Here is a 56,855-nt window from a genome sequence, read left to right as displayed (position 1 = left end):
CGGACCCGGTGATCCGCGAGCGGATGCGGGACACGACCGTGGACCTCCCGGACGAGCCGACGCCCGAACAGGTGGACGCGTGGGTGGAGTTGGCCGAACTCCTTCAGGACCCGCGGTTCCGGGCGCAGATGCGCCAGGCCGCCGAGTTCAACGCCGCCGACCGCGGACACGAGAGCCCCGACGGGGCGTCCCTGTGGTTCGCCCGGCGACTGGTGCAGCTGGGAGCCGAGGCGCGGGCGCGGGACGTCGACCCCGGGTCCCCGGAGGCCGGGCGGGTGCTGCGGGACCTGCTGGGGAACGCCGACCTGGCGGACGTCCTCGCACGTCTGCGGTCCACCACCGACGACAAGGTGGCCCGCTACCGGGAGTTGCTGGGGATCGTGAACGGTCACGGGGCGACGGCGGCGCACCGGGAGGAGTTCGCCTGGGTGGTCGCCGCGCTGGAGGCTCGCGCGGGAAGTTAGTCTGACCTCGATCAACGAGACAGCAAGGTACGAGTTAAGGGGCGGATCGGTGGCGGACATCGAAGAAGCACGCAAGCATTTCCAGCGGATCGACACTGACGGTGACGGCTTCATCACCGCCGCCGAGTTCAAGACCGCCCTCGCCCAGCAGGGCGACTGGAACGTCACCGAGTCGGTCGCCGAGGTGATCATCAAGTCCCGCGACCTCGACGGGGACAAGGTGCTCTCGTTCGACGAGTTCTGGGCCTACCTGAGCAAGTGACGACGTGAACGAGGAGGGGGGCGCCTGCGGGTGCCCCCCTTTCTCGTGCCCTGTTTCCTCCCTCCTGCGTTCCCCCTGCGTTCCTCCCCTCCGTGTTCCTGCTCCCGCCCCCTCCCGGATCACCCGTTCGCCTTGAGAGGGCGGCGGAATAGCGGGTGGTCACCGTAGGTTGATGTGAGGCAGAAGCATGCATGTGCATCGATCGCATCGACCTTGGAAGGGTCTGTCATGAAGATCGGCATCATCGGCGCGGGCAACATCGGCGGCAACCTCACCCGACGCCTCACCGCCCTCGGCCACGAGGTCTCCGTCGCCAACTCCCGTGGCCCGCAGACCCTCACCGAGCTGGCCGAGGAGACGGGCGCGACCCCCGTGCCGGTCGAGGAGGCCGCCCGGGGCGCTGACGTCGTCGTCATCACGATCCCCCTGAAGGCGGTGCCGAACCTGCCCTCCGGCCTCTTCGACGAGGCGGCGGACGGATTCGCCGTCATCGACACCGGCAACTACTACCCCCAGCAGCGTGACGGCAGGATCGCGGCGATCGAGGACGACGGCCTCACCGAGAGCCGCTGGACGGCACAGCAGCTGGGCCACCCCGTCATCAAGGCCTTCAACGGCACCTACGCCCAGGACATCCTGGACCGCCCCCGCCCGGCCGGTGACCCCGACCGCGTCGCGCTTCCCGTCGCCGGCGACGACGAACCGGCCAAGCGCAAGGTACGGGCCCTCATCGACGACCTGGGCTTCGACACCGTGGACGCCGGTGGCCTCGACGACTCCTGGCGCCAGCAGCCCGACACCCCGGTGTACGGACTGCGGGCCGGTGTGGAGGGCGTCGAGAAGGCACTGGCGGAGGCCGGCCGGGAGCGTACGCCGGGGTTCCGCGGCTAGGGCGCGGCCACGTCAGGTCAGGTCACACGATCTTGAGGGGCCGGTGCGGCCCGTCCGGCAACACGACCCTCACCGGGTCCCCGGGCCGTACCGGACCTCCGCTGAGCACCACGCTCATGATCCCGGACCTGAAGCGCACCTTCCCGTCGGCATCCCGCCCGACGACCTGCTTCATCAGCCCCTTCTGGAAGGTGTCGATCTGCGCACACGGATTCCGCAGCCCGGTCACCGCTACGACGGCCTCGTCGCCGAGGTGCAACAGCGTCCCCTCCGGCAGTCCCAGCAGATCGATCCCCCGGGTCGTGACGTTCTCCCCGAGCTCCCCGGCCGCCACCTCGAACCCGGCCTCCCGCACCTCCGCGAACAACTCCTCGTGTATGAGGTGCACTTGGCGGAGATTCGGCTGCGAGGGGTCCTTCTCCATCCGGAAGCGATGCTTCACCGTCGCCCCGGAGTGCACGTCGCCCTCCACCCCGAGGCCGGCGAGCAGCGTGATGCTCGGCCGGTTCGGCTTGGTGAAGGAGTACGTGCTGTTGCTGCTGACCGCGCTGACTGATCCGGATCCACTCATGCCGTCGAGGGTACGGAGGAGGGGTGTGGTTACGGGTGGGGGAGCCAGGTGAGTTTCAGGGGGTAGCGGGTGGCGAGGTCTTCGTAGCGGGTGCGGATTTCGTCCGCGGAGAGCTGCATGGAAGTGCAGGCCTCGCTCACGTCGTCCTCGCTGATGGGGTGGGCGGGGTCGATAGCGGGAGCAGCGTCATCGAGGTCCCGGGTGAGAAGTCTTTGTGCGGTGGGGTCCTTCTCCAGGGTGGCCAGGGACCATAGGGCTTCCCGTCTCGTGTGCTCGGACTTGGCCCTCATCGCTCGCGTGACGGCACGTTGGGCTTTGGGGTCGCCCAGCGTCGCCAGCACGGCAACCGTGAGCGACGGCAGCTCAAGGGGGCGCTCCTGCCGCAACTTGAGCAGTGGTTTGATCGCTCTCACGTCACCGAGGCGGCCCAGAGTGCGCATGATGGCGTCACGTGTCTCGCCGTCCGTGATGCCGGACAGTGCCTCGGCGAGCGGCTCCGCTGTCCCGGGGCGCTCCATGCGCGTCAACAGGACCGCCGCTGTGCGACGGACGTCCTCGTCGTCATGTCGGAGGACGGCGATGAGCGGGGCTGTCTGGTCGGGGAATAGTTTCGTGTACTCGTTCGCGATCAGATCGCGGCTTCTCCGGTCGGTGCCGATGAACCGCTCGGCCGCCTTGGCGGACAGGCCGGGATGACGTGAGGCGGTGGGTTCGTCGAGGGTCCACAGGAGAAATCCGACGGCCTCCGCCGGTACGTCCTCGGTCTGAATGACGTGCGCGATTCTGTCGAGCTGACGTTTCGTGGGCTTCCATATTCTCTTGTGGTCAGCCGACGGCGCTGCGGCCTTGGCCAGCCAGGAGAGAGCCCAGGCTGCTGCGATGGCCTCGTGCGACCCGTGCGAGAGCATGGACATGAGGCGCGGTACAAGCCTGGGCGCCATCGCGATGTTGCTCATGAAGGAGGCCTGCATCACGGCGAGGGCCGCCTCGACCCGCTTCTCGGTCTGCTGGTCGACAAGCTGAGCGGTCTGATCGCGTGTCCAGGCCGCGAGTTGGACCGGTTCACCGGGCGCGGTGTTGCCCAGCGCGGTGGCCGCGGTGCCGGTGATCCTCCAGAATTCGTGGGGCTTCTCCAGCCAAGTGGTGACGATGCGACTGCTGAAGACAGGACCCCACAGGGAGCTCGCGGTTTCGAATGAGGCAGAGTCCGCGACGGTGTGCATACGGCCACCGCCATCACTGTCCCCGAGTTCGTCGATGAACCGGTCGATGATGCTCATCGCCACGTCCTCACTGACGTTGGGCTCGTCCGAGAGGCAGGAGAACGCGAGTACCGCCCTTGGCCGACCCGTTGTCCCGGTTTCCTCACCCTCCGCGGGGAAGGCGATGGCCCGCAGGACACTGTCCACATCGTCGTCGTTGCACGACATGACGCACAGCCTGATTGCCTCCCGCCAGGCCTCCGACACAGCCAGCTCGGTCGTCCCTGCCAACCCGGTGGCGGGAGAGGTCCTGGCAGGGAGAGGCGCGACCCGTTCCGCCAGTGACGTCCCTTTCTCCCGCCCCGGGAACCGGCCGGTGACGAGAGCGAGTCCGGCCAGGTACTCCTGGAACGTCAGATGCCGGAACTCATAGACCGGTACGAGCCCACCATCGTGGGGGACATTGCCGGACTCCACGACGATCCCGGTCCTGCGCTCCAGCAGGCGAAGAAACTCCAGCGGCGTGTGCTGTCGTGCCGCCCGAACGGTGGGGAACTCCTCCCGCATCCGCTCCAACGTGTCGAGAACCTCGTCCTCCCGCATCTGCTGGATCCCGGCATCGCACATCGAGTAGGCCAGATACTGGAGTTGGGGAAGCGCCTCGTACCGGTCGATCCGTTCGTTCGCGGTGCTGCGCCAGCTCAGGAGGACGTCGACGGCCTCGCGGTAGAGGTCCGCCCGATGGCTCGGCAGCTTTCCGACCTTCTTCTTGACCAGGGCCATGGTCGTCAGCAGCATCGGGTTCCCGGTGAGGTGCTCGATGCGGTCGGTGCTGTGGATGTCGCTGATCAGCAGCTGCGCGGCCGTCTCCTGACGGAGCAGGGGTTCGCTCACCGCGCACCAGCGCCGCGCGAAGTCGTCCTTGTCCTCCGGGGTGAGATCGAGCACCGTGGCGTGTTCGAAACCCCGGGTGATGCGCAGGCCCATCTCCCGGTAGCCGACGATCCTGGACGTGACGATGATCGAGGACTCGGGGTACGCGACGTGGATCTGCTCGATCTGGCGGCAGAAGCGGGCGCGGAGCGCCGGGTCGGAGATCTCGTCCAGACCGTCGATCAGCAGCAGGACACGACCCTCCCGCAACGCGTCGAGCAGTGCGGAGGTGAGGCTCTCGGCCTCCCGGTCGGAGAACTGCGGGTAGTCGTGCAGATGGCGTCGGATGATGGCTTCGAGCGACCCCGGACCCCGCCCCTCGTCGATCTCCCGGCAACGAATGAGCAGGGGGAGCCAGTCCGCTTCGGGCAGGGTCTCGATGTCCGGCAGCTTCTTCCAGTCGGGATCCGACTTGAGGCGCAGGAGGTAGGCCGTCGCGATCCAGCGCAGCAGCGTGCTCTTGCCGGCACCGGGATCCCCGAGGACCACGAGGCGCTTCGATTCCCTGAGCCGCTCGCCCACGGAGAAGCGTGCGGCGGAGTCGGGAACGGGAGCCGCGAAACCACGGTCCCCGCGACGGACCTCCATGTCCTGGAGTTTCTTGTCGAGATCGTTCGACTCGGCTTCCGGGGGGATCTCCACCGACACCCGCAGCGAGACGTACAGACTGCGCAGCAGGAGGTCCTTGGTGGCGAGTTCGCGGTCCTCGTTGGGGAGGTAGGCCAGGTCGACGATGTCGCAGGTCTTGAGGGCGACCTCCCGGTACCGGCGTTCCAGATCGCTCTGTCCTCGACGACTTGGCGTCTCACTGGCGGGAAAGTACTCCGACAGGGCGTCGACGAGTTCCGAGACGGCCTTCTTCGGGTCCTGCCAGTACCGTGCGACCTTTCCGTCGAGCGGCAGCATGTCCAGGTACGCGTTCTGCTCCATCTGCAACGCGAAGATCCTGATGCCGGAATGGCCTCGTGCCGCGTTCACGAGCCGGTACGCCCAGCCGGTGCCCAGAGCCTTGATCGTCCCGCAGACTACGACCGGACTTCCCTGGGCGATCGCCTGTGAGGCCTTCTCGCCCAGCGACTCGCCGATGAGGAGCGTGCCGTAGTGCACGACCTCGTATCCGGCACGCCTCAGGGGCTCGGCGATGTCCTCGGCGAGCCCCTCCTCGCCTTCGGCGTGCGCGATCAGGACCTGCACCATGTACGGCTCCCCCCGATGAGCTTTCCCCCGATGAGTGGTCACCGATGTGCGGTTCGCGGTGAACGCTCCCGCCCCGGTCAGCGAATCGCCCTGAGCAACTGGCCGACTCCCAGATCCCAGTCCGCCGCCAGGTCGGCGTACTTGATGTCGGCCAGAATCGCGGGGGCGGACCCGCCGAAGGCGACCGGCAGAACGCGGACCGCCTGGCCTTCGAGCTGGCGATGAAGGGCCGACATCCACTCGCGGGTGGTCCAGGCGCTCATCACGCCGTGCTGCGAATAGCACAGGACGAGGTAGGAGGCGCCTTCCAGTCCTTCGTTGATCCGCTCCACGACGGAGTCGCCCAACTGGACGTGCCACTCGTCGAACCACACCGTGTGTCCGGCGGAGGTGATGTCCCGGGCGAGCCGATCGGCGGCGGCCGTGTCGCTCTTGCGGTGACTGATGAAGACGTTCGCCATGTTCGGTCCCGTGCAGGTCGGTTGCTCCATGCTACCCACAGACCGCCTGCTCGGTGGGGTGGAGAGCAGTCAACTGCCCTGCCTCTCAGGCATGTTCACTCGCGTTCAGGCACCCCGGGCCCACTCCCGCAGCGCCGCCCTGCTGGCGAAGTCCGCCACGTTCCGGTCCAGCGGATCGTCGGTGTACTGGTGGAACCGCCACTTCGCCTTGATGCGGGGCTTGCCGGCCGTGACGTAGTCGGCGATCCAGAGACCGTCGCCCGCGTACGAGGTGGTGTCGACGTTCAGCCAGTAGTTCCTGTTCGCGTACAGGACGACCCTGTTGTTCGGCCGCAGTGCCTTCACCTTGCGGATGAAGCTGTCCTTCTCGGCGTTGCTCGCGTGCGTGCCGTCGCCGGTCGTCTCCCAGTCGACGGCGAGGATGTCGCCCGCTTTCTCCGGTGCCTTGCTGACGAAGTACTCCGCCTGGGCGGTGAGGTTGCCCGGCCAGAGGAAGTGGTAGAAGCCGACGACGAGGCCGGCGTCGCGGGCCCGCTTCGTCTGGCCGGCGAGTTTCGAGTTGACGTACGAACGGCCCTCCGTCGCCTTGATGAAGACGAAGGAGAGACCCTCCGTGGTGTAGGAGGAGGACTGGTAGGCGCTCACATCTATACCGCGCAGCATGGGGGCTCCCTGAAGTTGCCTGTGGGGGGCAGGAATCGGGTGTCGACTGCTGTTCCACCATGGCACGGGGGTTACGCCCGTGACGGGGAAACGTGGACCTCGGCCGGTCACCGGGCCCGGATGACCGGACCCCGGTGCCGGAGATCGCGTCGATATCATTGTGGGAACGGAGAGTTGGGGGATCCCAGGGTGGAACTGTTGACGGGCATGGTGCTCTCGGCCATCGGTACGGTCGCTTCCGGTGCCCTCTCCGGAGCGGGTGGCGAGATGGGCCGGCGGACCTCGGAAAGGCTCTCCGGGCTGCTCAGCAGAGGCCGTGCGGGGGAGCCGGATGCCGGGGCCGGAGCGGGCGGTTCGAGCCTGCTCACGCTGCCCGTCACCGCGGCCGAGCAGACGGCTGCCGCGTCGAGACTGGTGGAAGTCGCCCGTACCTCACCGGAGTTCGCGCGGGAGCTGACCGAGTGGGTCCGTGAGGCCTCGTGGCTGGCGCCGCGCGCCGTGCCCGCCGTGACGGAGGGCGACTCCAGGCCGCGGATGCTGCCGCCGACGACGGCGGTGTTCACCGACCGCGCGGACGTGCGCGCGGGGATCACGGCCTTGCTGGACGCGGAGGACCGTACGCCGGGCGCGCCGACGATCGTCGCTCTCACCGGGCCGGGTGGCATCGGCAAGACCGCCGCCGCTGTCCAGTGCGCGTTCGAACTGGGGGAGCGGTTCCCTGACGGCGTCCTGTTCGCGGATCTGAACGGAGCGTCGGCCGGTACGGCGCTCTCCTCCTCCGACGTGCTCGCCCGGTTCCTGGAACGGCTCGGGGTGCCACCGGGCATGGTGCCGGGCGACGAAGCACGCCAGCGGGATCTGTACCTGGACTGCACAGCCGACCGGCGCATGATCGTCGTCCTGGACAACGCCCATGACGACGCCCAGGTCGTTCCGTTGCTCCCGGCCTCGCCGAAGTGCCTTGTCCTGGTGACGAGTCGGCATCGGCCGGGGCGCCTGGTCGCCGGGCACGGTGCCCGGCCGTTCCCCCTCGGGCCGCTGTCGACCGAGGACTCCGTCAGTCTGATCAGACGGGTCGTCGGAGGGGACCGCCCGCCGGCGTCGGACGCGGTCGTCCGGGCCGTCGTGGAGGGCACCGGTGGGATTCCCCTCGCGGTGTGCACCACGGGTGCTGGACTGGCCGTCCGGGAACACCTGACCTGGGAGCGCGTCGCGCGCGAGTTGTCCGACCGGATCCACGGCCACCAGGAAGGCACCGCCATGCGAGACGGAGGCCCCGACGCCTCGGCGACCGCAGCCGATCCCGTCCGGCTCGCCCAGGACGTCTCCTACGCCGAACTGACGCCCGCCTGCGCCGCGTTCTACCGTGCGACGGCGGTGTGGGCCTGGCCGACGCTGACCGTCAGGTGCGCCGCGGCCGCCGCCGGCGTCAGCGAGGAGGAGGCCCGTGCGCTTCTTGAACAGCTCGCCCGCGTCCACCTGTTGGAGGAGGTCGGGGAGGAGCGCTACCGCTTCCACGACCTGACCCGGGCGCACGCCCGCGACCTCGCGGTCGCCGAGGACGGCCACGGCCGCATGGCCGCCGCGGTCCGCCGGGTGGCGGTCGCACAGCTGCGGTTCGCGGCGGGGGCGGACTTCCGGGTCATGCCGCTGCGCTGGCGGCTCGGCCCCGCCTACCAGGGACTCGCCGTCCCGGAGGACCGTGACCCGGCGGACGGCAAACGCGCCCTGGAGGAACTCCGGACCGAGCGGGAGAACCTCGCGGCCGTCGTCCGGGCCGCCGCGCACCACGGCTTCGACGACCTCGTCTGGCAGTTGTGCGAGGCGCTGTGGGGTCTGCATCTGCTGCTCGGCTTCCACACCCAGTGGATCGACACCCATCTGCTCGGTGTCGAGGCCGCCCGGCGCGGCGCGGCCGAGTTCGGCGACCCGCGTGCCGTGGGCCGCATGTGCGTGCAACTCGCCTTCGGCCACATGGGACTCGGCCAGGCGGGCGAAGCCGAGAGCGCCCTAGACCAGGCCAGGGACGCGGACCGGGCGTGCGGCCATCACCGCGGGGAGGCGACCGCGAGCGAGGCCCGAGGGCTGCTCCACCTCAGGAAATGGGAGTTCGAGGCGGCGCAGCGGTGCTTCGAGGAGGCGCGGGAGATCCTCGGCCGGATCGGCCCGGGCGAGGACGGCGAGAAGGATCTGCCGCGTGCCACCGCCCTGTTGGAGCACCACATCGCCCGCGCCCGGACCGGGCAGCGGCACTTCACCGCCGCCGTCCCCCGGCTCAACGACGCCCTCGCCCGGTTCCGCGAGCTGCCGGGCGGCGACCCCTACAACGCGGGCCGTGTCTATATGAGCCTCGCCGACGCCCACTTGGGCGCGGGCGACCCGGAACTCGCCCGCGTGTGCCTGGACGCGGCCGTCGAGACCATGGTCGAGGCGGGCGCGGGGCTGCAACTCGCCGACGCCCTCGTGGCGAGGGCGGAGTGCCATCGCGGCTCCGGCCGCCCGGCGGAGGAGGCGGAGGACCTGCGCGCCGCCGCCGCGTGCTTCGAGAGGAACCGCGACCGGGCCGGCCTCGAACGGGTGCGGGCACGCCTGGCCGAGACGGAGGCCTGAGGGGGCCCGCTCAGGGCGAGTACGGCTCGACGGCCACGCGGTGCACCGCCGCACCGGTGCGTACGGTGATCTCGGGGCCGGCCGACGCCACAGGCCTGCCGCTCGCCGTCCAGGCGTAGAGCGCGGAGGCGTAGACGGCGGGATCACACAGGTCGGGCCGGCCGTCGACGTCCGTGGCCGCGGACAGCCGTACGAGATCCCCCTCGCGGGTGCGCACGACACAGCGGTCCGGTCCGTCGACGTAGGCGACCAGCCCGCAGTACGGGTAGCGGTCCAGCGTCTCCGATGTCCAGGCGGCCGGCGGGCCCAGCCGCGGGTCGTCCCCGGCCGCATGCCGTACGACGATGTCGGCGACGCGCAGCCGACCGGTCTCCCGGGTCTCCTCGTCGACCACCGTGTGGGCGGTGTCCACCGGGCCCGCCCCCGGGTCCTGCGACGGGTCCGGCTCGTCACCGACGACGGCGTACCGGACGAGGCCGACCTCCGGCGGATCCGTACCGATCTGCCGGGCGAGGACCCGGATCGGGGCGGTGACACGGGCGGGGAGATACGGCGGCAGCGGCAACGGGTCGAGCAGCGCCGGGTGTTGCCCGGGCTCGGGGATGCCCATGAGGTCGTAGAAGAGGCGGCGCAGGAGGATCGCCGACTCGCCCGGTGACGAACTGGTCTGTTCCGTCAGCTCCTTGTAGCGGCCGGGATCGTGCGAGGCGATCACCTGGTCGATCTGGGCGCGCAGGCTGCCGCGGCGCCGCAGACGAGGGGCTCTGCGGCCGAAGGCGGCCACCGGGGAGAGCGGGTCGAGGTCTTCCTCGGGGAACGCTCCGAGCAGGACGGGGACGCCGGTGGCCGACGCGTAGTAGCTGACGCTCGAATGGTCTCCGAGGACGCAGTCGGCGGCTATCAGGGCCTGCCTCCAGCCGTCCAGCGGATCGATCGCCTCAAGGCCGGCCCGCCGCGCGTTGTCCAGCCACGCACGGACCTGCCCGGGACCGTGTCCGTACCAGATGTTCGGATGCAGGACGGCGGTCGTCCGGTACTCGTCGGCCGGCAGCTCCGCCGCCAGCCGTGACAGCAGCCAGGGCAGCAGATCGTCGGTGCCGGGCCCGCCGGTACCTGTCTCCTCGCCGCCGCCGAAGAGTGAACGCGGCGCCCAGGTCGAACTGACGACGATCAGCCGCTGGTCGGGCCCCACGCCCAACGCGCGGCGGAAACGGTCGCGTTGGGGGAGCGCGTCGAGGAGGCGGTCGTAGCAGGGGTCTCCCGCGAGTACCGCGGTGGGCGCCGCCTCGGGGCAGGCCGAGCGGAGTCTCGCGAGTTGTTCGGGGTGCGACAGGACCATGGCGGTGGCGATGGGGCGCCCGTCCTCCAGCACCCAGTCCCGCGAAAGGCCGAAGACCGGATGTCCGGTGTCCGGTGTCCGGTGTCCGGTGTCCGGTGTAGCCAGCCTCTTATTGTACCCAACCCCGTGGGACAACACGGCCAACTTGCCTTGTACCGAACCGAGTTCACCGCCGTAGCTCGCCGCCACCACCAGGTCGAACGTCGTGTCCCTGGCCTGTTCCCAGGGGAGGACCGGCAGCCCCGCCCGCTCCAACAGCCCGGGCACCCCGGCCAGGAACGGGGACGACCCCGTGCAGGTCGCGAACAACTGCACCCGGACATCGCTGTGGAACAGCGGGAGCACGTCCAACAGGCGGGTCGCGGACGTCACGTTGTGCACGACGAGCAGGACGCGACGACAACCCACGCGGGTGACCCAGCGCTCCGCGTCCTCGCCCACCGGTACCCGCAACCGTGCTGCCCCACCCGTCACGGCCGGCTTGCTCCCCTGACTCGACTGACCCGAACGGCTCCTCAGCACTCGATGATATTGACCGCCAGCCCGCCCCGGGCCGTCTCCTTGTACTTCACGGACATGTCGGCCCCCGTCTCCTTCATCGTCTTGATGACCTTGTCGAGGGACACCTTGTGCGAACCGTCGCCGCGCATCGCCATCTTCGCCGCCGTGACCGCCTTCACCGCGGCCATGCCGTTGCGCTCGATGCACGGGATCTGGACCAGGCCGCCGACCGGGTCGCAGGTGAGGCCGAGGTTGTGTTCCATACCGATCTCGGCGGCGTTCTCGACCTGTTCGGGGCTACCGCCCAGGACCTCGGCGAGCGCTCCCGCCGCCATGGAGCAGGCGGAGCCGACCTCGCCCTGGCAGCCGACCTCGGCGCCGGAGATGGAGGCGTTCTCCTTGAAGAGCATGCCGATCGCGCCGGCGGCCAGCAGGAAGCGGACCACCCCGTCCTCCTTCTCCCCTTCGGAGGCGCCCCCCGCCCCGAAGTTGACGTAGTAGTGCAGGACCGCCGGGATGATGCCCGCGGCACCGTTGGTCGGCGCGGTCACCACCCGGCCGCCCGCCGCGTTCTCCTCGTTCACCGCCATCGCGTAGAGCGTGCTCCACTCCATGGCGTGCGCCAACGGATCGCCCTCCGCGCGGAGTTGGCGGGCCGTCATGGCCGCTCGGCGGCGGACCTTCAGCCCGCCCGGCAGGATGCCCTCGCGGGACATGCCGCGCGACACACACGCCTGCATCACCCGCCAGATCTCCAGCAGCCCGGTCCGGATCTCCTCCTCGGTCCGCCAGGCACGCTCGTTCTCCAGCATCAGCGAGGAGATGGACAGGCCCGTCTCCCGGGCCAGGCGCAGCAGCTCGTCGCCCGTGCGGAAGGGGTACTTGAGGACCGTGTCGTCGAGCTTGATGCGGTCCGCGCCCACCGCGTCGTCGTCGACGACGAACCCGCCGCCCACCGAGTAGTACGTCTTCGTGAGGAGTTCCGCCCCCGAGGCGTCGTACGCCCACAGGGTCATGCCGTTCGCGTGGTACGGCAGGGTCTTGCGGCGGTGGAGGACGAGGTCGTCGTCGAAGGCGAACGGGATCTCGTGCTCGCCCAGCAGCCGGATCCTGCCCGCCTCCCTGATCTCCTCCACCCGCCCATCGGCCTGCTCCACGTCCACCGTTCGTGGCGAGTCGCCCTCCAGGCCGAGCAGGACCGCCTTGGGCGTGCCGTGGCCGTGGCCGGTCGCGCCGAGGGAGCCGTACAGCTCGGTGCGCACCGAGGCGGTCGCCTCCAGCAGGCCCTCGTTGCGCAGCCGGCGGGCGAACATGCGGGCCGCGCGCATCGGGCCGACCGTGTGGGAGCTGGACGGGCCGATGCCGATCGAGAACAGGTCGAAGACCGAGATGGCCACGGGGACTCCTCAGAACGGGGTGGTGCAGGGGGTTTCCCGTGGGGTGCCCCGCTCACCTTCGAGTGTGCGGGACACCCCACGAAAAGGAACTACTTGTTGAGACCGGGGTACAGCGGGTGCTTGTCGGCGAGGGCCTTCACCCGGGCGGCCAGCGCCGCCGCGTCGTAGGACGCCTTGAGGGTCTCGGCGATGACGTCCGCGACCTCGGCGAAGTCCTCGGCGGTGAAGCCGCGGGTGGCCAGGGCCGGCGTACCGATACGGAGACCGGACGTCACCATCGGCGGGCGCGGGTCGTTCGGGACGGCGTTGCGGTTGACCGTGATGCCGACCTCGTGGAGACGGTCCTCGGCCTGCCGGCCGTCCAGCTCGGACTCGCGCAGGTCGACCAGGAGCAGGTGCACGTCGGTGCCGCCGGACAGGACGTTCACACCGGCCTCCCGGGCGTCGGCGGCCGTGAGCCGCTCGGCGAGGATCCGGGCGCCCTCGACGGTCCGCCGCTGGCGCTCCTTGAAGTCCTCCGAGGCGGCGACCTTGAAGGAGACCGCCTTCGCCGCGATCACGTGCTCCAGGGGACCGCCCTGGAAGCCCGGGAAGACGGAGGAGTTCAGCTTCTTGGCGAAGGCCTGCTTGGCGAGGATGATCCCGCCGCGCGGGCCGCCCAGCGTCTTGTGGGTGGTGGAGGTGACGACGTCCGCGTACGGGACCGGGTTCGGGTGCAGGCCCGCCGCGACCAGCCCCGCGAAGTGCGCCATGTCGACCCAGAGGTACGCCTCGACCTCGTCGGCGATCCGGCGGAACTCGGCGAAGTCCAGGTGGCGGGGGTACGCCGACCAGCCCGCGATGATCACCTTCGGGCGGTGTTCCTTGGCGAGCCGCTCCAGCTCGGCCATGTCGACGAGACCGGCCTCGTCCACGTGGTAGGCGACCACGTCGAACTGCTTGCCGGAGAAGTTCAGCCGCATCCCGTGGGTCAGGTGACCGCCGTGGGCGAGGTCCAGGCCGAGGATGGTGTCGCCGGGCTGGGCCAGCGCGAACAGCGCGGCCTGGTTGGCGGAGGCGCCCGAGTGGGGCTGCACGTTGGCGTACTCGGCGCCGAACAGCTCCTTGACCCGGTCGATCGCGATCTGCTCGGTGACGTCGACGTGCTCGCAGCCGCCGTAGTAGCGGCGGCCCGGGTAGCCCTCGGCGTACTTGTTGGTGAGGACCGAGCCCTGCGCCTCCATCACCGCGAGGGGCGCGAAGTTCTCCGAGGCGATCATTTCGAGGGTGGACTGCTGGCGCAGCAGCTCGGCGTCGACCGCGGCGGCGACCTCCGGGTCGAGCTCGTGCAGGGGCGTGTTCAGAACGGACATCAGGTGTACGACTCCTCAGCCGGCGGAAAAGGCGGTGTACTCGTCGGCGGAGAGCAGGTCGGCCGGCTCCTCCGCGATGCGTACCTTGAACAGCCAGCCGCCCTCGAACGGGGCGGAGTTCACCAAGGACGGGTCGTTGACGACGTCCTCGTTGACCTCGGTGACCTCGCCGGCCACGGGGGAGTACAGGTCGCTCACCGACTTGGTCGACTCCAGTTCGCCGCAGGTCTCGCCCGCGGCCACCGTGTCACCGACCTCCGGGAGCTGGACGAACACGACATCGCCGAGCGCGTTGGCCGCGTGCTCCGTGATGCCGACCGTCGAGACGCCGTCCTCGGCGCCCGACAGCCACTCGTGCTCCTTGCTGTAGCGCAGCTGCTGGGGGTTGCTCATGGCCTGAATTCTCCTGTACGCGGGGGAGTGCTGATGAAGGGGGGACTGCTGGAGACGTGCGTGAGCGGCGGGAATGTGCGCAGGGTCACGCACGGACCGCTTCGAGTGTCTACTTCTGTCGCTTGTAGAACGGCAGCGCCACGACCTCGTACGGTTCGTGGCTGCCCCGGATGTCCACGCTCACGCCCGCGGTGCCCGGCGCCGCGTGCCCGGCGTCGACGTACGCCATCGCGATCGGCCTGCCCAGCGTGGGCGAGGGGGCGCCGGAGGTGACCTCGCCGATCACCCGGCCGTCGGCGACGACCGGGTACCCGGCGCGCGGGACACGGCGGCCCTCGGCGATCAGGCCGACCAGGACGCGCGGCGGCTCGTGGTCGAGGTTGTCGACGGCCTCGCGCAGGGCGGCGCGCCCCACGAAGTCGCCCTCCTTCTCGAACTTCACCACGCGGCCGAGCCCGGCGTCGAAGGGGGTCAGCTCCGTGGAGAGCTCGTGCCCGTACAGCGGCATGCCCGCCTCCAGGCGCAGCGTGTCCCGGCAGGACAGACCACAGGGGACCAGGCCGACGCCCTCGCCGGCCTCGGTGAGGGCCTGCCACAGCTCGACGGCGTGTTCCGGCTTCACGAACAGCTCGAAGCCGTCCTCGCCGGTGTACCCGGTGCGGGCGATCAGCGCGGGGACGCCGGCGACGGTGCCGGGCAGCCCGGCGTAGTACTTCAGGCCGTCGAGGTCGGCGTCGGTGAGCGACTTGAGCACGCCGGACGACTCGGGGCCCTGTACGGCGATCAGCGCGTAGGCGTCCCGGTCGTCGCGCACCTCGGCGTCGAAGCCGTCGGCCCGCTCCACGAGGGCGTCCAGGACGACCTGGGCGTTGGAGGCGTTGGCGACGACCATGTACGCGGTGTCCGCGAGCCGGTAGACGATCAGGTCGTCCAGGATGCCGCCGTCGGCCCGGCAGATCATGGTGTAGCGGGCGCGGCCCACGCCGACGGACCCGATGTTGCCCACGAGCGCGAAGTTCAGGAGGGCGGCGGCCTGCGGCCCGGTCACCGTGATCTCGCCCATGTGCGAGAGGTCGAAGAGACCGGCACGGGTGCGGACGGCGTGGTGCTCGTCGCGCTCGGAGCCGTAGCGCAGGGGCATGTCCCAGCCGGCGAAGTCGGTCATCGTCGCGCCCAGCGAACGATGCAGGGCGTCGAGGGCCGTAAGACGGGGTGCGGTGCTGCTCATCGGACGGTTGTCTCCCAAGGCATGACGGCGAGGTCGTTCCTCCCCATCTGTCATCGGAACCTGAGAGGTTCGACGCGACCCCGCGAAACGGTGGTCACGACTTGCACCTTGGGTGGGGCCGCTGTCGGGGCGGCCCGCTTTTCAGATGTGCCTCGCCCGTGCGGTAACGGTGCCTGAGAGATTCAAGGGAGGGACTTGCTCCTTCGGCGTCCGGGCACTCGTACGACACACGTACGACCCGGAACTCTCCCGCGCGGATTCAAACGGCCGGTATGCAGTTGGCGCCGACATCATTGCACGCATCCCCGGCGCGCGGCAGGGCCGGATCTGTAACCGGGCTGTGGCAGTAAGCGCATGAAAACACGAGACACCGCGTATTACCTTCTCTTTACACTCGACGGGGAGGGACTCGTGACCACCCCAGGGGAGGACGATCACGGTGAACAGGACCACGGCGTACGCGACCACCTCGGCCCTCGCGCTGCCTCAGCAGCCCACGGCACCGGCCGAGGAGGCCTGCGCACCGCTTGCCGCACCCGTCGTCCGCGACCTGCGTGACCGCGGTGGCCACAGCCCGCACGCACTGCTCTTCGCCCCCCAGGACCTCGTGGTCATCACGGGCCTGCCGGGCAGCGGCAAGTCCACGCTGATGCGGCGCACGGTCAAGGGCGTCCGGATCGACTCCCAGGACACCCGCGACCACTGGGACGGCCGCCTGTCGCGCTTGCTGCCCTACGCGGTCTACCGCCCGCTGGTCCGCCTCGCCCACTACGCCGGGCTGCGCCGCGCGCTGCGCTCCGGTGCGGGCGTCGTGGTGCACGACTGCGGCACCCAGGCCTGGGTGCGCGGCTGGCTGGCCCGCGAGGCCCGTCGCCGGGGCGGCGTCCTGCACCTGCTGCTGCTCGACGTCACACCGGACACCGCGCTGGCCGGCCAGCGCGAGCGCGGCCGGGGAGTCTCGCGGTACGCGTTCCTGCGCCACCGGGGCGCGGCCTCCCGTCTGATCAGCTCGGTGGAGGACGGCGACCTGCCCCAGGGATGCGGCTCGGCGGTCCTGATCGACCGGGACGCGGCGGACGTCCTGCGGCGGATCGGCTTCACCGGCTGACCCCGACATGTCCGCACCCGCTAGCCTTTCAGCCACCACAGCGGTACTCGGCAGGCGGTAGGCGGCAGATGGACTTCCCGACGGACTTCCCCGCGGGCTTCTCGGAGTTCCCGGCACAGACACCCTCCCATCCCCACGGCGGATGGCCCGGCAACGAACTGGAGGAGGTGCTCTCGGCCTCTCTCGGCGTCCCCGGGGCGGGCGGACGGATCGTCGAAGTGCTCGGCCGCAGCTTCGTCTGGGTGCCGCTGCCCGGTGGCGGCGGCCCGCACAGCGGCCCGCTCGATCTGCCCACCCTGGAGATCGACGGCCAGGCCTATGTGCCGGTCTTCAGCTCCGAGGAGCAGTTCCGCCAGGTCGCCGGCGCGCACATGTCGTACACCATCGCGCCCGCGGTGGAGTTCGCCCGCGGTCTGCCCCCGCAGCTCGGCATCGCCGTGAACCCGGACGGCACGGTCGGTGTGCCGCTGCCCCCGGCCGCGGTGGCCGACCTCTGCCGCACCGGCCGCTCCCTGCTGGACGGCCAGGCCGGCGGCGGTCGCGTCCGGCTCTACCAACCGGACTGGCAGGACGACCCCATCGACTTCCTCGCCGCGGCCTCCGCCGAGTTCGCCGCGACCGGCGTGATCCGCACGGCCCGTCGCTGCCTCGCCGCCATCGAGACGGCCGCCCCGGTCATGTTCGTCGGCGTCGAACTCGCCCACTGGGACGCCCCCGACCTGCGCACGGCCCCCATGGACGCGCTGGCCGCCGCCCTCGGCCTGGCCCCGGCTCCCTGGCCGGTCAACCTGGTCCTCCTCGACGTGGCCGACGACCCGGTCGGCCACTGGATGAGGGACCAGGTCCGCCCCTTCTACCAACTGGGCTACTAGAGGACGCCGCGAAGGGCAGCGCCCCTGAAAGGGGCGCGGGGCTGTATCGATGTGCGGCTCCGCCGCGTGAGCGCGACCGGCCACACACCACCCGCACTCGCCGACGAACCGAAAGCCCCGAGCTCCTGGGCCGCTCCTGTCGGCCACGCCACATAAGCTGTTTCATAACCACGGCAACTTCACGAAGGGGCGGTACAGGTGAGCGCCAGCGGCATCGCAGCCGGCCAGGTCGAGCACATGCTGCGCCAGGTGACGCCGGGGCGCTACGACGCCTACGAGGCGCTCCTTCGCGCCCTCGCGACCCCGGGCTCCGGCCAGGTCTGGATGCTCCTCTGGCACGGCCAGGCAGGCTCCCCCGACGCCCAGTACGGCAGCATGGCGGTCGACAGCTACGGCTACGCCCCCTGTGTCACCTCGGCCCAGGAGCTCTCGGCCAGCGGCTGGAACCGCTCCTACGAAGTCGTCGACGGGGTCGACGTGGCCCGCACCCTCTACCCCGACCACTTCGGGCTCTGGCTGAACCCGCACGCCCCCGGCGGCGGCGTCGGCATCCCCTGGCTCGACCTGCGCCGCATCGCGACCGGACTGGAGCGCCAGCCCGCCGGCCCGCTGCGGCTGTCCGAGCCCGGCATCGAGATCCCGCAGTTCTACGGCCTGCTCGCGCAGAACGCCCACCACACCCCGGCCGTGCGCGCGCTGCGCCGCGCCTGGGTGCAGCCCGCGCTCGGGGCGCCCTACCTCGCCATCGGGCTCGACGTGTACGACACCAGCCCGCCGGCCGTGGACTCGGTGCGCGCGATGATGCAGCAGTCGATCGGCGCGGTCCCCGACGGGCTGCCGGTGTCGACCGTGGCGATGTCCGACGAGTACGACCCGGTGGCGCTCTGGATGCGGGCGAGCGCCCGGCCGTTCTACGACCGCGAGGCCCACGCCGCGCCCGCCCCGGCCCAGGCGCCGGCGGCCGGGTACGGCTATCCGCCGGCCCGCGGCAGTTACTGAGAGTACATGCCGCCGGCGTCGGCGGCCCCCCTCGTCTTCGCGCGTAGATAGGGGTGGATAATGCCTGCGTGTACCCTATGTCCCCATTGGTCCGCGTCCGACCCGCGTTACCCGCCGTCCGGATAACGGAACCCTCTGGCCCGCATCACGTTTATGCATCCATTCACCGCCAAGTCTGGCAACAGATCGCCAAAGCGTTGAAGACTCCCGCACCAGGGGCCTTCGCCCCAGGAACGACGGACTGATCAACGCCGCCACAGCGGCAAGTGCGGGCCGGCTACCGCCGGTTGAGAGGGGTCCCTGCCAGATGACGGCACCATTGCACGAGCCGACCGCGGAAGCGGCCCCGAGCGCGGCCGAAGAAGCGGCGCTGGTCAGCGCCGATCCGAAGGCCGTACAGGGGCGCTCCCTGGGCCGGATCGCCTGGGAGCGCCTGAAGCGGGACAAGCTCGCCCTGACCGGTGGCGTCGTGGTGCTGATCCTCATCATCGTCGCCGTCTTCGCCCCCGTGATCACCAAGCTTCTCGGGCAGGACCCCGACCTGTACCACGAGAACCTGATCGACCCGCTGTTCGGCACACCCACGGGATCGCTGGGCGGCATCAGCGGCGACCACCTCCTCGGTGTCGAGCCGGTCAACGGCCGCGACATCCTCGCCCGCATCCTCTACGGCGCCCGGATCTCGCTGCTGGTCGGCTTCCTGTCCGCGATCGTCGCCGTCATCCTCGGCACGATCCTCGGAGTCCTCGCCGGCTTCTTCGGCGGCTGGGTCGACTCCGCCATCAGCCGCGTCATGGACGGCCTGCTGGCCTTCCCGCAGCTGCTGTTCATCATCGCGCTGGTCTCCGTCATGCCGAACGAGATGCTGGGACTGACCGGCACCGGCGTGCGCGTCTTCGTGATGATCCTGGTCATCGGATTCTTCGGCTGGCCCTACATCGGACGTGTGGTGCGCGGCCAGACGCTCTCCCTGCGCGAGCGGGAGTACGTCGAGGCGGCCCGGTCGCTGGGCGCCGGGCGGATCTACATCCTGTTCAAGGAGCTGCTGCCCAACCTGGTGGCGCCGATCATCGTGTACACGACGATGATGATCCCCACCAACATCCTCACCGAGGCGGCGCTCAGCTTCCTCGGCGTGGGCGTCAAGCCGCCCACGGCCTCCTGGGGACAGATGCTCTCCAGCGCGCTCGACTACTACGACGCCGACCCCATGTACATGGTCGTTCCGGGTGTGGCGATCTTCATCACCGTCCTTGCCTTCAACCTCTTCGGCGACGGCGTGCGGGACGCGCTGGACCCCAAGGGCTCCCGCTGAACTGCCGTACCCCAAGCGTCCCGTGGCATCGACTACGGGGTCTCTCATCTAATCCGGAGGATCCGAGATCGTGACTACCCAACGCACCTCAGGGCGGCGAAAGCAGGCACTGGCCGCCGTCGCCGCGGTCGCTGCGCTGCTGACCACGGCGGCGTGCGGCGGCGGTGGCTCTGACGACGACGGCGGTTCGAAGACCGGCGCCGCCGGCTACGACGCCGCGAACAACAAGGTCGCCCAGGCCTCGCTGGCCAAGAAGGGTGGCACGCTGAAGTTCGGTGGCGCCCAGGACGCCGACTCGTGGGACACCACGCGCGGCTACTACGGCTTCATGTGGAACTTCTCGCGCTACTACTCGCGCCAGCTGGTCACGAACAAGGCGGAGACCGGCAAGGCCGGCGCCGAGGTCACCCCGGACCTCGCCACCGACGTCGCCAAGGTCACCGACGACGGGAAGACCTACACGTACACCCTGCGTGAGGGCATCACGTGGGAGGACGGCAAGGCGATCACGTCCAAGGACGTGAAGTACGGCATCGAGCGCGTCTGGGCGCAGGACGTGCTGTCCGGCGGCCCGGTCTACCTGAAGGACGTCCTCGACCCCAAGGGCGACTACAAGGGCCCGTACAAGGACAAGTCCGCGGACAAGCTGGGTCTGAAGGCGATCGAGACGCCCGACGACAAGACCATCGTCTTCAAGCTGCCGAAGGCCAACTCGGACTTCGAGGAGATGCTGGCCCTGACCTCGGCGTCCCCGGTCCGTCAGGACAAGGACACCAAGTCCAAGTACGGTCTGCACCCGTTCTCCTCCGGCCCGTACAAGTTCCAGTCGTACAGCCCGGGCAAGGACCTGACCCTGGTCCGCAACACCGAGTGGAAGCAGACCTCGGACCCGATCCGCAAGGCGTACCCGGACAAGATCACGGTCAAGTTCTTCTCGAACGCCAACGATCTCGACCAGCGTCTGATCAGCGGTGACCTCGACCTCGACATCAACCAGACCGGCATGTCGCCGCAGGGCCGCACCACCGCCCTGAAGCAGCACAAGGCCAACCTGGACAACCCGGTCTCCGGCTACGTCCGTTACGCGGTCTTCCCGCAGAGCGTGAAGCCGTTCGACAACGAGCACTGCCGCAAGGCCGTCATCTACGGCGCCGACCACGTGTCGCTGCAGACCGCCCGCGGTGGTCCGGTCGCCGGTGGCGACATCGGCACCAACATGCTCCCGCCGTCCGTCCCGGGCGCCGAGGGCCAGGCGTACGACCCGTACGAGCTCAACGGTGCCAACAAGAGCGGCAACGCCGTCAAGGCCAAGGAGGAGCTGAAGGCCTGCGGCAAGCCGAGCGGCTTCAGCACCACCATCGCGGTCCGCAACAACAAGCCGGTCGAGGTGGCCACGGCCCAGTCCCTGCAGGCGTCGCTGAAGAAGGTCGGCATCAGCGTCGACATCGACCAGTACGACGGCTCGCAGACCTCCGGCATCATCGGTAGCCCCGAGAACGTGAAGAAGAAGGGCTACGGCATCATCATCATGGGCTGGGGCCCGGACTTCCCGTCCGTGCAGGGCTTCGGTCTCCCGCTGTGGGACGGCTCGTACATCCTGGAGAGCGGCAACAACAACTTCGCCCTGATCGACGACAAGACCATCAACGGTCTCTTCGACGACTACGTCACCACGCTGGACGACTCGGGCAAGACCCAGATCTCCACGGAGATCAACCACAAGGTCATGGAGGGCGGCTACTACCTGCCCTTCGTCTTCGAGAAGTTCATCAACTGGCGTGGCAGCAACCTGGCGAACGTCTACACGTCCGACGGCTACAGCGGCATGTACGACTTCGTCAACCTCGGCCTGAAGTCCACGACCTGACAACCGGCACACCCGCCGAACGGCACGAAAGGCAGGTGAAGGCCGGCGCAGTGTGATCGCGGGCCGCCGGAAGACCTCCGGTGGCCCGCGGTCCGCGGCGGGCCGAGAGCTGTGCTCGCTTACCTCATCAGGCGGTTGTTCGCCGCCGCAGTGATGCTCGTGGTCATCGTCATGGTGGTCTTCTGCATCTTCTTCCTCGTCCCCAAGTGGGCGGGCGTGGACATCGCCACGAGCTTCGTGGGCAAGCAGGCCGACCCTGCCGCCGTCGAGGCGGTACGGCAGAAACTGGGACTGGGCGACCCGATCTACGTCCAGGTCTGGGAGTTCTTCAAGGGCATCTTCACCGGCCGCACCTACTCGGGCGGCGGCGACGTCACCGAGTGCGCGGCCCCGTGCTTCGGCTACTCCTTCCGCAGTGAGCAGGCCGTCTGGCCGGTGCTGACCGACCGCTTCCCGGTGACCCTGGGACTGGCGCTCGGCGCGGCCGTGCTGTGGCTGCTCCTCGGTGTCTCGGCGGGTGTGCTCTCCGCGCTCAAGCGGGGCAGCTTCTGGGACCGCGGCGCGATGGTCGTCGCGCTCGCGGGCGTCTCCCTCCCCATCTACTTCACCGGCATGCTCTCGCTGGCGATCTTCGTCTTCGGGCTGAAGCTGTTCGACGGCCAGTACGTGCCGCTCGACGAGAGTTTCTCCGGCTATTTCGGCGGCATGATCCTGCCGTGGATCACCCTCGCGTTCCTCTACGCGGCGATGTACGCCCGGATCACCCGGGCCACCATGCTGGAGATCCTCGGCGAGGACTACATCCGCACGGCCCGCGCCAAGGGCCTCAAGGAGCAGAAGGTCATCGGCAAGCACGCCATGCGCTCCACGATGACCCCCATCCTGACCATGCTCGGCATGGACCTCGGCGCCCTCATCGGCGGCGCGATCCTCACCGAGACCACGTTCAGCCTGCCCGGACTCGGACAGGCCGTGCTCAACGCCATCCGGACCCAGGACCTGCCCATCATTCTGGGCGTCACCCTGATCACCTCCGTGGCGGTGCTCGTCGCCAACCTCGTGGTGGACGTCCTGTACGCCGTGATCGACCCCCGAGTGAGGCTCTCATGACCGAACTCAGCAAGAGCGGAGCCGCCGTGGGGGAACCCACCGGCACCTCGCCCGCCCCGAGTTCCTTCCTCGAAGTGCGCGACCTGAAGGTGCACTTCCCGACCGACGACGGCCTGGTCAAGTCCGTCGACGGACTCAGCTTCAAGCTGGAGAAGGGCAAGACCCTCGGCATCGTGGGCGAGTCGGGCTCCGGCAAGTCGGTGACCTCGCTCGGCATCATGGGCCTGCACACCGCCGGCCAGTACGGCAAGCGCAAGGCACAGATCTCCGGCGAGATCTGGCTGGACGGCACCGAGCTGCTGACCGCGAACCCGGACGACGTGCGCAAACTGCGCGGCCGCCAGATGGCGATGATCTTCCAGGACCCGCTGTCCGCGCTGCACCCGTACTACACGATCGGCCAGCAGATCGTGGAGGCGTACCGCACGCACCACAACGTGGACAAGAAGGCCGCCAAGCGGCGGGCCGTGGAGATGCTGGAGCGCGTCGGCATCCCGCAGCCCGACAAGCGCGTCGACAGCTATCCGCACGAGTTCTCCGGCGGTATGCGCCAGCGCGCGATGATCGCGATGTCCCTGGTCAACAACCCCGAACTGCTCATCGCGGACGAGCCGACGACCGCCCTGGACGTGACCGTCCAGGCGCAGATCCTCGACCTGATCCGCGACCTGCAGAAGGAGTTCGGCTCCGCGGTCATCGTCATCACCCACGACCTGGGCGTCGTCGCCGAACTCGCCGACGACATCCTGGTGATGTACGGCGGGCGTTGCATCGAGCGCGGCCCGGCCGAGAAGGTGTTCTACGAGCCCCGCCACCCCTACACCTGGGGCCTGCTCGGCTCGATGCCGCGCCTCGACCGCGACCAGCAGGAGCGGCTGATCCCGGTCAAGGGCTCCCCGCCCTCCCTGATCAACATCCCGTCCGGCTGCGCCTTCAACCCGCGCTGCCCGTACGCCGACATCCCCAAGGACGACCTCACCCGCACGGTCCGTCCCGAGCTGACCGAGGTCGGCAGCCAGCACTGGGCCGCCTGCCACATGTCGCAGGAGCAGCGGGAGCGGATCTGGATCGAAGAGATTGCGCCGAAGCTGTGAGCGAGACCCCTAAGGACGCAGCAGTGACCCTCCCTGCGCAGAGTGAAGGTGCTCGCCTCGACAAGGACGCGGCGCCGGGCGAGACCCTGCTGAAGGTGACCGGGCTCCAGAAACACTTCCCGATCCGAAAAGGCCTGCTCCAGCGGCAGGTCGGCGCGGTGCGCGCGGTCGACGGCCTCGACTTCGAGGTGAAGTCGGGCGAGACCCTCGGCGTGGTGGGCGAGTCCGGCTGTGGCAAGTCGACGATGGGCCGGCTGATCACCCGGCTGCTCGAACCGACGGCCGGCACGGTCGAGTTCGAGGGCAAGGACATCACGCACCTCGGCGTGGGCGGCATGCGTCCGCTGCGCCGCGACGTGCAGATGATCTTCCAGGACCCGTACTCGTCGCTGAACCCGCGCCACACGATCGGCACGATCATCAGTGCCCCCTTCAAGCTCCAGGGCGTCACGCCCGAGGGCGGCGTCAAGAAGGAGGTCCAGCGGCTGCTGTCGGTGGTCGGTCTCAACCCCGAGCACTACAACCGCTATCCGCACGAGTTCTCCGGCGGCCAGCGCCAGCGCATCGGCATCGCCCGCGCGCTCGCCCTCAACCCGAAGCTGGTCGTGGCGGACGAACCGGTCTCCGCACTGGACGTGTCGATCCAGGCGCAGGTGGTGAACCTGCTGGACGACCTCCAGCAGGAGCTGGGCCTGACGTACGTGATCATCGCCCACGACCTGTCCGTCGTCCGGCATGTCTCGGACCGGATCGCCGTGATGTACCTCGGCAAGATCGTGGAGCTCGCCGACCGCGAGTCGCTGTACAAGGCGCCGATGCACCCGTACACCAAGGCGCTGATGTCGGCGGTGCCGATCCCGGACCCGCGGCGCAAGAACGCCAAGAGCGAGCGGATCCTGCTCAAGGGTGACGTGCCCTCGCCGATCTCCCCGCCGAGCGGCTGCCGCTTCCACACCCGGTGCTGGAAGGCGACGCAGATCTGCACGACGGTCGAGCCGCCGCTCGTCGAGCTGAAGCCCGGCCAGCAGGTCGCCTGCCACCACCCGGAGAACTTCGAGGACCAGGCCCCGCAGGACACGGTGCTGCTGACCGTGGCCAAGGAGGCGGCCGAGCTGGTCGCGGCCGAGGTGCTGGCGGAGTCGGCGGAGACGTCGGCGGCGGTGGCGGCCGAGGTCCAGGCCGAGGCCGCGGTCGAGGCGGACGCGGAGACCGAGGTCTCCAAGGACACCGACGACAAGTAAGCAGACCCGAACCCCTGCCTTGTATTGCAAGGCAGGGGTTCAGTGCTGGGTGAGAATGGCAGGGTGCTTCAGCAACTGTTCAGCCCGTCCGTCCAGCACACGCTCGACCTGATCGGCATCTTCGTCTTCGCCATCTCCGGCGCCCTGCTGGCCGTCCGCAAGAACTTCGACGTCTTCGGCATCGCCGTTCTCGCCGAGGTCACCGCGCTGGGCGGCGGGCTGTTCCGGGACCTGATCATCGGGGCCGTGCCGCCCGCCGCCTTCACCGACCTCGGGTACTTCGTGACCCCGCTGCTCGCCGCCCTCCTGGTCGTCTTCCTGCACCCGCACGTGGAGCGCATCCAGACCGGCGTGAACGTCTTCGACGCGGCCGGCCTCGGTCTGTTCTGCGTCTCCGGCACCACGAAGGCGTACGAGTACGGGCTCGGCCTCACCCAGTCGGCGACCCTCGGCCTCGCCACCGCGGTCGGCGGCGGGGTGCTGCGGGACGTGCTCGCCAACGAGGTGCCCTCGCTGCTGCGCTGGGACCGCGACCTGTACGCGGTCCCGGCGATCGTCGGCGCCACCATGGTCGTGCTGTGCATCCACTACGACACCCTGACCCCGTTCACCAGCGCGCTCGCGGTCGTCACCGCCTTCGTCCTGCGGTTGCTCGCGATGCGGTTCCACTGGCGAGCGCCGCGCGCGTGGAACCGGCGGTCGACGGTGCGCGAGGAGTAGCGCCCGCCCGGGTGCGCGGCAGACCCATCTCCTGCGTCAGCCAGCGGAAGGCGGGCACCACCTGCGGTCGCCACAGCGCCATGGTGTGGCCGCCGGCGCTCCTCGGGACGTAGACGACGTGCACGGTCGTCGGTGCCTTCGCGCTCTCTTCCAGCGCCACCGCGGCCTCGTAGCCGTCGTGCGGCTGGCCGGAGAGGTAGAGCGCGATCCGGGGCGGGGTGCGGGCCGCGCGCAGCAGCAGGTACGGGTTGTTGGCGTTCCGCAGGACCGGGTTCTGCGCGGCCAGCGAGGCGCGTTCGCCGATCGGGTCGTTGTACCCGGACAGGCTGACCGCGGCCCGGTAGCGGCCCGGGTGCGCGACGGCGAGCTTCGCCGCGCAGTGCGCGCCCGCCGAGTACCCGGCCACCGCCCAGCCCGCCGGGGCGGACTCGGCGCGGAAGTTGTCCATGACCATTCTCGGCACGTCCACGCTGAGCCAGGTGTCGGCGTTCACCGTGCCCGGGATGTTGGCGCAGCCGGTGTCCACGCCGGCCAGCAGGTTGGTGCGCGGGGCGACCAGGATGAACGGCGCGACCCGGCCGTCGCGCATCAACGGCCGCAGCTGTTCGTCGGCGTGCAGGGAATCGAACCAGGCCTTCGCCGAGCCGGGGTAGCCGGGCAGCAGCTCGACGACCGGGAACCTGTGGTGCCGGTAGGCGGGGTCGTCGTACTGCGGCGGCAGCGAGACGTAGACCTCGGCGTTCACGCCCGAGACCCGGCCCCTGAGCTGGGTGACGCGCACGTCCCCGGTGCCGGTGAAGGTCTGGCGCACCCGGGGCAGCCGTGCCAGGGCGATCCCGCCGGTGCCGTCGGCCCCCAGGTCGGCGGCCTGCTGGACGTGGTCGCCGGTGCCGAGGAGGTCGGCCCAGTTGTCGTAGAGGCTGTTCTGGTTGTTGACCAGGACGAAGACCAGGGCGACCGCCGTGCCCTGCGCGAACAGCAGCATCAGTACCCGGACCGCGGCGCGCAGGGCACGGGGCCCCCGCATCCGCGACCACAGCGCGAGCGGCAGCACGAGGGCGACGACGGCCAGCGCGGCCAGGGCGGAGAGGAACGGGGTCCCGGTGAGGCTCATGTCTTCGGAGAGCGCGTTCCGGAGCCTCGGGTTGACGGACGAGTGGGGACACTTACCGAAAAATTGCCCGCCGCTCACCTGGAGGTGTCATCCCGCCGTAACGGTAAAAGCTACCGCTTAGTAATTACCTGTTGTACCGTTCACGCATGCCAGAAGCAGCCACCGTGCGCGCCGTGATCGGCGACAGCGAGTTCGACCGCGACACCGCGCTCACCCGGCGCGGGCCCGGGGTCTACGACATCGACCTCTCCGCCGGCTGGACGATCATCAGTGCCGTCAACGGCGGCTATCTGCTGGCCGTCCTGGGCCGCGCGCTCGCGGACGCCCTGCCGCACGCCGACCCGTTCACCATCTCGGCGCACTACCTGACCGCCTCCCGGCCCGGCCCCGCGGTCGTCCGCACGGACGTCGTCCGCACCGGCCGCACCCTCTCCACCGGCCAGGCCTCGCTCTTCCAGTACGACGACCAGGGCCGCGAGGTCGAACGCATTCGCGTCCTCGCCTCCTACGGCGACCTCGACACCCTGCCGGACGACGTCCGCACGACGGCCGAGCCGCCCACCCTTCCGCCCATGGAGCAGTGCTTCGGACCGGAAGACGGCCCCGCCCCGGTGTCCGGCAGCTCGGCGATCACCGACCGGCTGATGCTCAAGCTGGACCCGTCCACGCTGGGCTGGGCGCTCGGCGCGCCCTCCGGCAAGGGGGAGATGAGGTCCTGGTTCGGGCTCGCCGACGGTCGGGACCCCGACCCCTTCTCGCTGCTCCTCGCGGTCGACGCGCTGCCGCCCACCGCCTTCGAGATCGGCCTCTCCGGCTGGGTGCCCACGGTCGAACTCACGGTCCACGTCCGCTGCCGCCCGGCCCCGGGCCCGCTGCGCGTCGCCATCACCACCCGCAATCTCGCCGGCGGCTTTCTGGAGGAGGACGCCGAGGTCTGGGACAGCGCGGACCGACTGGTAGCGCAGTCACGGCAGTTGGCCCGGGTCAGGCTGAGCTGAGGCAGGCGGGCCGACGCGCTGAGCGACCCGTACCGCACCACCCCGGACCTGCCGCGGCGGCTGCCTCCGTTGTCACGGACCTGTACCAGTGAGTAGGCCAGGGCTTCGAGAGAAACACCAGGTCGCACCGGTCCCTTTGGCCGTGCTTTGCCACGCGCACAGGCGGCGGACAGTGCGGTCCCAAGGAACCCCCAAGGGGCGTTGATTGAGTGCCCGCCTCAGGACTCCCTCATCCTTCTTGGAGTTGTTTCTCATGATGCGTGTGCGTCTCATCCCCGCAGTGGCCCTGCTGGCGCTCTCGCCCCTCGCCCTCGTGGCCTGCGGCTCGGGCGACTCGTCCTCCTCCTCGGACAGCGGCAACTCGGGTCGGACCCAGAGCTGTTCGCCACCGTCCGGCGCGCCGACCGGCAACGCGTCGGGCCGGCCCGGCGGTGCCCCCTCGGGCGCTCCCACCGGCGACGCGACCGCCCGGCCGTCCGGCGCGCCGAGTGGCGCACCGTCCGGCGCCCCCAGCGGTGGCGCGGGCGGCCAGGGCGGCCCCGGTGGCGGCCAGGGCGGTGGCTGTGGCGGTCCCGGCGGTGGCGCCCGGCCCAGCGGCGCCCCGAGCCCGCAGGCCACGAAGAGCTGACCTCGCACCTCGCACGTCGTACGACAGGGGCAGCACTCCCGGTGGACGGGGGCGCCGCCCCTGTGCGGTGTCCGGGGCCGGCCGTGCCGGGCCGGTCGCGGGCTCAGTCGAGCCAGTGGTCACGGCCGATGCTGATCAGCCGGAGCTGCCGGGTCGCCACGTGCACGACCCGCTCCCGTTCCTCCCGCGGCGCCTCCAGCGCCTCCAGGAACAGCGAGGCGGTGATGAGCATCTGGTCGACGTACAGGTTGGCCAGCATGAGGAGGTCGTCCTCGCCCCACCCCGCCGCCTCCGGGTCCTTGGCCAGCTCGCTGCCCACCTCCTCGCCGAACCGGGCCAGTTGGTCGCGTATCGCGTCCCGCACCGGCTGGACGCCGCCGTGCCGCTCACGGGCGATGAAACGGACGTGCGCCGGGAACGCCTCCACATGACCGGCGATCAACTCGACCGCGCGGGTGATGCGTTGGTCGTGGTCGTCGGTGCGGGAGACCGTCGTACGGATCATCGGGTGCAGGCTGCCCAGCGCCTCCTCGACCAGGGCCACGCCGAGATCCGCGGTGGAACGGAAGTGCCGGTAGAAGGCGGTGGGGGCGACGCCGACGGCACGGGTGACCTCGCGCAGACCGAGACTGCTCAGGCTCTGCTCCTCCAGGAGTCCCAACGCGGCGTCCAGGAGCGCCTGTCGGGTCTTCTGCTTCTGTGCCTGTCGGATGCCGAGGGTGTGACTCATGCCATGCAGTTAACAACTGTTCTCTGTAATTGAAAAGTCGTGGGACACGCTAGACTCAAGAGTCAGTGAACAACTGTAACCACAACCGTTCACCGAAATGTCATGCGAGTTACACGTCACGTCACGCGAGTCCGTCTCGCCGGAGGGGGCCACCGCCCATGCTGTTCCTCGTCGCCGCACTCCTGCTGCTCGGTGTCGTCCTCGGCACCGTCGCCCACGCGCCGTTCGGTTTCACCGCCGTCGCCGCCGTCGTGATCGCGGTCTGGCTCGGCATCTTCACGATCCGCGAGCGCCTCGGCCGCCGTCGCGCCACCACCCACTGAACCCACTCACCCACCGACCGTCCCCACACCCTCAGGAGCTGACCCGTCATGCAACTCACCGCATCCGCCACCCCGCGCACCGGCGTCCGCGACGCGGACGGCATGGCCGTGGCGTCCTTCGTCCTCGGCCTGCTCGGCCTTCTCGTCCTGAACGTCGTCCTCGGCCCCACCGCCATCGTCCTGGCGGCCGTCTCCCTGTGGCGCGGCACCACCCGCAAGGGCCGCGCGTACCTCGGTCTGGGCCTCGGCGTCGCCGACCTGGTGGTCCTGCTGGCGTTCGTGCAGATCGACAACTCGGTGTCCTGGAGCTTCTGAGGGACCGGTACAACGACGTGCCGGCACCCGCCCTCCCACCGCGGCCCGAGGCCAGGCGCGAGGGCCCGTAGAATCGGCGACACCATGGCATACCTCGACCACGCCGCGACCACCCCGATGCTCCCCGAGGCAGTCGAGGCACTCACCGCGCACCTGGGCGTCACCGGCAACGCCTCCTCCCTCCACGCGTCCGGCCGCCGAGCCAGGCGCACCGTCGAGGAGGCCCGGGAGACCCTCGCGGAAGCGCTCGGAGCCCGCCCCAGCGAGGTCGTTCTCACCTCCGGCGGCACCGAGGCCGACAACCTCGCCGTCAAGGGCCTCTACTGGTCCCGGCGCGCCGCCGACCCGGCCCGTACCCGGGTCCTCGCGAGCCCCGTCGAGCACCACGCCGTCCTGGACGCCGTCCACTGGCTGGGCGAGCACGAGGGCGCCACGATCGAGTACCTCCCGGTCGACGCCTACGGCCGAGTCCACCCCGACGCGCTGCGCGAGGCCATCGCCCGCGACCCCGACGACGTCGCCCTGGCCACCATCATGTGGGCCAACAACGAGATCGGCACCATCCTGCCGATCCGCGAACTCGCCGACGTCGCCGCCGAGTTCGGGGTTCCCCTGCATGCCGACGCCGTCCAGGCCTTCGGTCAGGTCCCCGTCGACTTCACCGCCTCCGGTCTCGCCGCGATGACGGTCTCCGGCCACAAGATCGGCGGCCCCTACGGCATCGGCGCCCTGCTGCTGGGCCGCGAGCACACCCCCGTCCCCGTCCTGCACGGCGGCGGCCAGGAGCGGCACGTCCGCTCCGGCACCCTCGACGTCCCCGCCGTCGCCTCGTTCGCCGTCGCCGGCCGGCTCGCCGCCGAGCAGCGCGCGTGGTTCGAGCGGGAGATCGGCGCCCTGCGCGACAGCCTGGTCGAGGAGATCCGCAAGGCGGTCCCCGACGCGATCCTGGGCGGCGACCCCGCTCCCGGCGGACGCCTGCCCGCCAACGCCCACTTCACCTTCCCGGGCTGCGAGGGCGACTCCCTGCTCCTCCTCCTGGACGCCCAGGGCATCGAGTGCTCCACCGGCTCCGCCTGCACCGCGGGCGTCGCCCAGCCCAGCCACGTCCTCCTCGCCACCGGCACCGACCCTGACCTGGCCCGCGGCACGCTCCGTTTCTCGTTCGGCCACACCTCCACCGAGGCGGACGTCGAGGCCGTGGCCAAGACGATCGGACCGGCGGTGGAACGCGCCCGCGCGGCGGGACTGACGTAGGGCGACGCCCTGTTGGGCGGGGGCCGCCGGCGGCCGTCTTCCGGGATCACTCGTAGGTGTCGAACCAGCCGAGACGGACCCCCGTGGGCTCCTCGGGACACCCAACCCACTCACCACACACGCAAAGTGATCGACGTCACTCACGCTCTACCGATGGGCCTCACGCGGACGTGGCGGTCCGCGCCTTTCGTACGAGCTCCATGTACCGGTCCCAGTCCCAGTGCTCGCCCGGATCGGTGTGGTCCGTGCCCGGCACCTCCACATGGCCGAGGATGTGCTCGCGGTCGACGGGGATGTCGTAGCGCGCGCATATCCGGGCCGTGAGCCGGGCCGAGGCCGCGTACATGGCGTCCGTGAAGTCCTGCGGCCGGTCGACGAATCCCTCGTGCTCGATGCCCACACTGCGTTCGTTGTAGTCGCGGTTGCCCGCGTGGTACGCCACGTCCAGCTCGCGGATCATCTGCGTGATGTGCCCGTCCTTGCGGACGATGTAGTGGGCGGCCGCGCCGTGCCCCGGGTCCTGGAAGACCTTCACCGCGCTGTCGAAACTGCCCTGGGTGACATGGATGATCACCATGTCTATGCCGTAGTCGTCGGGCCGGTCCGCGCGCCGCCAGTTCGCCTCGGAGGCCGCCACCCAGCGGGCGCCGGTGTCGTCGACCTCACCCTCCTTGCGGGGCTTCTCCACGCCGGGCGCGCGCCACCACAGCCGCGCCAGCTCGTCACGGGCCAGCACGGCGGTGCCGATGGCGGCACCCGCACCGCCGATCAGCAGGGCCCGCCGCCCGATCCGCCGGTCCGCGTCCTTCTCGCCTGCTCGTCTCGCCCCCATGTGATCCTGAACGGATATGCGTGGGCTCCGGTTCCCGGCCCCCCTTACTCTTGAAGGGTTATGACTGACACCACGCAGCCCACCCGTCCTCTCCGTGTCCTCGCCGCCATGTCGGGCGGGGTCGACTCAGCCGTCGCCGCCGCCCGCGCGGCCGAGGCGGGGCACGACGTGACCGGCGTCCACCTCGCCCTCTCGGCGAACCCGCAATCGTTCCGCACGGGCGCGCGTGGCTGTTGCACCATCGAGGACTCACGCGACGCCCGCCGCGCCGCGGACGTCATCGGCATCCCGTTCTACGTCTGGGACCTCGCCGACCGCTTCCGCGAGGACGTGGTGGAGGACTTCGTCGCCGAGTACGAGGCCGGCCGCACCCCGAACCCCTGCCTGCGCTGCAACGAGAAGATCAAGTTCGCCGCGCTCCTCGACAAGGCCCTCGCCCTCGGCTTCGACGCGGTCTGCACCGGCCACTACGCCAAGGTGATCGTGAACGACGACGGCACGCGCGAGCTGCACCGCGCCTCGGACATGGCCAAGGACCAGTCGTACGTCCTCGGCGTACTGGACGACCGTCAGCTCGCCCACGCGATGTTCCCGCTCGGCGACACCCTCACCACCAAGGACGAGATCCGCGCGGAGGCCGAGCGCAGGGGCCTCGCGGTCGCCAAGAAGCCCGACTCGCACGACATCTGCTTCATCGCCGACGGCGACACCCAGGGCTTCCTCGCGAACCGCCTGGGCAAGGCGGAGGGCGACATCGTCGACGAGACGGGCGCCAAGCTCGGCACCCACGAGGGCGCCTACGGCTACACCATCGGCCAGCGCAAGGGCCTGCGCATCGGCACCCCGGCCGCCGACGGCAAGCCGCGCTACGTCCTCGACATCTCGCCCGTGGACAACACGGTGACGGTCGGCCCGGCCGACGCTCTGGACGTGAGCGCGCTCACCGCCATCAAGCCGCGCTGGTGCGGTGCCGCACCGGCCGGCCCCGGCACCTACACCGCCCAGCTCCGCGCCCACGGCGGCGAGACCGAGGTCACCGCCGAACTCGTCGACGCCACCCTGGAGGTGACGTTCGCCGAGCCGGTCCGAGGCGTGGCCCCCGGCCAGGCGATCGTCCTGTACGACGACACCCGCGTGGTGGGCTCGGCGACGATCGCGTCGACGGTACGGGCAACGGCGGGCGTGTCGTAACAACGTTCCGCACCACCCGCCCACCATCGCTTCTCCCGCCCTTCTACGGCGTCTCCACCTCGTAGAAGCAGAGGTGGTCCTTGATGGCGGCCACGTCCGGCTTCGGGGCGGGGTACGCCCAGACCAGGTCGGCCGCGTCCGGCAGCGACCAGTACGAGGCGGTGCCCTTGAACGGGCAGTAGGAGTGCGTCTCGGAGGGCTTCAGCAGGTCCAGGCGTACGTCCTCGGGTGGGATGTAGTACCGCACCGGACAGCCCGTCTCCCGCAGCACGAGAGGCCGTTCCGTCTCCGCCAGCACCTGGTCGCCGTGGACGACCCGAATCCGCCGGGTGCCCTGCTCGATGGTGATCGTGTGTCCCTTGGTCATATGGGAAGAGCGCTCTCGGGGCCGCGGTTCTTCCCGCGTACGGTGGTTTCATGCGAATCTGCGTCTTCCTCTCCGCCGCCGACCTCGACGAGCGGTACACCACTCCCGCGCGGGAGTTCGCCGAGCTGATCGGCAAGGGCGGGCACACGCTGGTGTGGGGCGGTTCCGACGTAGGCCTGATGAAGGTGGTCGCCGACGGCGTCCAGGAGACGGGCGGCCGCCTGGTGGGCGTCTCCGTGGACTTCCTCGCCGCCACGGCACGTCAGGGCGCCGACGAGATGGTCATCACCAAGGACCTCGCCGAGCGCAAGAGGCTCCTCCTGGAGCACGCCGACGCGGTCGTCGTCATGGTGGGCGGCACCGGCACGCTCGACGAGGCGACCGAGATCCTGGAACTGAAGAAGCACGGCCACACCGACAAACCGGTGGTGCTCCTCAACACGGCGGGCTTCTACGACGGCCTCAAGGAGCAGTTCCGTCGCATGGAGGACGAGGGCTTCCTGCCGCTGCCGCTGACCGACCTGGTGTTCTTCGCGGAGGAGCCGGTGGGGGCGTTGGCGTACCTGGAAGAGAGCCAGGGCATCCTGTAGGGCCGTACGGCGGCAAGGGGACGTGGCGGGGGGTGTCCGCCCGCAGCGGACTGCGCGGTGAACGCCGGCACCCCATCGAGAAACAGTCTCCGCGCCGTTCCGAGGACGGACACCCCCCGACACGGCCCCGACCCCACCACAACCGGCGTGATGCGAGCATGGCGGGCATGGCTACTCATGTGATCACCGGAGCCGGCTCCGGCATCGGCGCGGCCGTGGCCCGCCGACTGCACGCGCGCGGGGACGACCTCGTGCTGCACGCGCGCGACGCGGGCCGGGCGAAGGAACTGGCGGCGGAGTTCCCCGGCGCGAAGACACTCGTCGGCGATCTCGCGGACCCCGACAAGCTGAGCTGGGCCTTCTCGCACCAGTCGCTCCCGGACCGGGTGGACTCGCTGCTGCACATCGCCGGGGTCGTCGACCTCGGCCCGGTCGGCGAGCTGACCCCCAAGTCCTGGCACCACCAGCTCAACGTCAACCTCGTCGCCCCCGCCGAGCTGACCCGCCACTTCCTGCCCCAACTCCGGGCGGCGCGCGGGCACGTGGTGTTCGTCAACTCGGGCGCGGGCCTCCGTGCGAGCGCCGACTGGTCCGCGTACGCCGCCTCCAAGCACGGCCTGAAGGCCCTCGCCGACTCCCTCCGCAACGAGGAGCACACCAACGGGGTCCGCGTCACCTCCGTCTACCCCGGCCGCACGGCCGGCCCCATGCAGGCGAAGGTCCACCAGCAGGAGGGCAAGGAGTACGACGCCTCCGAGTGGATCGACCCCGAGTCGGTCGCGACAACCATCCTGACAGCGATCGACCTCCCGAGGGACGCGGAGATCAACGACCTGACGGTACGCCCGGGACATTGACGGCGCTGGGGGCGCCCCCAGACCCCTGGACCTATGCCCACCCACCGCCCGACTCGCTGGGACGAAGGGTGGGCCAAACCCCACGGGTTACGCCCACCGTCCAAGTGACCGAGTCGGGCGCCGGGTGGGCATAGGCCGGGGGTCCAGGGGGCGGAGCCCCCTGGGACGACCAGCGCCTCGCATACCTACGTAGGCTTCCCCACGTGAACGCACACCCCAGCTTCGGCCCCGCCACCGGCGTCGGCTCCCTTCCCGGCGGCGACGCCAGGGAGGCTGTCAAGACAGCCACCGGCTCCTTCGAGGACTTCCCCTTCCTGCCCGAACTCCCCGCCCGCGGCCCCGGCGCGGACATGATCGGCCGCACCGCGGGGATGCTCGTCGAGCTGTACGCGCGCGTGGAGCCCAGCGGCTGGCGGCTGGGCGACCACCCGGGCCGCGACACCCGGCGGGCCCGGTCGTGGCTCGTCGAAGACCTGGACGCCCTGGAGGAGTTCACCCAGGGTTATGAGGGCCAGGTGAAGGTGCAGGCCGTCGGCCCCTGGTCGCTCGCCGCCGCCCTCGAACTGAGGAACGGAGAGGCCGTCCTCTCCGACCCCGGCGCCTGCCGCGACCTCGCCGCCTCGCTCGCCGAGGGCCTGCGCACGCACCTCGCGGAGGTGGCGCGCCGCGTCCCCGGCGCCCAGGTCGTCCTCCAGCTCGACGAGCCGTCCCTGGTCGCCGTGCTGCTGGGCCGGGTGAAGAGCGCCAGCGGCTACCGGACTCTGCGGGCCCCCGACCGCCAGGTCGTCGAGGCCACACTCCGGGACGTCGTGGGGGTACACGGCGAGGGCCCCGTCGTGGTCCACTCGTGCGCACCGGACGTCCCGTTCGCCCTGCTGCGCCGGGCGGGCGCGGCGGCGGTCTCCTTCGACTTCTCCCTCCTCACCGAACGTGACGAGGACGCGATCGGTGAGGCGGTGGAGGGCGGCACCCGGCTCTTCGCCGGTGTCGTCCCGGGCACGGACAGTCGATTGTCGGACCCTGCCGGTAGCGTCATGGGTGTCAGGACGCTGTGGCGCAGGCTGGGGCTGCATCCGGGGCTTCTCGCGGAGGCGGTCACCCTCACGCCGTCGTGCGGACTCGCGGGGGCGTCCCCCGCGTACGCGCGCGAGGCACTCGCCCACTGCGCCCGGGCGGCGAGATCCCTCGCGGACAACCCAGAGTAACGGGAGGACCATACGGTGGCCGGCGACAAGCAGGCGGAGACGACGGTGCCCGCCGAGGCACGGGAGAAGCACGCGCAGCTCGCTGAGCAGATCGAGGAGCACCGCTTCCGGTACTACGTGAACGACGCTCCGGTCGTCAGCGACGCCGAGTTCGACAGGCTCCTGCGTGCCCTGGAGGCGCTGGAGGAGGAGCACCCGGAGCTGCGCACCCCGGACTCGCCGACCCAGAAGGTCGCGGGGGCGTACGCCACGGAGTTCACGGCGGTCCGGCACCGCTCCCGCATGCTCTCCCTCGACAACGCCTTCAGTGACGAGGAACTCGCCGCCTGGGCCGAGCGCGTCGCCAAGGACGTCGGCTCCACCGGCTACCACCTGCTGTGCGAACTCAAGGTCGACGGCCTCGCCGTCAACCTGACGTATGAGCACGGCAGGCTCACGCGCGCGGCGACCCGCGGCGACGGCCGTACCGGCGAGGACATCACGCCCAACGTCCGTACGATCGCGGAGATCCCGGACCGGCTGACGGGCGACAGCGTCCCGGACCTCGTGGAGATCCGCGGCGAGGTCTACTTCCCGATGGAGAAGTTCCAGGAGCTGAACGCCCGCCTGGTCGAGGCCGGCGACAAGCCGTTCGCCAACCCGCGCAACGCGGCGGCCGGTTCGCTGCGCCAGAAGGACCCGCGTGTCACCGCGACCCGCCCCCTCCACATGGTCGTCCACGGCATCGGGGCCCTGGAGGGCTTCACGGGCCTGGCCCGTCTCTCCGAGGCGTACGACCTGTTGAAGACCTGGGGCCTGCCCACCTCCCCGCACAACAGGGTCGTCGACGGCCTCGACGGCGTACGGGAGTTCATCGCGTACTACGGCGAGAACCGGCACTCCGTGGCGCACGAGATCGACGGGGCCGTGATCAAGCTCGACGAGATCCCGCTCCAGGGCCGCCTCGGCTCCACCTCGCGCGCGCCGCGCTGGGCGATCGCGTACAAGTACGCGCCCGAAGAGGTGAACACCAAGCTCATCAACATCCGCGTGGGTGTGGGCCGTACGGGCCGGGTCACGCCGTACGCCCAGGTCGAACCGGTCACCGTCGCGGGCTCCGAGGTCGAGTTCGCCACGCTGCACAACCAGGAGGTGGTGAAGGCCAAGGGCGTCCTCATCGGGGACACGGTGGTGCTGCGCAAGGCCGGTGACGTCATCCCGGAGATCCTCGGCCCGGTTGCCGACCTGCGTGACGGCAGCGAGAAGCCCTTCGTCATGCCGGCCCGGTGCCCCGAGTGCGACACCCCGCTCAGGCCGATGAAGGAAGCCGACATCGACCTGCGCTGCCCGAACGCCCGCACCTGCCCCGCCCAGTTGCGGGAGCGCCTGTTCTATCTCGCGGGCCGTAAGTCGCTGGACATCGAGCACTTCGGGTATGTGGCCGCGGCCGCCCTCACCAAGCCGCTGGAGCCCGCGGAGCCGCCGCTCAGCGACGAGGGCGACCTGTTCGACCTCACCATCGAGCAGTTGCTGCCGATCAAGGCGTACGTCCTCGACCAGGACAGCGGTCTGCCCAAGCGTGACCCGAAGACCGGTGAGGAGAAGGTCGCCACCGTCTTCGCCAACCAGCAGGGCGAGCCGAAGAAGAACGCGGTCGCTATGTTGGAGAACATCGCGGCGGCCAAGGAGCGCCCGCTCGCCCGTGTCCTCACCGGGCTGTCGATCCGCCATGTCGGCCCGGTCGCCGCCGAGGCGCTGGCCCGCGCGTTCCGCTCCGTCGACCGTATCGAGCAGGCCTCGGAGAAGGAGCTCGCGGACACCGAGGGCGTCGGCCCGATCATCGCGACCTCGCTCAAGGAGTGGTTCGCCGAGGAGTGGCATCAGGAGATCCTCCGCAAGTGGAAGGCGGCCGGTGTCCGCATGGAGGAGGAGAGTTCCGGCGAGGACGAGGGGCCGCGTCCCCTCGAAGGGCTCACCCTCGTCGTGACCGGCACTCTCGAACACTTCACCCGCGACGGAGCGAAGGAGGCGTTGCAAAGTCGTGGCGCGAAAGTGACCGGTTCTGTTTCGAAGAAGACGTCTTTCGTTGTTGTGGGTGACAATCCAGGTTCCAAGTACGACAAGGCGATGCAGCTCAAGGTCCCTGTTCTGAATGAGGACGGCTTCGGTGTCCTGCTGGAACAAGGACCCGAGGCGGCGGCCGAAGTCGCGCTTCCGGTTCAGGAGTAGCGAGGAGCGGCGGTTGAAGGCCACCCGATCGGCGCATACCAGATGCATACGGGTGGCCGGGGCGCATTCGGGCAACCGTCGACGACCGGTGCCCGTGGAAGCCTTCTGCGGCCTACTGTTGAGATGTGCGCCTGCCGTGCCCAGCTGCGGTCGGTGCATCCCTTTGCTTTTGAAGAGCCTTGAGAAGCACGGGGACGAGAACGACGCGGCGCCGTCGAGGGTTGTCGGGCATCGGGCCGCGTGGCGTGGGCACCGCCGGCTGTGAGAGGGACGGGAATGGAACCGAGCGAGAGCGCCGCCCCGGACTCACGGCTGCGCCAGAGGGTCGGCGTATGGCGCGAGAGCCTGCGGACCGTACGGCCGGCACGACGTCCGGGCGCTCCGGGCGGGGAGGGGCACCCCGCCGGACAGTACCCGGCCGGGCCCTACACGCAGAGCGACGGCCCGGGCTCCGCCCAGCTCACCGCCGAACGCGCGTCCGGAATGTCGGGCTCCGAGCCGGAACGGCACCCCTCCTGGCCCGCGTTGCCCACGGCGATCGTCGCGGCGGCCGGGTTCGTCCTCGGCGCCGGCTTCTACCGGGCCTTCACCGGTGGCCACGCGCTCTTCCCGTCCGGCACGGTCGGCTGGTCGCTGGCCGTGCTGACCGGCGTCATCGTCGGCCACCTGGTAGCCCTGGGCCGCGCCCGCTGGTGGGGCGGCACCGGCTCCGGCGCCGCCCTCACCCTCGCCGTCCTGCTGCTGTACGGCTGGGTGCCGGCCGGCATGGTCAGCCTCACCGTGGTCCTGCTGGTCGGTGTCGCCCGCCGCCACCGCTGGCGCCAGGGCGTACTGCACGGCGCGGTGGACCTCCTCGGCATCGCCACCGGAGCCCTGCTGCTGGGCGCGTTCGGCCGGGTGCCGTCCGTCGAGCACCCCTGGAACCCCGATACCTGGACCCTGTACACCGGCCCCGAAGTGGTGCTGGTCGCGGTCGCCTACCTCGCGGTCACCCGCACCCTGGGCTGGTACCTGAACGCCCCGCGCTCCGGCGGACTGCCCACCGTCGCCCGCACCGCCCTGGTCAGACAGGGTCTGCTCGCGGTCGCGCTGCTCGGCATCGCCCCCCTGGTCTGTGTGGTCGCCACCGCCAAGCCCATCCTGCTGCCGCTGTTCGCCATCCCCCTGATCGCCCTCGACTCCACTCTCTGGATAGCCCGCGCCCGGGCCGAGGAGCAGCTGCGCGATCCTCTGACCGGGCTTCCCAACCGCCAATGGCTGCTGGAACGCATCTGGACGGCCCTGGACGACGCCGAACGCATCGGCGCCCGCTCCGCCCTGATGCTGATCGACCTGGACCGCTTCCGGTCCGTCAACGACACCCTGGGACACCTGGCCGGCGACCGGCTGCTGCTCCAGATAGCCGACCGGCTCCGGCTGGCCCTGCCGCGCGGTGCGGAGGCCGCACGGCTCGGCGGCGACGAGTTCGCCGTGTTGCTGCCGGTCGCCGACTCCACGACCTCCGCGACCCGGGTCGCCCGCGCCCTCGTCGCCGCCCTCAGTTCCCCGCTCGACCTGGACGGCCTCACCCTCGTCCTGGAGGCCAGTGCCGGAGTCGCCGTCTTCCCGGACCACGCCCTCGACGCCGAAGGCCTGCTGCGCCGCGCGGACGTGGCGATGTACCAGGCGAAGCGCGACCGTACGGGCGTAGAGGTCTACGAGTCCAAACGGGACTCGAACACCCCTGACCGGCTCGGACTCCTGGGCGATCTGCGCCGGGCCCTCGACGCGCACGAGGTGCAGCTGCACTACCAGCCCAAGGTCCGCTTCGACGGGCAGGTGGCCGGGCTCGAAGCCCTGGTCCGCTGGGTGCACCCCGAGCGCGGCAAGGTCCCGCCGGACGAGTTCATCGCCATCGCCGAGTCGTCCGGTCTGATGCCCCATCTCACGGAGTACGTCCTCGACACGGCCCTCGCCCAGGTCGCCAAATGGCGCTCCCAGGGACTGTTCGTCCCGGTGGCGGTCAACGTCTCCCCACGCGATGTGCACACCCCCGGCTTCGCGGGCTCGGTGGCCGCCCGGCTGGCCCGCCACGGCGTCCCGGCGGGAGCGCTCCAGCTGGAGATAACGGAGCACGTCCTCCTGGAGGACCCGCAGCGCGCCGCCGACACCCTCGCCGCGCTCACCGGACACGGCGTGAAGATGTCGCTGGACGACTTCGGCACCGGCTACTCCTCGCTGGTGCACCTGCGTCGGCTCCCCGTCAGCGAACTGAAGATCGACCGCTCCTTCGTCGCCCGGCTCGCCGTCGACACCGAGGACGCGGAGATCGTGCGCTGCACGGTCGACCTCGCCCATTCGCTGGGTCTGCTCGTCGTCGCGGAGGGCGTCGAGGACGACGAGACCTGGGAGCGGCTGCGGGACATGGGCTGCGACGCCGTGCAGGGGTGGCTGGTCGCGGCCGCGATGCCGCCGGACGAGGCGACGGCGTGGCTGCTGGCGCGGGGGTCCCGGGGGTGGCAGCGGCCCCGGGCCGCACTGCCGGCGGCGACGGCCGACGAGTAGTTCCTCCGCCCCCGCCGCCCCTACCCGTCCCGTCCCCGGGGGGCTGCGCCCCTTCGCCCCCTTTTTCTTCGGGTGCGGGTGGGGCGTGGTTGCTCGCGCAGTTCCCCGCGCCCCTGGAAAGCCGGGGCCGCGCCCCGCGGCTTTCAGGGGCGCGACCAGCCCCCACTCACCCGCACCCGCCCACCGCCGACGGCATCGAGCTCTCCGCCGGGGTGAAACCCGTGCGCGGGCATATGGGCGCGCACCATAGGATTGGCGCCACACCACACACTCTCACCCAGAGGATCGCTGCATGCCTGGCATCACGCGCGAGGAGGTCGCCCACCTCGCCCGGCTGGCGCGTCTGGAGCTGAAGCCCGAAGAGCTTGAGCACTTCGCGGGACAGCTGGACGACATCATCGGCGCGGTCGCACGCGTCAGTGAGGTCGCCGACCAAGACGTACCGCCGACCTCGCACCCGCTCCCGCTGACGAACGTCATGCGGGCGGACGAGGTCCGTCCGTCGCTCACCCCCGCGCAGGCGCTCTCCGGCGCCCCGGCCCAGGAGCAGCAGCGTTTCAAGGTGCCGCAGATCCTGGGGGAGGACTAACCACCATGACGGACCACAGCAGCATCATCCGGCTCACCGCCGCCGAGACCGCCGCGAGGATCGCCTCCGGTGAGCTCACCGCGGTCGAGGTCACCGAGGCCCACCTGGCCCGGATCGAGGCCGTCGACGAGAAGGTGCACGCCTTCCTGTACGTCGACCGCGAGGGTGCCCTCGCGCAGGCCCGCGCCGTCGACGAGAAGCGGGCGCGGGGCGAGCAGCTCGGCCCGCTGGCCGGTGTTCCGCTCGCGCTGAAGGACATCTTCACCACCGAGGGCATCCCGACGACCGTCGGCTCGAAGATCCTCGAAGGCTGGATCCCGCCGTACGACGCCACCCTCACCAAGCGGCTGAAGGCCGCCGACGTCGTCATCCTCGGCAAGACCAACATGGACGAGTTCGCCATGGGGTCCTCCACCGAGAACAGCGCCTACGGCCCGACCGGCAACCCCTGGGACCTCACCAAGATCCCCGGCGGCTCCGGCGGCGGTTCCTCCGCGGCCCTCGCCTCCTTCCAGGCCCCGCTCGCCATCGGCACCGACACCGGCGGCTCCATCCGCCAGCCGGCCGCCGTCACCGGCACGGTCGGGGTGAAGCCGACGTACGGCGCGGTCTCCCGCTACGGCATGGTGGCGTTCTCGTCCTCCCTGGACCAGGGCGGGCCCTGCGCCCGTACGGTCCTGGACGCGGCCCTCCTGCACGAGGTCATCGCCGGGCACGACCCGCTCGACTCGACCTCCATCGACGCCCCGGTACCGCCGGTCGTCGAGGCCGCCCGCAACGGCAGCGTCGAGGGCATGCGCGTCGGCGTGGTCAAGCAGTTCCGCGGCGAGGGCTACCAGGCCGGTGTCGTCCAGCGGTTCGACGAGTCGGTGGTGCTCCTCAAGGAGCTGGGCGCGGAGATCGTCGAGCTGGACTGCCCGTCCTTCGACCTCGCCCTGTCGGCGTACTACCTGATCGCGCCGTCCGAGTGTTCGTCCAACCTGGCCCGCTTCGACGGTCTGCGCTACGGCGTGCGCACGGGCGACGACGGCACCCGTTCGGCCGAGGACGTCACCTCCCTCACCCGTGAGGCGGGCTTCGGCCCCGAGGTCAAGCGCCGCATCATCCTCGGCACGTACGCCCTGTCGAGCGGCTACTACGACGCGTACTACGGCAGCGCCCAGAAGGTCCGTACGCTCATCACCCGCGACTTCGAGAAGGCCTTCGAGCAGGTCGACGTGATCGTCTCCCCGACGACGCCGACCACCGCCTTCGCGATCGGCGAGCGGGCCGACGACCCGATGGCGATGTACCTCGCGGACCTGTGCACCATCCCGACCAACCTGGCGGGCAACGCGGCCATGTCGCTGCCCTGCGGTCTCGCCCCGGAGGACAACCTGCCGGTCGGGCTGCAGATCATCGCCCCGGCGCTGAAGGACGACCGTCTTTACAAGGTCGGCGCCGCCGTCGAGGCCGCCTTCGTGGAAAGGTGGGGGCACCCGCTGATCGAGGAGGCTCCGTCGCTGTGAGCGCACTGACCAAGGCCAAGGGCTTCAAGAAGTCCAAGTCCGGTACGTACCTGTCCATCGCGACCACCGCGTTCGGTGCGGTCGCCGTGGCCAAGCAGATCAAGAAGGCGCGGCTGGAGAGCGACACGCTCCGGCTGATCGACGCCACGGTGTCCGCCGCCGCGATCGTCACCGGCCTGGCGATCCTCTACCGCGAACTGAAGCGGCTGGGCGACGACGACGTCCTGCTGGGCTGAGAGGGAAGTTTCACCGTGACCACCACGACCGACCTGGTGTCGTACGAGGACGCGCTGGCGTCGTACGACCCCGTCATGGGCCTTGAGGTCCATGTCGAACTCGGCACCAAGACCAAGATGTTCTGCGGGTGTGCCACCGAGCTGGGCGCCGAGCCCAACTCGCAGACCTGCCCGACCTGTCTCGGCATGCCCGGCGCGCTCCCGGTCGTCAACGCGATCGGTATCGAGTCGGCCATCAGGATCGGTCTCGCCCTGAACTGCGAGATCGCCGAGTGGTGCCGCTTCGCCCGGAAGAACTACTTCTATCCGGACATGCCGAAGAACTTCCAGACCTCCCAGTACGACGAGCCGATCGCCTTCAACGGCTACCTCGACGTGCAGCTGGAGGACGGCGAGACCTTCCGCGTGGAGATCGAGCGCGCCCACATGGAGGAGGACACCGGCAAGTCGCTGCACGTCGGTGGCGCGACGGGCCGTATCCACGGCGCCTCGCACTCGCTCCTGGACTACAACCGGGCCGGCATCCCGCTCATCGAGATCGTCACCAAGCCGATCGAGGGCGCGGGCGAGCGCGCCCCCGAGGTCGCGCGGGCCTACGTCCGTGAGCTGCGCGAGGTCATCAAGGCGCTCGGCGTCTCCGAGGCCCGTATGGAGCAGGGCCAGATGCGCTGCGACGTGAACCTGTCGCTGCGCCCGCACGGCCGAGAGAAGTTCGGCACGCGCTCCGAGACGAAGAACGTGAACTCGCTGCGGTCCGTGGAGCGCGCGGCCCGCTTCGAGATCCAGCGCCACGCGGCCGTGCTGAACGGCGGCGGCACGATCATCCAGGAGACCCGGCACTTCCACGAGGACACCGGGTCGACGACCTCGGGCCGCGTCAAGGAAGAGGCCGAGGACTACCGGTACTTCCCGGAGCCGGACCTGGTGCCGGTGGCCCCCTCGCGCGCGTGGGTCGAGGAGATCCGTGCCTCGCTGCCGGAGCTGCCGCTGGTCCGCCGCAACCGGCTGCGCGAGGACTGGGGCATCAGCGCCACCGAGATGCAGGCGATCCTCAACGCCGGCGCGCTGGAGCTGATCGTCGCCAGCATCGACGCCGGTGCCGACGCGGCCTCCGCCCGCAAGTGGTGGATGGGCGAACTGGCCCGCAGCGCCAACGAGTCGGGCACGCCGCTGGACGAGCTGGCCATCACGCCGGAGCAGGTCGCCCGGGTGACCTCCCTGGTGAGGGAGGGCTCGCTCAACGACAAGCTGGCCCGCCAGGTCATCGAAGGCGTTCTCGCGGGCGAAGGCACCCCGGACGAGGTCGTCGACAAGCGCGGCCTGAAGGTCGTCTCCGACGACTCGGCGCTGGGCATGGCCGTCGACGAGGCCATCGCCGGCAACCCGGGCGTCGCGGACAAGATCCGCGGCGGCAAGGTGGCGGCGGCCGGTGCCCTGGTCGGCGCGGTCATGAAGGCCACCCGCGGTCAGGCGGACGCGGCCCGCGTCAAGGAACTGATCCTGGAGAAGCTGGGCGTCAGCGAGGGCTGAGGCCTGGTGCACCAGCCGTGAGGGGACGCGTCGGTGACGACGCGTCCCCTCACGTGTGTGATCAGAGACGGCGGCCCACCACGCGGGCGAAGCCCAGCGCCCGGCCCTCGTCGGCCCGGATCAGCTCCACCGAGTCACGGGCCATGTCGGCCATCCACGGGTAGGGGCTCTCCTCGGCGCAGACCTCGCTCCACAGCAGCCAGTCCTTCCAGCCGTCCGTCAGCCAGTCGGCCGTCTCGACCTCCACGGCCGCGCTGCGCGTCCACTGGCGCCGCCACCAGTCGGGGGAGTGGAACGCCCAGAAGCCGGGGTCCCAGAACGGCTTCAGATGCTCCGGAGGCTCGGCGCCCGCCACCTCCTCCCGCAGCGCGGGTACGACGACACCGATCCGCCCACCCGGCTTCAACAGCCGTGTCAGCGTGGGCAGATAGAGGTCGTCGGTGCCGAAGTACTGGTACGCGTCGATGCTCACGACGGCGTCGAAACCGCCCTCCGCGAACGGCAGGTCGTGCGCCTCGACGCGCACGGGCAGCACCCGGTCGGCGAAACCGGCCTCGGCGATGCGCTGCGCGTTCTCGTCGGGCTTGACCCAGAGGTCGGCCGCGGTGACCTGGGCGTCGTACTCCCTGGCCAGGAAGACCGAGGTCATCGCCCGGCCGCAGCCCAGGTCGAGGACGCGGGCGCCGGGGCGCAGGGCGTCCAGGCCGAGCGCGGGCGCGAGCCACTCCAGCAGCCACAGCGCGTGCGGGCCCATCTGGTTCTCGATGGTCCAGCGCGCCTCGTAACTGTTGCTGAGCGGGTAGCGGGCGTGGGTCAGCCGCTTGGCGAGGTCCTCATCCGAGGGCCCCGTCGGCGGCGGGGGAATGTCTGGCATCGGTGAACGGGCTCCTTGAGTCCGGGGAAGCGGAAAGGGATACGGAGGAGCTCGGCCGGACGCTCAAACAACACACCTGCTCGGATCGGCGGCGCGGGGCCGCGCGGACAAGGGCCCGCGAACGGGGCTCGTGGAAGCTAGCAGCCGGGCCCCCGGCCCCGCACCCGGCTTTCTCAGCGGGACGCGCTACGCTCGCCCGCCATGAGTGGACGCGGTGATTCCGAGATACACGACGTCGGAGACCCGGCCGAGGACGCGCGGCGGGCCCGCTGGACCGCGACCGCGGCCGGAGCGGTGCTGACGCTCGTCGGCCTGGCAGCGTCGACGCTCCGGCTGACCGGCTCCGCCCCCGGCCTCGTCCCGGCCGCCTACGCCTTCGGGGCGGCGGTGTGCGCGCTCGCCTCGGTCCTCGGCTCCCGGGGACGTACCCGAAGGGCCCTGTGGCTGCTGATCGCCGGTGTGATGGTGATGGCGCTGGGCGACCAGTTCGACTGACGTGACAGAGTGACCGTTACTGTCCTGTGATCTGGCTCGCACTCTTGTGAATAAACGCACGAACGCGGCATTGGATCAATTCCGCCTGCGAGAGTGGGCCTCGCATTGCTCATGCGTTCTTTGCGGGCCGTTCCTCTCATGCCATCTCACGCGTGCCATGAACGACTGTTCCCGGTCAAAGATCCCCCCACCCCCCGGGAGCACGTTCGTGGCAGCCCTCGCACGCTGGTGTGTCCGACGACGTCTGGGCGTCGTTCTCCTGTGGCTCCTCGCCCTCGGCGCGGTGAGCGGGGCCGCCGTCGTCACGGGCTCCGCCTACTCCAACGACTACGAGGTCCCGGGCACCGAGTCCGGCCGTGCCACCCAACTGCTGCGTGACGGCTTCCCGGACCTCGGCGGCGACAGCGACACCGTCGTCTGGCACACCACCTCCGGCACCGTCCGCGCCGCCGACGTCGAGCAGGCCATGACCCGCACCCTGGACCGGATCGCGGCGCTGCCCGGCGTGGCCGCCGTGTCCGGCCCCTACGACGGGCAGGACACCGGCCGGATCAGCGCGGACGGTCACACGGCGTACGCCACGGTCACCTTCGAGGACCCGGCCGAGACCGTCGACCGGGGCGAGGCGCGGGCCGTCGTACGGACCGCCAAGGACGCCGGGACCGACGGGCTCCGGGTGGAGCTGGGCGGCAGCGCGATCGGGCTCACCGAATCGTCCGGCGGTCACCTCGCCGAGGTGGTCGGCGTGGCCGTCGCCGCCGTCGTGCTGTTCCTCGCCTTCGGCTCGCTCGCCGCCTCGCTGCTGCCCATCGCCACCGCGCTGGTTTCCGTGGGCACCGCCTACGCGGGGATCGTGCTGCTCGGGCACGCCATGACCGTCGCCGACTTCGCCCCCATGCTCGGCCTGCTGATCGGGCTCGGCGTGGGCATCGACTACGCGCTGTTCATCGTCACCAGACACCGCCGCGGCCTCAAACGCGGCCTGTCCGTGACGGAGGCCGTCACCAGCGCCGTCGCCACCACCGGACGGGCGGTGGTCTTCGCGGGTGCCACCGTTTGCATAGCCCTGCTGGGGATGCTGATCCTCCGGCTCGGCTTCCTCAACGGCGTCGCGATAGCCGCCTCGCTGACCGTGGTCCTGACGGTCGCCGCCTCCGTGACCCTGCTGCCCGCCCTGCTGTCCCTCATCGGCATGCGCGCCCTCAGCCGCCGCGAGCGGCGCCACCTCGACGAGCACGGGCCGCAGCCCGAACTGCCGACCGGACTCGCCGCCCGCTGGTCCGCCTTCGTGGAACGCCACCCCAAGCTGCTCGGCGCGCTCGCCCTCGCCGTCATCACCGTCCTCGCCCTGCCCACGTTCGGCCTCCACCTGGGCACCTCCGACCAGGGCAACAACCCGCGGACGTCGACCACCCGCGAGGCCTACGACCTCCTCGCCGAGGGCTTCGGACCCGGCGTGAACGGCCCCCTGACCCTCGTCACGCACGTCCGGGGCGCCGAGGACCGACTCCTCCTCGACAACCTCGGCGCGACGATCCGCACCACCGAGGGCGTCGCCTCGACGACACCGGTGACGTACGACACCGCCGGCGACACCGCGTACTTCACGATCGTCCCCACGTCGTCACCGCAGTCCCAGAGGACCAGCGACCTCGTCGACCGGCTGCGCACCGAGGTGCTGCCCCGGGCCGAGACCGGCACCTCCCTCGACCTCCAGGTCGGCGGGGTGACGGCCGGCTACGACGACTTCGCCGACGTCATCGTCGGCAAGCTGCCCGTGTTCGTCGGCGTCGTCATCGGCCTCGGCTGTCTGCTGCTCCTGCTCGCCTTCCGGTCCGTCGGCATCCCGCTGAAGGCCGCCGCGATGAACGTGGCCGCGGTCGCCGCCGCCTTCGGGGTGATCGTCGCGATCTTCCAGTGGGGCTGGGGGAGCGAACTGCTCGGCCTCGGCCGCGCGGGCCCGATCGAGCCCTTCCTCCCCGTGATCATGGTGTCCGTCCTCTTCGGGCTCTCCATGGACTACCAGGTCTTCCTGGTCAGCCGGATGTACGAGGAGTGGCTGGAGACCGGCGACAACCGGCGGGCCGTCCGCGTCGGCCTCGCCGAGACCAGCCGGGTGATCAACTCCGCCGCGGTCATCATGATCTCCGTCTTCCTCGCCTTCGTGCTCAGCGGCGACCGCGTGATCGCCATGTTCGGCATCGCGCTCGCCGCCGCCGTCGCCCTCGACGCCTTCGTCCTGCGCACCCTGCTGGTGCCCGCCCTGATGCACCTGCTCGGCGGCGCCAACTGGTGGCTGCCGCGCTGGCTGGACCGCAGGCTGCCGCGCATCAGCATCGAGCCGCCCGAGTGCCGCGCCGCCCATGAAAGGCTGGCCGCGGCAACGGACGCCGAGGTGGCGGACGTCCTGACGAAGGGGCGGGCAGCAGAGGATGTACGCGATATCCCTGGGTGACGACGGAGCCGAACTGCGTCCCCTGGAGCCGTGGCACGCCCAGGAGTTCCTGGAACACCTGGACCGCGGACGCGAGTTCATCGGTCGGTTCATCGCCTTCGGTTCGAAGGCGACGGACGTCGACTCCGCGCGGGCCATGCTCCAGCGGTACGCCGACCTGCGCGCCGCCGACACCGGATCCCTGCACGGCCTGTGGCTGAACGGGACCCTCGTGGGCGGCGTGCTCTTCCTGAACTTCCAGGCGGACACCGGCAACTGCGAGGTCGGCTGCTGGCTGGAACCCGCCGGCACCGGGCGCGGTCTGGTGACCCGCGCCATGCGGGTCCTCCTCGACCACGCCGTCGAGCAGCGCGGCATCCACCGCGTCGAGTGGATCGCCGCCGCGGGAAACACCCCGAGCCTCAATGTGGCACGCCGGCTCGGGATGACCCTGGAGGGCGTGCGGCGGGAGACTCACCCCTATGGTGGGGTGCGGCACGACCTCGAGGTGTGGTCCATCCTCGCGCCCGAGTGGCGGGACGCACGCGCGCGTACCGCTCACAACCCACGTTAAGAAACCTCTCAGACAGGATCCGTACGGTGCCGGACATGGGAACCAAGACAGCTGACGAGACCGGCGCCGAGACGGCTGCCGAGACCACGACCGACGAGGAGAAGGCGACCACCACCGACCTCACCAAGAGCGGCGAGGTGACGACGAGCGACGCTGACGCCGACGTGACGGCCGACGCCGACGACCTGGACGAGGCCCCGGAGCCCGTCACCGCGGAGGGTCCCACCGGTGTCGGACAGGGCGCCGGCGCCGTCGTCTCCGCCGCGCTCGGCCTGGTGTCGCTCACCGGCAGCTGGCTCGGTACCGTCGCCGCCGCCCGCGAGACCCTCGCCGGCCAGCTGGGGACCTCGTCCACCGCGACCGTCGCCACGCAGGTCAAGGAGGTCTACAGCGATGCCTGGCAGACCAGCGCACTGTGGGGCGGCATGTTCGCCCTGGTCGCGCTGATCGTCGGTGTCGTGGTCCTGGTCCGGCCCGCCTTCGGGGCGCCCGGCAAGCCGCAGGCCGTGTGGATCAAGTCGGTCTCCTGGGCCGGTGTCACGCTCGGTGTCATCGGCCTGCTCCTGGCCATCCTGAAGTACACCGACGTCCTGCTGGGACCGCCGTCCGTCGGCTGACACACCACGTGACCCGAGGGGTCTTGGGAACGCCACGCACGTCTTATGGCTCTCCTAAGGCCCCTCACGCACGTCTAAGGCTCCGCCCGCCCGTCTAAGGCCCCGCCCACCGCCGAAGATGCGGAACTCTCCCGATGTGGCGGACCCCCCTGGGAGACGAAGGTTGAGGCATCGCGAGAAGCGACGCCGAAACCCACTCCGACCAGGGGACACACCATGTACGAGTACGAGCTCTCCCAGCTGCGGTCCGCCGAACTGATCCGCCGGGCCGACGACGAGCGGCTGGCCCGCGAGGCCGTCCGCGGCCGTCGCGCCGCCCGCCGCGAGGCCGCCGAACGCGGCGCCGAGGGCGAGGTGCATACCGGCCGCCCCCACGGGAACCGGTTCCCGCGCCCCGCGTGAGCGCGCGGGCGGGGAACCTCCTCCCCGTGAAAACGGGTGCCGGGTTGTCGGACCTCCGTGCGATGCTCGGGCCTGTGGAGACCCGATCCGTCAGTCCGGTGTTCGTCGGTCGCGCCGACGAACTGGACACGCTGAACGACGCGCTCGCCCGCGCTCACGCGGGCGAGCCGCAGGCGTTGCTGCTCGGCGGCGAGGCGGGCGTCGGCAAGACCCGTCTCGTCGAGGAGTTCGCCACCGTCGCCTGCCGCGGCGATGCCGTCGTCGCCCTCGGCGGCTGTGTCGAGATCGGCGCCGACGGACTGCCCTTCGCCCCCTTCTCCACCGCGCTGCGGGCCCTGCGCCGCGCCCTGCCCGACGAACTCGCCGCCGCTGCGGCCGGCCAGGAGGAGGACCTCGCCCGGCTGCTGCCCGAACTCGGCGAGGCCGCCACCGGCCGGGGGACCGGCCGGCACGACGAGGAGGGCATGGCCCGCCTCTTCGAACTCACCGCCCGCCTCCTGGAGCGCGTCTCCGCCGACCGCACGGTCGTCGTCGCCCTGGAGGACCTGCACTGGGCCGACGCCTCCACCCGCCACCTCCTCGCCTACCTCTTCCGCACCCTGCGCACCGGCCGCCTCCTCGTCCTCGCCACCTACCGCGCCGACGACATCCACCGCCGCCACCCGCTGCGCCCCCTGCTCGCCGAACTCGACCGGCTGCGCACCGTCCGCCGTATCGAGCTCGGCCGCTTCAACCGTGCCGAGGTCGGCCGCCAGATCGCCGGCATCCTCGCCCAGGAACCCGACCAGGCCCAGGTCGACGACATCTTCGAACGCTCCGACGGCAACGCCTTCTTCGTCGAGGAACTCGCCGTCGCCGCCCACGAGGGCTGCTGCACCGGCCTCACCGACTCCCTGCGCGATCTGCTCCTGGTCCGCGTCGAGGGGCTGCCCGAGAGCGCCCAGCGGGTCGCCCGGATCGTCGCCGAGGGCGGCTCCACCGTGGAGTACCGGCTGCTCGCCGCCGTCGCCCGGCTCGGCGAGGACGACCTCATCGAGGCCCTGCGGGCCGCCGTCAACGCCAACATCCTGCTCGCCGCACCCGACGGAGACGGCTACCGCTTCCGGCACTCCCTGGTCCGCGAGGCCGTCGGCGACGACCTGCTGCCCGGCGAACGCTCCCGCCTCAACCGCCACTACGCCGAGGCCCTGGAGGCCGACCCGACGCTGGTGCCCGCCGCCGAACGCGTGCTGCGCCTGGCCAGCTACTGGTACCACGCCCACGACCCGGCCAAGGCCCTGCCCGCCGTCCTCGACGCCTCCGTCACCGCCCGCCGTCGGCACGCCTACTCCGAACAACTGCGGCTCCTGGAACGCGCGATGGAGCTGTGGGACGCCACCCCCGACGACGTCCGCGCCCGGCTCCGCCCCGCCGACTACACCGAGATCTATCCCCCCTGCGGCTGCGACCCCGAGACCACCCCGCTGCGCTACCTCGACCTGATGGCCGAGGCCGCGGTCGCGGGACGGCTGTGTGGGGAGCGGGAACGCGCCCTGAAGATCACCAAACGGGCGCTGCGGCTGCTGGAGGACGAGAACGACCCCCTGCGCGCCGCCTGGTTCTGGACCCAGCGCTCCCGCCTGGTCCAGTCGCAGTCCCGGGGCGACGGCTGGGCCGAACTCGCCACCGCCAAGGAACTCGTCCGCGGCCTGCCGCCCTCCGAGGTGCACGCCGACGTCCTGGCCAACGTCGCCCACTGGTCCATGGTGCACGCCCCCGGCCCCGACGCCTTCACGGCCGCGGAACAGGCCGTCGAGTACGCGCGCATGGTCGGCGTCCGCGAGATAGAGATGAACGCCCGCCTCACCCTCGGCGGACTCACGGCCGAGGCCGGTGACATGGAGGCGGGGCTGGCCGAGATGTTCGAGGTCAAACGGCGGACGGTCGAGGACGGCCTCTTCACCGTCGCCGGCCGCACCTATGTGAACCTGCCCTCCACGCTCGAATCCGTCGGCCGCTCCAAGGAGGCCGTGCCGCTCCTGGAGGAGGGGATCGCCCACACCCGGAAGTTCGGACTGCTGGAGTCCGAGGCCTGGATCTGGGGCAACCTCGCCGAAACCCTGTACTCCCTGGGCCGCTGGGACCACGCCGTCGAAGCGAGCACCAAGGCGGAACGCGTCGACCAGAGCGCCAAGCCCCGCGGTTTCCACGCCACACTGCGCGCCGAACTCGCCCTCGCCCGGGGCGACCTGGCCGCCGCCACCCACCATCTCACCGCCGCCCGCGGGCACTTCGGCAACCACGAGCGGGCACCCCAGCACGACCTGCCCCTCATCCGCATCACGATCGGCCTCGCCGCGGCCGAGGGCCGCCTCCCGGACGCCCGCGCCGAACTCGGACGCGCCCTGGAATCCGGCTTCCCACCCGGCACCCAGCGCTATGTCTGGCGGATGCTGCTCTGCGCCGCCGCCGCGGAGGCCGACGCCCGCGACCTGCCCGCCGCCGCGCCCGGCCGCCCCGAGGTCCTCGCACACATCCGCACGACGGCCAAGGCCCAGGCCACCAGCGCCCCCGTCTGGCAGGCGTACGAACGCTGGGTGCGCGCCGAACTGCTCCGCGCCGAGGGCGGCGCCGACCCGGACACCTGGACCGAAGTGGTCACCGACTTCGAAGTGCTGGAACGCCCCTACGACCTAGCCCGCGTCCGCCACCGCCTGGCCGAGGCGCTCCTGCTCTCGGCGGACGCCGACGAGCACCGCGACCGCGCCACGGAACTGCTCCGTCTCGCCCACGGCGTCGCCGCCCACCTCGGTGCCCGCCCGCTCGCCGAGTCCGTCACCCTCCTCGCCCAACGCGCCCGCCTCCCCCTGAACCGGCCCCCGGGCCGGGCATCGGCTCCCGCCGATCCTGCCGACTCCCTCGGCCTCACCGGCCGGGAACGCGACGTCCTGCGCCTGGTCTCCGACGGCCGCACCAACCGCCAGATAGCGGAGGCGCTCTTCATCTCGCCGAAGACGGCCAGCGTCCACGTCTCGAACATCCTGGCCAAGCTCGGCGTCTCGGGCCGCGGCGAGGCGGCGGCGACGGCACACCGGCTGGGGCTCTTCCCGTCCGAACCACTCACGATGCGGTCCGCGCCGTGAGGCCTACGCTGTGAGAGACACCGGCCGAGGGAGACCCCGTGTTCAACGCCTTCGAGGAACTGTTCGCCCCCGGCCGCAAGCACACCCGCGACGAGCAGAAGCGACTGGAGCTCACCCGGGAGGACGTGGGCGACGGCGACCCCGGACGCGGGCCGATAGACCTCACGTCCGGGAAGGTCGTCGTACGGCCGCCGAAGCCGGGCGGGCCGGATGAGCCCGACGAACCGGGGGAGGAGCCGGACGAGGACTAGCCGACCTGTATCTCCAGGATCCGGTCGTCGCCCGACTTCGGGTCTCCCCGTCCGTCCGTGGCGCTGGTGACGAGCCACAGCTTGTCGCCGCCCGCCGACACCACCGTGCGCAGCCGGCCGTACTCGCCTTCGAGGAAGGCCTGCGGGTCCGCCGAGGCCGCCGTGCCCTTCAACGGGATGCGCCACAGGCGCTGGCCCTTGAGCCCCGCCATCCAGATCGACCCCTCGGCGTAGGCGATACCGCTGGGAGAGGCGTCGTCCGTGCCCCACTGGGCGACCGGGCTCCGGTACTTGGAGTCGCTCGACTTCCCCTCGGCCTCCGGCCAGCCGTAGTTGGCGCCCGGCTTGATCGCGTTCAGCTCGTCCCAGGTGTCCTGGCCGAACTCCGAGGCGAACAGCCGCTGTTTGCCGTCCCAGGCGAGGCCCTGCACATTGCGGTGGCCGTACGAGTACACCGCCGAGTCCGGGAACGGGTTGCCCGGCGCGGGCTCGCCCTCCGGGGTCATCCGCAGGATCTTCCCGCCCAAAGACCGGGTGTCCTGGGACAGGCCGGTGTCACCGCTCTCGCCCGTGCCCGCGTACAGCATCCCGTCCGGGCCGAAGGCGATCCGGCCGCCGTTGTGGATCACGCCCTTGGGGATGCCCTTGAAGACGGTGTCGGGGGCGCCCAGCTGTTCGCCGGCCGGCTTCCCCTCGTCGTACAGCATGCGGACGATGCGGTTGTCCGAGGCCGAGGTGAAGTACGCGTAGACCATGTGGTCCGAGGCGTAGTCCGGGGAGAGGGCGATGCCCAGCAGGCCGCCCTCGCCGGCGGGGGACACCCCGGCCACCTCGCCCAGCTCGGTCTTCTTGCCCGTCTTCTCGTCGACCCGGGTGATCGTGCCCTCGTCGCGGGAGGAGACCATCAGGTCGCCGTCCGGGACCGGGGCGAGACCCCAGGGGCTGTTAAGGCCCTCGGTGACCGTGCGCACCACCTTCACCGAGCCCTTGGCGGGCGGCGTCTCCTCGGCGGCCTGCCGGCTCGGCGAGGACCTCGACGCCGGACTGCTCGGGGTGGTGCCGTCACCGCCGTTCCACGATCCCTCTCCGTCGCCGGAGGAGCAGCCGGCCGTCAGCACGAGCGCGGTCGCGGCCAGTACGGCCGACACAGCTCGATGTCGCACGATCATGTTCCCTTCGACGGGGCGTTCTCGCGGCAGGTTCTCCTTTTCATACACCGCGCGCGCCTCAGAGGTTCCCGATCACCGCAACCCGATCCGCGGACCTCGCCCGCCGCCCGCCTCCGGAGCGGCCCCGGGGCCGCTATTCCCAGGATCCCCGCGCGCCCGGCAGCTCCGCCACCTCGGCCAGGTCCTGTGCCGTCAGGCGCAGCGCCGCCGCCCCCGCGTTCTGCGTCACCCAGCGCTCCTGTTTGGACCCGGGCACCGGGATCACGTGGTGACCGCGCGCCAGCACCCAGGCCAGGGCCACCTGGGCGGGCGTGACATCCTCGCCGTGGCGGCGGGCCACGCGGCGCAGGCCGGCCACGATCGGCTGGTTCGCGGCCATCATCTCCGCGGTGAAACGGGGGTGGCGGGCCCGTACGTCGTCCCGCTCGAAGCCCTCGCCGGGGGTGAGCGTGCCGGTCAGGAAGCCGTTGCCGAGCGGCATCGCCGCCAGGAAACCGATGCCGCGCGCCTCGCACCAGGGCAGCAGCGCCTCCGTGGCCTCCGGCGACCACACCGACAGCTCGGCCTGCACCGCGCTCACCGGGAAGACCTGCTGGACCCGCCGCAACTGCCGGATCGTCGCGTCGTGCAGCCGCGCCCCGGACCGGCGGCCACCGCGCGCGCCCAACGCGCACAGCCCCAACGACCGTACCTTTCCCGCCCGGACGAGATCCGCCATCGCGCCCCAGGTCTCCTCGACGGGCACCTCGGGGTCCGCCCGGTGGAGCTGGTAGAGGTCGATGACATCCGTCTGCAGGCGCCGCAGCGAGGCGTCACAGGCCCGTCTCACATAGCCGGGGCGGCCGTTGGCCACGATGTGCTGCTCGCCCACCAGCAGGCCCACCTTGGTCGACACGAAGGCGTCCTCGCGCCGCTCCTTCAACACCCGCCCGAGCAGCAGCTCGTTGGTGAACGGGCCGTACATGTCGGCCGTGTCCAGAAGCGTCGAGCCCAGGTCCAGCGCCCGGTGCACGGCCCTGAGCGATTCGTCGCCGCGCTGCCGTGATCCGCTGTAGGCCCAGCTCATCGGCATGCACCCGAGTCCGACGGCTCCCACCGCGAGCGCCGCCGCGCCGATCGTCCTGCGCTCCACCTGCCCGTGACCCTCCCTCTCCCGGCCCCCAACCTAACCTCTGCGATGCCACACCCCTGACATAGCCTCCTGACCATGACTGCTGACGTGTGGCTCCCCATCCCGCCGGAGGACATCGAGGGGCTCCCCGAGGGCCTCGACTACCACTTCTGGGACGGTGGTGAGGAGTTCCCCGCGGACCCGGCCGACTGCGCCTACTACGTCGTCCCCTACATGAAGCCCGTCGACGTGCTGGTGCGGCCGATGCCCCGACTGCGCAACGTGCGGGTGGTGCAGACGCTGTCGGCGGGCACCGACGCGGTCGAGCCGGGCCTCAGGTACCTGCCCGAGGGCGTGCGGCTGTGCAATGCGCGCGGGGTGCACGAGGCCAGCACCGCCGAACTCACGCTCACCCTGATCCTCGCCTCGCTGCGGGGCGTCCCCGACTTCGTGCGCAACCAGGACAAGGGGGAGTGGCAGGGCGGTTTCCGGCCCGCGCTCGCCGACCGGAACGTCCTCATCGTGGGGTACGGCTCGATCGGGTCGGCGATCGAGGACCGGCTCGTGCCGTTCGAGGTCGCGCGGGTGACGCGCGTCGCGCGCTCCGAGCGCACCACGGCGCGCGGCCCGGTGCATCCGCTCACCGAACTCCCCTCCCTGCTCCCCGAAGCGGACGTCGTCGTCCTGTCCACGCCCCTCACCGAGACCACCCGCCACCTGGTGAACGCCGGCTTCCTGTCCCGCATGAAGGACGGCGCGCTGCTGGTCAACGTGGCCAGGGGGCCGGTCGTCGACACCAAGGCGCTGCTCGCCGAGTTGGAGAGCGGCCGGATCACCGCCGCCCTCGACGTCACCGACCCCGAACCGCTGCCCGCGGACCACCCGCTGTGGCAGGCGCCCGGGGTGCTCATCAGCCCCCATGTCGGAGGACCCACCTCCGCGTTCCTGCCCCGCGCCAAGCGACTGCTGGTGGACCAGTTGAACCGGTTCGTGAACC

At 70.7% G+C, this 56,855-nt stretch carries 52 protein-coding genes and 2 riboswitches (2 of these 54 only partly in view); of the genes, 36 read left to right on the top strand and 16 right to left on the bottom strand.

Annotated features, from left to right (window positions below):
• From ACZ5VD_RS26570 to ACZ5VD_RS26560, 3 genes are all read left to right on the top strand, one after another.
• Positions 1-464 carry the 3' portion of a MerR family transcriptional regulator gene (locus ACZ5VD_RS26570; RefSeq protein WP_468683528.1) on the top strand. 451 nt of this gene lie to the left of the window's left edge, so the window shows 464 of its 915 coding nt (coding positions 452-915); its start codon lies off the left edge, out of view; it ends in the stop codon at positions 462-464.
• 49 nt (positions 465-513) lie between these two features.
• Complete coding sequence (locus ACZ5VD_RS26565; protein ID WP_307677425.1) at positions 514-726, top strand: EF-hand domain-containing protein; 213 nt, start codon at positions 514-516, stop codon at positions 724-726.
• A 213-nt stretch (positions 727-939) separates the two neighbouring features.
• Positions 940-1,617, top strand: a complete 678-nt coding sequence (locus ACZ5VD_RS26560) for an NADPH-dependent F420 reductase (protein WP_468683526.1) — start codon at positions 940-942, stop codon at positions 1,615-1,617.
• Positions 1,618-1,639: 22 nt separating this feature from the next.
• On the opposite strand, the gene ACZ5VD_RS26555 is transcribed toward ACZ5VD_RS26560, so the two are convergent.
• From ACZ5VD_RS26555 to ACZ5VD_RS26540, 4 genes are all read right to left on the bottom strand, one after another.
• Positions 1,640-2,188: an MOSC domain-containing protein gene (locus ACZ5VD_RS26555; protein ID WP_468683524.1), complete on the bottom strand. Its 549-nt coding sequence runs from the start codon at positions 2,186-2,188 to the stop codon at positions 1,640-1,642.
• Between the two features lie 29 nt (positions 2,189-2,217).
• Complete coding sequence (locus ACZ5VD_RS26550; protein WP_468548730.1) at positions 2,218-5,520, bottom strand: HEAT repeat domain-containing protein; 3,303 nt, start codon at positions 5,518-5,520, stop codon at positions 2,218-2,220.
• 77 nt (positions 5,521-5,597) lie between these two features.
• Positions 5,598-5,981, bottom strand: a complete 384-nt coding sequence (locus tag ACZ5VD_RS26545; protein ID WP_468548729.1) for a toll/interleukin-1 receptor domain-containing protein — start codon at positions 5,979-5,981, stop codon at positions 5,598-5,600.
• Between the two features lie 105 nt (positions 5,982-6,086).
• Complete coding sequence (locus ACZ5VD_RS26540) at positions 6,087-6,644, bottom strand: glycoside hydrolase family 25 protein (RefSeq protein ID WP_468683523.1); 558 nt, start codon at positions 6,642-6,644, stop codon at positions 6,087-6,089.
• 189 nt (positions 6,645-6,833) lie between these two features.
• On the opposite strand from ACZ5VD_RS26540, the gene ACZ5VD_RS26535 reads away from it, so the two are divergent.
• Entirely contained in the window at positions 6,834-9,254 is a 2,421-nt protein-coding gene (locus ACZ5VD_RS26535; protein ID WP_468548727.1) for an XRE family transcriptional regulator, read from the top strand.
• A gap of 10 nt (positions 9,255-9,264) precedes the next feature.
• On the opposite strand, the gene ACZ5VD_RS26530 is transcribed toward ACZ5VD_RS26535, so the two are convergent.
• The 5 genes from ACZ5VD_RS26530 to gcvT form a co-directional block, all read right to left on the bottom strand.
• A complete protein-coding gene (locus ACZ5VD_RS26530) occupies positions 9,265-11,067 on the bottom strand; it encodes a hypothetical protein (protein ID WP_468683521.1) in 1,803 nt (600 codons plus the stop codon).
• Between the two features lie 41 nt (positions 11,068-11,108).
• Positions 11,109-12,491 carry an L-serine ammonia-lyase gene (locus ACZ5VD_RS26525; protein WP_468548725.1) on the bottom strand — a complete coding sequence of 461 codons (1,383 nt, stop codon included), beginning with the start codon at positions 12,489-12,491 and terminating at the stop codon, positions 11,109-11,111.
• 89 nt (positions 12,492-12,580) lie between these two features.
• Complete coding sequence (gene glyA, locus ACZ5VD_RS26520) at positions 12,581-13,843, bottom strand: serine hydroxymethyltransferase (RefSeq protein WP_468683519.1); 1,263 nt, start codon at positions 13,841-13,843, stop codon at positions 12,581-12,583.
• A 15-nt stretch (positions 13,844-13,858) separates the two neighbouring features.
• On the bottom strand, positions 13,859-14,236 hold the full coding sequence (gcvH, locus tag ACZ5VD_RS26515) for a glycine cleavage system protein GcvH (protein ID WP_468683517.1): 378 nt from the start codon (positions 14,234-14,236) through the stop codon (positions 13,859-13,861).
• Positions 14,237-14,345: 109 nt separating this feature from the next.
• Complete coding sequence (gene gcvT, locus ACZ5VD_RS26510; protein WP_468548722.1) at positions 14,346-15,464, bottom strand: glycine cleavage system aminomethyltransferase GcvT; 1,119 nt, start codon at positions 15,462-15,464, stop codon at positions 14,346-14,348.
• Positions 15,465-15,501: 37 nt separating this feature from the next.
• A riboswitch (glycine riboswitch) is annotated at positions 15,502-15,615 on the bottom strand.
• Positions 15,616-15,726, bottom strand: a riboswitch (glycine riboswitch).
• 171 nt (positions 15,727-15,897) lie between these two features.
• Here gcvT and ACZ5VD_RS26505 point away from each other — a divergent pair.
• From ACZ5VD_RS26505 to ACZ5VD_RS26465, 9 genes are all read left to right on the top strand, one after another.
• The gene (locus ACZ5VD_RS26505) at positions 15,898-16,572 is read left to right on the top strand and encodes an AAA family ATPase (RefSeq protein ID WP_468548776.1); all 675 of its coding nucleotides are present in this window, start codon (positions 15,898-15,900) and stop codon (positions 16,570-16,572) included.
• Between the two features lie 68 nt (positions 16,573-16,640).
• Positions 16,641-17,444, top strand: coding sequence for an enhanced serine sensitivity protein SseB C-terminal domain-containing protein (locus ACZ5VD_RS26500; RefSeq protein ID WP_468683515.1), 804 nt, complete (start codon positions 16,641-16,643; stop codon positions 17,442-17,444).
• A gap of 198 nt (positions 17,445-17,642) precedes the next feature.
• The gene (locus ACZ5VD_RS26495) at positions 17,643-18,443 is read left to right on the top strand and encodes an enhanced serine sensitivity protein SseB C-terminal domain-containing protein (protein WP_468548720.1); all 801 of its coding nucleotides are present in this window, start codon (positions 17,643-17,645) and stop codon (positions 18,441-18,443) included.
• A 307-nt stretch (positions 18,444-18,750) separates the two neighbouring features.
• Positions 18,751-19,758, top strand: coding sequence for an ABC transporter permease (locus ACZ5VD_RS26490; protein WP_468548719.1), 1,008 nt, complete (start codon positions 18,751-18,753; stop codon positions 19,756-19,758).
• A 70-nt stretch (positions 19,759-19,828) separates the two neighbouring features.
• A complete protein-coding gene (locus ACZ5VD_RS26485) occupies positions 19,829-21,625 on the top strand; it encodes an ABC transporter substrate-binding protein (protein ID WP_468683513.1) in 1,797 nt (598 codons plus the stop codon).
• A gap of 111 nt (positions 21,626-21,736) precedes the next feature.
• On the top strand, positions 21,737-22,735 hold the full coding sequence (locus tag ACZ5VD_RS26480; RefSeq protein WP_468548717.1) for an ABC transporter permease: 999 nt from the start codon (positions 21,737-21,739) through the stop codon (positions 22,733-22,735).
• The gene (locus ACZ5VD_RS26475) at positions 22,732-23,829 is read left to right on the top strand and encodes an ABC transporter ATP-binding protein (RefSeq protein WP_468548716.1); all 1,098 of its coding nucleotides are present in this window, start codon (positions 22,732-22,734) and stop codon (positions 23,827-23,829) included. The genes ACZ5VD_RS26480 and ACZ5VD_RS26475 overlap by 4 nt, the downstream gene beginning before the upstream one ends.
• A 23-nt stretch (positions 23,830-23,852) precedes the next feature.
• Positions 23,853-25,070 carry an ABC transporter ATP-binding protein gene (locus ACZ5VD_RS26470; protein WP_468548715.1) on the top strand — a complete coding sequence of 406 codons (1,218 nt, stop codon included), beginning with the start codon at positions 23,853-23,855 and terminating at the stop codon, positions 25,068-25,070.
• A 63-nt stretch (positions 25,071-25,133) separates the two neighbouring features.
• Complete coding sequence (locus ACZ5VD_RS26465) at positions 25,134-25,790, top strand: trimeric intracellular cation channel family protein (protein ID WP_468548714.1); 657 nt, start codon at positions 25,134-25,136, stop codon at positions 25,788-25,790.
• On the opposite strand, the gene ACZ5VD_RS26460 is transcribed toward ACZ5VD_RS26465, so the two are convergent.
• A complete protein-coding gene (locus tag ACZ5VD_RS26460) occupies positions 25,699-26,904 on the bottom strand; it encodes an alpha/beta hydrolase (protein WP_468548713.1) in 1,206 nt (401 codons plus the stop codon). The two genes, ACZ5VD_RS26465 and ACZ5VD_RS26460, sit on opposite strands and share 92 nt — an antisense overlap.
• A 146-nt stretch (positions 26,905-27,050) precedes the next feature.
• Between ACZ5VD_RS26460 and ACZ5VD_RS26455 the strand changes: the two genes are divergently transcribed.
• Together ACZ5VD_RS26455 and ACZ5VD_RS26450 are read left to right on the top strand one after the other, a co-directional pair.
• A complete protein-coding gene (locus ACZ5VD_RS26455) occupies positions 27,051-27,902 on the top strand; it encodes a thioesterase family protein (RefSeq protein WP_468548712.1) in 852 nt (283 codons plus the stop codon).
• Positions 27,903-28,155: 253 nt separating this feature from the next.
• Positions 28,156-28,530 (top strand): hypothetical protein, encoded by a 375-nt coding sequence (locus ACZ5VD_RS26450; protein WP_468548711.1) that lies wholly within the window; start codon positions 28,156-28,158, stop codon positions 28,528-28,530.
• Between the two features lie 103 nt (positions 28,531-28,633).
• Here ACZ5VD_RS26450 and ACZ5VD_RS26445 read toward each other — a convergent pair whose 3' ends face one another.
• The gene (locus ACZ5VD_RS26445; RefSeq protein WP_468548710.1) at positions 28,634-29,260 is read right to left on the bottom strand and encodes a TetR family transcriptional regulator; all 627 of its coding nucleotides are present in this window, start codon (positions 29,258-29,260) and stop codon (positions 28,634-28,636) included.
• Positions 29,261-29,418: 158 nt separating this feature from the next.
• Here ACZ5VD_RS26445 and ACZ5VD_RS26440 point away from each other — a divergent pair, with 158 nt between their 5' ends.
• The 3 genes from ACZ5VD_RS26440 to ACZ5VD_RS26430 all read left to right on the top strand — a co-directional run bounded on the left by ACZ5VD_RS26440 (position 29,419) and on the right by ACZ5VD_RS26430 (position 31,152).
• Positions 29,419-29,583 (top strand): hypothetical protein, encoded by a 165-nt coding sequence (locus ACZ5VD_RS26440; RefSeq protein ID WP_468548709.1) that lies wholly within the window; start codon positions 29,419-29,421, stop codon positions 29,581-29,583.
• Between the two features lie 48 nt (positions 29,584-29,631).
• Positions 29,632-29,898 carry a DUF4190 domain-containing protein gene (locus ACZ5VD_RS26435; RefSeq protein ID WP_468548708.1) on the top strand — a complete coding sequence of 89 codons (267 nt, stop codon included), beginning with the start codon at positions 29,632-29,634 and terminating at the stop codon, positions 29,896-29,898.
• A gap of 84 nt (positions 29,899-29,982) precedes the next feature.
• Complete coding sequence (locus ACZ5VD_RS26430) at positions 29,983-31,152, top strand: cysteine desulfurase family protein (protein WP_468548707.1); 1,170 nt, start codon at positions 29,983-29,985, stop codon at positions 31,150-31,152.
• Between the two features lie 160 nt (positions 31,153-31,312).
• Here ACZ5VD_RS26430 and ACZ5VD_RS26425 read toward each other — a convergent pair whose 3' ends face one another.
• Entirely contained in the window at positions 31,313-31,984 is a 672-nt protein-coding gene (locus tag ACZ5VD_RS26425) for an N-acetylmuramoyl-L-alanine amidase (RefSeq protein ID WP_468548706.1), read from the bottom strand.
• Positions 31,985-32,044: 60 nt separating this feature from the next.
• On the opposite strand from ACZ5VD_RS26425, the gene mnmA reads away from it, so the two are divergent.
• Positions 32,045-33,175: a tRNA 2-thiouridine(34) synthase MnmA gene (mnmA, locus tag ACZ5VD_RS26420; protein ID WP_468548705.1), complete on the top strand. Its 1,131-nt coding sequence runs from the start codon at positions 32,045-32,047 to the stop codon at positions 33,173-33,175.
• Between the two features lie 43 nt (positions 33,176-33,218).
• Here mnmA and ACZ5VD_RS26415 read toward each other — a convergent pair whose 3' ends face one another.
• Entirely contained in the window at positions 33,219-33,542 is a 324-nt protein-coding gene (locus ACZ5VD_RS26415) for a DUF427 domain-containing protein (protein ID WP_468548704.1), read from the bottom strand.
• A gap of 50 nt (positions 33,543-33,592) precedes the next feature.
• On the opposite strand from ACZ5VD_RS26415, the gene ACZ5VD_RS26410 reads away from it, so the two are divergent.
• The 9 genes from ACZ5VD_RS26410 (at position 33,593) to gatB (ending at position 44,809) form a co-directional block, all read left to right on the top strand.
• Entirely contained in the window at positions 33,593-34,132 is a 540-nt protein-coding gene (locus tag ACZ5VD_RS26410; RefSeq protein ID WP_468548703.1) for an LOG family protein, read from the top strand.
• Between the two features lie 158 nt (positions 34,133-34,290).
• Positions 34,291-34,989 carry an SDR family oxidoreductase gene (locus ACZ5VD_RS26405; RefSeq protein ID WP_468548702.1) on the top strand — a complete coding sequence of 233 codons (699 nt, stop codon included), beginning with the start codon at positions 34,291-34,293 and terminating at the stop codon, positions 34,987-34,989.
• A 203-nt stretch (positions 34,990-35,192) separates the two neighbouring features.
• Positions 35,193-36,194: a methionine synthase gene (locus tag ACZ5VD_RS26400; protein ID WP_468548701.1), complete on the top strand. Its 1,002-nt coding sequence runs from the start codon at positions 35,193-35,195 to the stop codon at positions 36,192-36,194.
• 15 nt (positions 36,195-36,209) lie between these two features.
• Positions 36,210-38,402: an NAD-dependent DNA ligase LigA gene (gene ligA, locus ACZ5VD_RS26395; protein WP_468548700.1), complete on the top strand. Its 2,193-nt coding sequence runs from the start codon at positions 36,210-36,212 to the stop codon at positions 38,400-38,402.
• A 276-nt stretch (positions 38,403-38,678) separates the two neighbouring features.
• Complete coding sequence (locus tag ACZ5VD_RS26390; protein WP_468548699.1) at positions 38,679-40,946, top strand: putative bifunctional diguanylate cyclase/phosphodiesterase; 2,268 nt, start codon at positions 38,679-38,681, stop codon at positions 40,944-40,946.
• Positions 40,947-41,238: 292 nt separating this feature from the next.
• Positions 41,239-41,535: an Asp-tRNA(Asn)/Glu-tRNA(Gln) amidotransferase subunit GatC gene (gene gatC, locus ACZ5VD_RS26385; protein ID WP_067164579.1), complete on the top strand. Its 297-nt coding sequence runs from the start codon at positions 41,239-41,241 to the stop codon at positions 41,533-41,535.
• A 5-nt stretch (positions 41,536-41,540) separates the two neighbouring features.
• Positions 41,541-43,043, top strand: a complete 1,503-nt coding sequence (gene gatA, locus ACZ5VD_RS26380; protein WP_468548698.1) for an Asp-tRNA(Asn)/Glu-tRNA(Gln) amidotransferase subunit GatA — start codon at positions 41,541-41,543, stop codon at positions 43,041-43,043.
• On the top strand, positions 43,040-43,279 hold the full coding sequence (locus ACZ5VD_RS26375; protein WP_468548697.1) for a hypothetical protein: 240 nt from the start codon (positions 43,040-43,042) through the stop codon (positions 43,277-43,279). The genes gatA and ACZ5VD_RS26375 overlap by 4 nt, the downstream gene beginning before the upstream one ends.
• A 15-nt stretch (positions 43,280-43,294) precedes the next feature.
• The gene (gene gatB, locus ACZ5VD_RS26370; protein WP_468548696.1) at positions 43,295-44,809 is read left to right on the top strand and encodes an Asp-tRNA(Asn)/Glu-tRNA(Gln) amidotransferase subunit GatB; all 1,515 of its coding nucleotides are present in this window, start codon (positions 43,295-43,297) and stop codon (positions 44,807-44,809) included.
• A gap of 61 nt (positions 44,810-44,870) precedes the next feature.
• Here the strand turns inward: gatB and ACZ5VD_RS26365 are convergent, their stop codons facing one another.
• Positions 44,871-45,683 carry an SAM-dependent methyltransferase gene (locus ACZ5VD_RS26365; protein ID WP_468548695.1) on the bottom strand — a complete coding sequence of 271 codons (813 nt, stop codon included), beginning with the start codon at positions 45,681-45,683 and terminating at the stop codon, positions 44,871-44,873.
• Positions 45,684-45,884: 201 nt separating this feature from the next.
• Between ACZ5VD_RS26365 and ACZ5VD_RS26360 the strand changes: the two genes are divergently transcribed.
• The 7 genes from ACZ5VD_RS26360 (at position 45,885) to ACZ5VD_RS26330 (ending at position 53,578) form a co-directional block, all read left to right on the top strand.
• Positions 45,885-46,178 (top strand): hypothetical protein, encoded by a 294-nt coding sequence (locus ACZ5VD_RS26360; RefSeq protein WP_468548694.1) that lies wholly within the window; start codon positions 45,885-45,887, stop codon positions 46,176-46,178.
• Between the two features lie 208 nt (positions 46,179-46,386).
• Entirely contained in the window at positions 46,387-48,633 is a 2,247-nt protein-coding gene (locus ACZ5VD_RS26355; RefSeq protein ID WP_468683512.1) for an MMPL family transporter, read from the top strand.
• Positions 48,611-49,186 (top strand): GNAT family N-acetyltransferase, encoded by a 576-nt coding sequence (locus ACZ5VD_RS26350; RefSeq protein ID WP_468548692.1) that lies wholly within the window; start codon positions 48,611-48,613, stop codon positions 49,184-49,186. Before ACZ5VD_RS26355 ends, ACZ5VD_RS26350 begins: the two co-directional genes overlap by 23 nt.
• Before the next feature lie 35 nt (positions 49,187-49,221).
• Positions 49,222-49,803: a hypothetical protein gene (locus ACZ5VD_RS26345; RefSeq protein ID WP_468683511.1), complete on the top strand. Its 582-nt coding sequence runs from the start codon at positions 49,222-49,224 to the stop codon at positions 49,801-49,803.
• Between the two features lie 216 nt (positions 49,804-50,019).
• Positions 50,020-50,205: a hypothetical protein gene (locus ACZ5VD_RS26340; RefSeq protein ID WP_468548690.1), complete on the top strand. Its 186-nt coding sequence runs from the start codon at positions 50,020-50,022 to the stop codon at positions 50,203-50,205.
• Between the two features lie 62 nt (positions 50,206-50,267).
• Positions 50,268-53,327, top strand: coding sequence for a helix-turn-helix transcriptional regulator (locus tag ACZ5VD_RS26335; protein ID WP_468548689.1), 3,060 nt, complete (start codon positions 50,268-50,270; stop codon positions 53,325-53,327).
• Between the two features lie 38 nt (positions 53,328-53,365).
• On the top strand, positions 53,366-53,578 hold the full coding sequence (locus ACZ5VD_RS26330) for a DUF6191 domain-containing protein (RefSeq protein ID WP_468548688.1): 213 nt from the start codon (positions 53,366-53,368) through the stop codon (positions 53,576-53,578).
• Here ACZ5VD_RS26330 and ACZ5VD_RS26325 read toward each other — a convergent pair.
• The gene (locus ACZ5VD_RS26325) at positions 53,575-54,747 is read right to left on the bottom strand and encodes a PQQ-dependent sugar dehydrogenase (RefSeq protein WP_468548687.1); all 1,173 of its coding nucleotides are present in this window, start codon (positions 54,745-54,747) and stop codon (positions 53,575-53,577) included. The genes ACZ5VD_RS26330 and ACZ5VD_RS26325 overlap by 4 nt on opposite strands.
• A 133-nt stretch (positions 54,748-54,880) precedes the next feature.
• On the bottom strand, positions 54,881-55,879 hold the full coding sequence (locus ACZ5VD_RS26320) for an aldo/keto reductase (protein WP_468548686.1): 999 nt from the start codon (positions 55,877-55,879) through the stop codon (positions 54,881-54,883).
• Between the two features lie 75 nt (positions 55,880-55,954).
• Between ACZ5VD_RS26320 and ACZ5VD_RS26315 the strand changes: the two genes are divergently transcribed.
• Positions 55,955-56,855 carry the 5' portion of a 2-hydroxyacid dehydrogenase gene (locus ACZ5VD_RS26315; RefSeq protein ID WP_468548685.1) on the top strand. The gene runs 50 nt beyond the window's last position, so 901 of the gene's 951 nt are visible here — the first part of the coding sequence; the start codon lies at positions 55,955-55,957; the stop codon falls past the right edge of the window.

The organism is Streptomyces sp. NPDC032822, from assembly GCF_055578825.1.
Note: the sequence above shows the minus strand (reverse complement) of the source record. Positions and strands in the feature narration are given on the sequence as shown.

Bases quoted from the DNA above. Each gene is read 5' to 3' on its own strand.
- ACZ5VD_RS26555 (WP_468683524.1), bottom strand. From the start codon at position 2,188: ATGAGTGGATCCGGATCAGTCAGCGCGGTCAGCAGCAACAGCACGTAC.
- ACZ5VD_RS26550 (WP_468548730.1), bottom strand. From the start codon at position 5,520: ATGGTGCAGGTCCTGATCGCGCACGCCGAAGGCGAGGAGGGGCTCGCC.
- ACZ5VD_RS26545 (WP_468548729.1), bottom strand. From the start codon at position 5,981: ATGGCGAACGTCTTCATCAGTCACCGCAAGAGCGACACGGCCGCCGCC.
- ACZ5VD_RS26540 (WP_468683523.1), bottom strand. From the start codon at position 6,644: ATGCTGCGCGGTATAGATGTGAGCGCCTACCAGTCCTCCTCCTACACC.
- glyA (WP_468683519.1), bottom strand. From the start codon at position 13,843: ATGTCCGTTCTGAACACGCCCCTGCACGAGCTCGACCCGGAGGTCGCC.
- gcvH (WP_468683517.1), bottom strand. From the start codon at position 14,236: ATGAGCAACCCCCAGCAGCTGCGCTACAGCAAGGAGCACGAGTGGCTG.
- gcvT (WP_468548722.1), bottom strand. From the start codon at position 15,464: ATGAGCAGCACCGCACCCCGTCTTACGGCCCTCGACGCCCTGCATCGT.
- ACZ5VD_RS26500 (WP_468683515.1), top strand. From the start codon at position 16,641: ATGGACTTCCCGACGGACTTCCCCGCGGGCTTCTCGGAGTTCCCGGCA.
- ACZ5VD_RS26490 (WP_468548719.1), top strand. From the start codon at position 18,751: ATGACGGCACCATTGCACGAGCCGACCGCGGAAGCGGCCCCGAGCGCG.
- ACZ5VD_RS26475 (WP_468548716.1), top strand. From the start codon at position 22,732: ATGACCGAACTCAGCAAGAGCGGAGCCGCCGTGGGGGAACCCACCGGC.
- ACZ5VD_RS26460 (WP_468548713.1), bottom strand. From the start codon at position 26,904: ATGAGCCTCACCGGGACCCCGTTCCTCTCCGCCCTGGCCGCGCTGGCC.
- ACZ5VD_RS26455 (WP_468548712.1), top strand. From the start codon at position 27,051: ATGCCAGAAGCAGCCACCGTGCGCGCCGTGATCGGCGACAGCGAGTTC.
- ACZ5VD_RS26450 (WP_468548711.1), top strand. From the start codon at position 28,156: ATGATGCGTGTGCGTCTCATCCCCGCAGTGGCCCTGCTGGCGCTCTCG.
- ACZ5VD_RS26445 (WP_468548710.1), bottom strand. From the start codon at position 29,260: ATGAGTCACACCCTCGGCATCCGACAGGCACAGAAGCAGAAGACCCGA.
- ACZ5VD_RS26440 (WP_468548709.1), top strand. From the start codon at position 29,419: ATGCTGTTCCTCGTCGCCGCACTCCTGCTGCTCGGTGTCGTCCTCGGC.
- ACZ5VD_RS26435 (WP_468548708.1), top strand. From the start codon at position 29,632: ATGCAACTCACCGCATCCGCCACCCCGCGCACCGGCGTCCGCGACGCG.
- ACZ5VD_RS26430 (WP_468548707.1), top strand. From the start codon at position 29,983: ATGGCATACCTCGACCACGCCGCGACCACCCCGATGCTCCCCGAGGCA.
- ACZ5VD_RS26425 (WP_468548706.1), bottom strand. From the start codon at position 31,984: ATGGGGGCGAGACGAGCAGGCGAGAAGGACGCGGACCGGCGGATCGGG.
- mnmA (WP_468548705.1), top strand. From the start codon at position 32,045: ATGACTGACACCACGCAGCCCACCCGTCCTCTCCGTGTCCTCGCCGCC.
- ACZ5VD_RS26415 (WP_468548704.1), bottom strand. From the start codon at position 33,542: ATGACCAAGGGACACACGATCACCATCGAGCAGGGCACCCGGCGGATT.
- ACZ5VD_RS26410 (WP_468548703.1), top strand. From the start codon at position 33,593: ATGCGAATCTGCGTCTTCCTCTCCGCCGCCGACCTCGACGAGCGGTAC.
- ACZ5VD_RS26405 (WP_468548702.1), top strand. From the start codon at position 34,291: ATGGCGGGCATGGCTACTCATGTGATCACCGGAGCCGGCTCCGGCATC.
- ACZ5VD_RS26390 (WP_468548699.1), top strand. From the start codon at position 38,679: ATGGAACCGAGCGAGAGCGCCGCCCCGGACTCACGGCTGCGCCAGAGG.
- gatC (WP_067164579.1), top strand. From the start codon at position 41,239: ATGCCTGGCATCACGCGCGAGGAGGTCGCCCACCTCGCCCGGCTGGCG.
- gatA (WP_468548698.1), top strand. From the start codon at position 41,541: ATGACGGACCACAGCAGCATCATCCGGCTCACCGCCGCCGAGACCGCC.
- ACZ5VD_RS26365 (WP_468548695.1), bottom strand. From the start codon at position 45,683: ATGCCAGACATTCCCCCGCCGCCGACGGGGCCCTCGGATGAGGACCTC.
- ACZ5VD_RS26360 (WP_468548694.1), top strand. From the start codon at position 45,885: ATGAGTGGACGCGGTGATTCCGAGATACACGACGTCGGAGACCCGGCC.
- ACZ5VD_RS26350 (WP_468548692.1), top strand. From the start codon at position 48,611: ATGTACGCGATATCCCTGGGTGACGACGGAGCCGAACTGCGTCCCCTG.
- ACZ5VD_RS26345 (WP_468683511.1), top strand. From the start codon at position 49,222: ATGGGAACCAAGACAGCTGACGAGACCGGCGCCGAGACGGCTGCCGAG.
- ACZ5VD_RS26340 (WP_468548690.1), top strand. From the start codon at position 50,020: ATGTACGAGTACGAGCTCTCCCAGCTGCGGTCCGCCGAACTGATCCGC.
- ACZ5VD_RS26335 (WP_468548689.1), top strand. From the start codon at position 50,268: ATGCTCGGGCCTGTGGAGACCCGATCCGTCAGTCCGGTGTTCGTCGGT.
- ACZ5VD_RS26325 (WP_468548687.1), bottom strand. From the start codon at position 54,747: ATGATCGTGCGACATCGAGCTGTGTCGGCCGTACTGGCCGCGACCGCG.